Annotated in this window: 55 protein-coding genes and 3 tRNA genes (2 of these 58 only partly in view); 38 read left to right on the top strand and 20 right to left on the bottom strand. The window is 62.6% G+C overall.

Annotation, left to right across the window (positions count from 1 at the left end; genetic code table 11):
• Positions 1-544, bottom strand: partial view of a multicopper oxidase family protein gene (locus ABIC09_RS16955; RefSeq protein WP_354083101.1) — the 5' end (the start) only. It extends 761 nt beyond the left edge of the window; only the first 544 of its 1,305 coding nucleotides appear in the window; its start codon is at positions 542-544; its stop codon lies beyond the left edge, outside the window.
• A gap of 154 nt (positions 545-698) precedes the next feature.
• Between ABIC09_RS16955 and ABIC09_RS16950 the strand changes: the two genes are divergently transcribed.
• The 6 genes from ABIC09_RS16950 (at position 699) to ABIC09_RS16925 (ending at position 8,205) form a co-directional block, all read left to right on the top strand.
• Positions 699-783, top strand: a tRNA-Leu gene (locus ABIC09_RS16950).
• Between the two features lie 179 nt (positions 784-962).
• A complete protein-coding gene (gene tig / locus ABIC09_RS16945) occupies positions 963-2,321 on the top strand; it encodes a trigger factor (RefSeq protein WP_354109964.1) in 1,359 nt (452 codons plus the stop codon).
• A 278-nt stretch (positions 2,322-2,599) separates the two neighbouring features.
• Positions 2,600-3,232 carry an ATP-dependent Clp protease proteolytic subunit gene (locus ABIC09_RS16940; protein WP_148753604.1) on the top strand — a complete coding sequence of 211 codons (633 nt, stop codon included), beginning with the start codon at positions 2,600-2,602 and terminating at the stop codon, positions 3,230-3,232.
• 479 nt (positions 3,233-3,711) lie between these two features.
• Entirely contained in the window at positions 3,712-4,983 is a 1,272-nt protein-coding gene (gene clpX, locus ABIC09_RS16935; RefSeq protein ID WP_148753605.1) for an ATP-dependent Clp protease ATP-binding subunit ClpX, read from the top strand.
• A gap of 324 nt (positions 4,984-5,307) precedes the next feature.
• The gene (gene lon, locus ABIC09_RS16930; RefSeq protein ID WP_354109963.1) at positions 5,308-7,731 is read left to right on the top strand and encodes an endopeptidase La; all 2,424 of its coding nucleotides are present in this window, start codon (positions 5,308-5,310) and stop codon (positions 7,729-7,731) included.
• 69 nt (positions 7,732-7,800) lie between these two features.
• Entirely contained in the window at positions 7,801-8,205 is a 405-nt protein-coding gene (locus ABIC09_RS16925) for a GFA family protein (RefSeq protein ID WP_354109962.1), read from the top strand.
• 93 nt (positions 8,206-8,298) lie between these two features.
• Here ABIC09_RS16925 and ABIC09_RS16920 read toward each other — a convergent pair.
• Positions 8,299-8,375, bottom strand: a tRNA-Val gene (locus tag ABIC09_RS16920).
• A 216-nt stretch (positions 8,376-8,591) separates the two neighbouring features.
• Positions 8,592-8,948 carry a hypothetical protein gene (locus tag ABIC09_RS16915; protein WP_354083098.1) on the bottom strand — a complete coding sequence of 119 codons (357 nt, stop codon included), beginning with the start codon at positions 8,946-8,948 and terminating at the stop codon, positions 8,592-8,594.
• 312 nt (positions 8,949-9,260) lie between these two features.
• Between ABIC09_RS16915 and ABIC09_RS16910 the strand changes: the two genes are divergently transcribed.
• Positions 9,261-10,121: a class I SAM-dependent methyltransferase gene (locus ABIC09_RS16910; protein WP_354109961.1), complete on the top strand. Its 861-nt coding sequence runs from the start codon at positions 9,261-9,263 to the stop codon at positions 10,119-10,121.
• Between the two features lie 21 nt (positions 10,122-10,142).
• Here the strand turns inward: ABIC09_RS16910 and ABIC09_RS16905 are convergent, their stop codons facing one another.
• From ABIC09_RS16905 to ABIC09_RS16875, 7 genes are all read right to left on the bottom strand, one after another.
• Positions 10,143-11,114, bottom strand: coding sequence for a cation diffusion facilitator family transporter (locus ABIC09_RS16905; protein ID WP_354109960.1), 972 nt, complete (start codon positions 11,112-11,114; stop codon positions 10,143-10,145).
• A gap of 2 nt (positions 11,115-11,116) precedes the next feature.
• Positions 11,117-14,329, bottom strand: a complete 3,213-nt coding sequence (gene ihpC / locus ABIC09_RS16900) for a divalent metal ion exporter subunit IhpC (RefSeq protein ID WP_354109959.1) — start codon at positions 14,327-14,329, stop codon at positions 11,117-11,119.
• Complete coding sequence (gene ihpB, locus ABIC09_RS16895; protein ID WP_354032736.1) at positions 14,322-15,299, bottom strand: divalent metal ion exporter adaptor subunit IhpB; 978 nt, start codon at positions 15,297-15,299, stop codon at positions 14,322-14,324. The genes ihpC and ihpB overlap by 8 nt, the downstream gene beginning before the upstream one ends.
• The gene (gene ihpA / locus ABIC09_RS16890; protein WP_354109958.1) at positions 15,296-16,570 is read right to left on the bottom strand and encodes a divalent metal ion exporter subunit IhpA; all 1,275 of its coding nucleotides are present in this window, start codon (positions 16,568-16,570) and stop codon (positions 15,296-15,298) included. Before ihpA ends, ihpB begins: the two co-directional genes overlap by 4 nt.
• Positions 16,571-16,626: 56 nt before the next feature.
• On the bottom strand, positions 16,627-16,914 hold the full coding sequence (locus tag ABIC09_RS16885; protein WP_354110009.1) for a hypothetical protein: 288 nt from the start codon (positions 16,912-16,914) through the stop codon (positions 16,627-16,629).
• A 175-nt stretch (positions 16,915-17,089) separates the two neighbouring features.
• Entirely contained in the window at positions 17,090-18,337 is a 1,248-nt protein-coding gene (pepT, locus tag ABIC09_RS16880) for a peptidase T (RefSeq protein WP_354109957.1), read from the bottom strand.
• 130 nt (positions 18,338-18,467) lie between these two features.
• The gene (locus ABIC09_RS16875; protein WP_148753615.1) at positions 18,468-18,767 is read right to left on the bottom strand and encodes an HU family DNA-binding protein; all 300 of its coding nucleotides are present in this window, start codon (positions 18,765-18,767) and stop codon (positions 18,468-18,470) included.
• Positions 18,768-19,436: 669 nt separating this feature from the next.
• On the opposite strand from ABIC09_RS16875, the gene ABIC09_RS16870 reads away from it, so the two are divergent.
• The 9 genes from ABIC09_RS16870 (at position 19,437) to ABIC09_RS16830 (ending at position 28,191) form a co-directional block, all read left to right on the top strand.
• Entirely contained in the window at positions 19,437-20,582 is a 1,146-nt protein-coding gene (locus ABIC09_RS16870) for a hypothetical protein (protein WP_354109956.1), read from the top strand.
• Between the two features lie 846 nt (positions 20,583-21,428).
• Positions 21,429-23,603, top strand: coding sequence for a DUF3987 domain-containing protein (locus ABIC09_RS16865; protein ID WP_354109955.1), 2,175 nt, complete (start codon positions 21,429-21,431; stop codon positions 23,601-23,603).
• 139 nt (positions 23,604-23,742) lie between these two features.
• The gene (locus tag ABIC09_RS16860) at positions 23,743-23,907 is read left to right on the top strand and encodes a hypothetical protein (protein ID WP_354109954.1); all 165 of its coding nucleotides are present in this window, start codon (positions 23,743-23,745) and stop codon (positions 23,905-23,907) included.
• 373 nt (positions 23,908-24,280) lie between these two features.
• Positions 24,281-24,829 carry a hypothetical protein gene (locus ABIC09_RS16855; protein ID WP_354109953.1) on the top strand — a complete coding sequence of 183 codons (549 nt, stop codon included), beginning with the start codon at positions 24,281-24,283 and terminating at the stop codon, positions 24,827-24,829.
• A 598-nt stretch (positions 24,830-25,427) separates the two neighbouring features.
• Entirely contained in the window at positions 25,428-25,952 is a 525-nt protein-coding gene (locus tag ABIC09_RS16850; RefSeq protein ID WP_354109952.1) for a hypothetical protein, read from the top strand.
• Positions 25,953-26,534, top strand: coding sequence for a hypothetical protein (locus tag ABIC09_RS16845; RefSeq protein ID WP_354109951.1), 582 nt, complete (start codon positions 25,953-25,955; stop codon positions 26,532-26,534).
• 164 nt (positions 26,535-26,698) lie between these two features.
• Positions 26,699-27,205 (top strand): HK97 family phage prohead protease, encoded by a 507-nt coding sequence (locus ABIC09_RS16840; RefSeq protein ID WP_354109950.1) that lies wholly within the window; start codon positions 26,699-26,701, stop codon positions 27,203-27,205.
• Positions 27,206-27,344: 139 nt separating this feature from the next.
• On the top strand, positions 27,345-27,674 hold the full coding sequence (locus tag ABIC09_RS16835; protein ID WP_354109949.1) for a P27 family phage terminase small subunit: 330 nt from the start codon (positions 27,345-27,347) through the stop codon (positions 27,672-27,674).
• Positions 27,675-27,969: 295 nt separating this feature from the next.
• Positions 27,970-28,191 (top strand): hypothetical protein, encoded by a 222-nt coding sequence (locus ABIC09_RS16830; RefSeq protein ID WP_354109948.1) that lies wholly within the window; start codon positions 27,970-27,972, stop codon positions 28,189-28,191.
• On the opposite strand, the gene ABIC09_RS16825 is transcribed toward ABIC09_RS16830, so the two are convergent.
• Positions 28,188-28,781, bottom strand: coding sequence for a hypothetical protein (locus tag ABIC09_RS16825; RefSeq protein WP_354109947.1), 594 nt, complete (start codon positions 28,779-28,781; stop codon positions 28,188-28,190). The two genes, ABIC09_RS16830 and ABIC09_RS16825, sit on opposite strands and share 4 nt — an antisense overlap.
• A gap of 125 nt (positions 28,782-28,906) precedes the next feature.
• Entirely contained in the window at positions 28,907-29,128 is a 222-nt protein-coding gene (locus ABIC09_RS16820) for a hypothetical protein (RefSeq protein ID WP_502917677.1), read from the bottom strand.
• A 54-nt stretch (positions 29,129-29,182) separates the two neighbouring features.
• On the opposite strand from ABIC09_RS16820, the gene ABIC09_RS16815 reads away from it, so the two are divergent.
• The 3 genes from ABIC09_RS16815 to ABIC09_RS16805 are packed head-to-tail and all read left to right on the top strand — an operon-like array spanning position 29,183 to position 31,803.
• On the top strand, positions 29,183-29,419 hold the full coding sequence (locus tag ABIC09_RS16815; RefSeq protein ID WP_354109945.1) for a hypothetical protein: 237 nt from the start codon (positions 29,183-29,185) through the stop codon (positions 29,417-29,419).
• Positions 29,419-31,419, top strand: coding sequence for a hypothetical protein (locus ABIC09_RS16810; protein WP_354109944.1), 2,001 nt, complete (start codon positions 29,419-29,421; stop codon positions 31,417-31,419). Before ABIC09_RS16815 ends, ABIC09_RS16810 begins: the two co-directional genes overlap by 1 nt.
• Entirely contained in the window at positions 31,420-31,803 is a 384-nt protein-coding gene (locus ABIC09_RS16805; RefSeq protein ID WP_354109943.1) for a hypothetical protein, read from the top strand. It begins immediately after the preceding gene.
• A 255-nt stretch (positions 31,804-32,058) separates the two neighbouring features.
• Here ABIC09_RS16805 and ABIC09_RS16800 read toward each other — a convergent pair whose 3' ends face one another.
• The 3 genes from ABIC09_RS16800 to ABIC09_RS16790 form a co-directional block, all read right to left on the bottom strand.
• Entirely contained in the window at positions 32,059-33,633 is a 1,575-nt protein-coding gene (locus tag ABIC09_RS16800; RefSeq protein ID WP_354109942.1) for a radical SAM/SPASM domain-containing protein, read from the bottom strand.
• Between the two features lie 242 nt (positions 33,634-33,875).
• Positions 33,876-34,613, bottom strand: a complete 738-nt coding sequence (locus tag ABIC09_RS16795; protein ID WP_354109941.1) for a hypothetical protein — start codon at positions 34,611-34,613, stop codon at positions 33,876-33,878.
• A 69-nt stretch (positions 34,614-34,682) separates the two neighbouring features.
• Positions 34,683-34,982, bottom strand: coding sequence for a hypothetical protein (locus tag ABIC09_RS16790; protein WP_354109940.1), 300 nt, complete (start codon positions 34,980-34,982; stop codon positions 34,683-34,685).
• Between the two features lie 557 nt (positions 34,983-35,539).
• Between ABIC09_RS16790 and ABIC09_RS16785 the strand changes: the two genes are divergently transcribed.
• Positions 35,540-36,064, top strand: a complete 525-nt coding sequence (locus tag ABIC09_RS16785) for a hypothetical protein (RefSeq protein WP_354109939.1) — start codon at positions 35,540-35,542, stop codon at positions 36,062-36,064.
• The gene (locus tag ABIC09_RS16780) at positions 35,961-37,244 is read left to right on the top strand and encodes a hypothetical protein (RefSeq protein ID WP_354109938.1); all 1,284 of its coding nucleotides are present in this window, start codon (positions 35,961-35,963) and stop codon (positions 37,242-37,244) included. Before ABIC09_RS16785 ends, ABIC09_RS16780 begins: the two co-directional genes overlap by 104 nt.
• Before the next feature lie 38 nt (positions 37,245-37,282).
• Here ABIC09_RS16780 and ABIC09_RS16775 read toward each other — a convergent pair.
• The 3 genes from ABIC09_RS16775 to ABIC09_RS16765 form a co-directional block, all read right to left on the bottom strand.
• Positions 37,283-37,359, bottom strand: a tRNA-Asp gene (locus tag ABIC09_RS16775).
• 418 nt (positions 37,360-37,777) lie between these two features.
• Positions 37,778-37,981, bottom strand: a complete 204-nt coding sequence (locus tag ABIC09_RS16770; RefSeq protein ID WP_148753617.1) for a hypothetical protein — start codon at positions 37,979-37,981, stop codon at positions 37,778-37,780.
• A gap of 44 nt (positions 37,982-38,025) precedes the next feature.
• Positions 38,026-38,148 carry a hypothetical protein gene (locus ABIC09_RS16765; protein ID WP_354083090.1) on the bottom strand — a complete coding sequence of 41 codons (123 nt, stop codon included), beginning with the start codon at positions 38,146-38,148 and terminating at the stop codon, positions 38,026-38,028.
• A 45-nt stretch (positions 38,149-38,193) separates the two neighbouring features.
• On the opposite strand from ABIC09_RS16765, the gene ABIC09_RS16760 reads away from it, so the two are divergent.
• Complete coding sequence (locus ABIC09_RS16760; RefSeq protein ID WP_354109937.1) at positions 38,194-39,099, top strand: alpha/beta fold hydrolase; 906 nt, start codon at positions 38,194-38,196, stop codon at positions 39,097-39,099.
• A 6-nt stretch (positions 39,100-39,105) separates the two neighbouring features.
• Here ABIC09_RS16760 and ABIC09_RS16755 read toward each other — a convergent pair whose 3' ends face one another.
• Both ABIC09_RS16755 and ABIC09_RS16750 read right to left on the bottom strand, forming a co-directional pair.
• Entirely contained in the window at positions 39,106-40,398 is a 1,293-nt protein-coding gene (locus ABIC09_RS16755) for a spinster family MFS transporter (RefSeq protein ID WP_354109936.1), read from the bottom strand.
• Positions 40,399-40,458: 60 nt separating this feature from the next.
• On the bottom strand, positions 40,459-41,649 hold the full coding sequence (locus tag ABIC09_RS16750; protein WP_354109935.1) for a Rieske 2Fe-2S domain-containing protein: 1,191 nt from the start codon (positions 41,647-41,649) through the stop codon (positions 40,459-40,461).
• A 184-nt stretch (positions 41,650-41,833) separates the two neighbouring features.
• On the opposite strand from ABIC09_RS16750, the gene ABIC09_RS16745 reads away from it, so the two are divergent.
• From ABIC09_RS16745 to ABIC09_RS16670, 16 genes are all read left to right on the top strand, one after another.
• Positions 41,834-42,349 (top strand): MarR family winged helix-turn-helix transcriptional regulator, encoded by a 516-nt coding sequence (locus ABIC09_RS16745; RefSeq protein ID WP_148753621.1) that lies wholly within the window; start codon positions 41,834-41,836, stop codon positions 42,347-42,349.
• A gap of 186 nt (positions 42,350-42,535) precedes the next feature.
• A complete protein-coding gene (locus ABIC09_RS16740; protein ID WP_354110008.1) occupies positions 42,536-44,785 on the top strand; it encodes a TonB-dependent siderophore receptor in 2,250 nt (749 codons plus the stop codon).
• A 22-nt stretch (positions 44,786-44,807) separates the two neighbouring features.
• Positions 44,808-45,944, top strand: coding sequence for a PepSY-associated TM helix domain-containing protein (locus tag ABIC09_RS16735; protein WP_354109934.1), 1,137 nt, complete (start codon positions 44,808-44,810; stop codon positions 45,942-45,944).
• 476 nt (positions 45,945-46,420) lie between these two features.
• The gene (locus ABIC09_RS16730) at positions 46,421-46,786 is read left to right on the top strand and encodes an NADH-quinone oxidoreductase subunit A (protein WP_092290902.1); all 366 of its coding nucleotides are present in this window, start codon (positions 46,421-46,423) and stop codon (positions 46,784-46,786) included.
• A complete protein-coding gene (locus tag ABIC09_RS16725) occupies positions 46,783-47,364 on the top strand; it encodes a NuoB/complex I 20 kDa subunit family protein (protein ID WP_430640188.1) in 582 nt (193 codons plus the stop codon). Before ABIC09_RS16730 ends, ABIC09_RS16725 begins: the two co-directional genes overlap by 4 nt.
• 11 nt (positions 47,365-47,375) lie before the next feature.
• Positions 47,376-47,990, top strand: a complete 615-nt coding sequence (locus tag ABIC09_RS16720) for an NADH-quinone oxidoreductase subunit C (RefSeq protein WP_354032746.1) — start codon at positions 47,376-47,378, stop codon at positions 47,988-47,990.
• Between the two features lie 2 nt (positions 47,991-47,992).
• Positions 47,993-49,189, top strand: a complete 1,197-nt coding sequence (locus ABIC09_RS16715) for an NADH-quinone oxidoreductase subunit D (RefSeq protein WP_354109933.1) — start codon at positions 47,993-47,995, stop codon at positions 49,187-49,189.
• A complete protein-coding gene (locus ABIC09_RS16710; RefSeq protein WP_354109932.1) occupies positions 49,189-50,151 on the top strand; it encodes an FkbM family methyltransferase in 963 nt (320 codons plus the stop codon). Before ABIC09_RS16715 ends, ABIC09_RS16710 begins: the two co-directional genes overlap by 1 nt.
• A gap of 10 nt (positions 50,152-50,161) precedes the next feature.
• Complete coding sequence (nuoE, locus tag ABIC09_RS16705) at positions 50,162-50,773, top strand: NADH-quinone oxidoreductase subunit NuoE (protein WP_148753629.1); 612 nt, start codon at positions 50,162-50,164, stop codon at positions 50,771-50,773.
• Entirely contained in the window at positions 50,773-50,976 is a 204-nt protein-coding gene (locus tag ABIC09_RS16700; RefSeq protein WP_148753630.1) for a hypothetical protein, read from the top strand. The genes nuoE and ABIC09_RS16700 overlap by 1 nt, the downstream gene beginning before the upstream one ends.
• Positions 50,977-50,991: 15 nt before the next feature.
• Positions 50,992-52,317: an NADH-quinone oxidoreductase subunit NuoF gene (nuoF, locus tag ABIC09_RS16695; RefSeq protein ID WP_148753631.1), complete on the top strand. Its 1,326-nt coding sequence runs from the start codon at positions 50,992-50,994 to the stop codon at positions 52,315-52,317.
• Positions 52,318-52,323: 6 nt separating this feature from the next.
• On the top strand, positions 52,324-52,812 hold the full coding sequence (locus ABIC09_RS16690; RefSeq protein WP_148753632.1) for a hypothetical protein: 489 nt from the start codon (positions 52,324-52,326) through the stop codon (positions 52,810-52,812).
• 7 nt (positions 52,813-52,819) lie between these two features.
• The gene (gene nuoG, locus ABIC09_RS16685) at positions 52,820-54,895 is read left to right on the top strand and encodes an NADH-quinone oxidoreductase subunit NuoG (protein ID WP_354109931.1); all 2,076 of its coding nucleotides are present in this window, start codon (positions 52,820-52,822) and stop codon (positions 54,893-54,895) included.
• A 4-nt stretch (positions 54,896-54,899) separates the two neighbouring features.
• Positions 54,900-55,967, top strand: a complete 1,068-nt coding sequence (gene nuoH, locus ABIC09_RS16680; RefSeq protein ID WP_148753634.1) for an NADH-quinone oxidoreductase subunit NuoH — start codon at positions 54,900-54,902, stop codon at positions 55,965-55,967.
• A gap of 14 nt (positions 55,968-55,981) precedes the next feature.
• The gene (nuoI, locus tag ABIC09_RS16675) at positions 55,982-56,470 is read left to right on the top strand and encodes an NADH-quinone oxidoreductase subunit NuoI (RefSeq protein WP_027529879.1); all 489 of its coding nucleotides are present in this window, start codon (positions 55,982-55,984) and stop codon (positions 56,468-56,470) included.
• 9 nt (positions 56,471-56,479) lie between these two features.
• Positions 56,480-56,533, top strand: partial view of an NADH-quinone oxidoreductase subunit J gene (locus ABIC09_RS16670; protein WP_148753635.1) — the 5' end (the start) only. The gene runs 585 nt beyond the window's last position; 54 of the gene's 639 nt are visible here — the first part of the coding sequence; the start codon lies at positions 56,480-56,482; its stop codon lies off the right edge, out of view.

The following is a 56,533-nucleotide window of genomic DNA, read 5'->3' as shown; positions in this document are numbered from 1 at the left end:
CCGGCGGCAGTGCGGTGCCGTCCTGCCTCACGCGCCATTCCTCGATCAGCAGAACCTCGTCGCGATCGACGGCGATGCGGCTGGTCTCCTCTGCAATTACCGGAAGCGGGCGCGCAGGCTGCTTCAGGCGGTCTTCAAAGAGGCGAAAGTCGGCTACCAGGGTCCCGGCGTTTGGTATTGAAACAATTGATGTTTCGGTTGCGTCCGGGGCGGTGGGCGCGCGCCCCCGCAACGGATCAGCCAGCGCCGCCCCATTGAGGCCGTACCAGACCGGCGCAAGCGGGACCGGCAGGGTATTGCGGAAGGTCACCTCACAGCGGTCGCCGCGCCTGAGATGGACATTGCCGAGATGGCTTACGGCGGCCAGCTCCCAGATCGGTGCAGGGGGCCGATCCGGCCTCAGAGCGAGGGTCGCAGGGCGGGCCTGGAGCGCAAGCTGGGTGGTGGTAACAGGCGCTGCGCCACCGCCGAGCAAGCCCGCGGCGGAGGCCCCAAGGCCGGCCAGGACCTCGCGTCTGGATGGGGCGAAAATCCGCGGTTTCATAGGCGCGATCCGGACCACGCCGCGCTGGATAAGTCCAGCCATCGTGCTTACTTGAAGGGTGTCTCGATCAAGCCATTTTTTTGCTGCGAACAGGCGGGCCCATGCTATAAGCCCGCCGCCCGCGGCATCGCGGCCGGTCTTGATGCAAATTCACGCGGGCGTGGCGGAACTGGTAGACGCGCTGGATTTAGGTTCCAGTGACGAAAGTTGTGGGGGTTCGAGTCCCTCCGCCCGCACCAAGCGCTTTCAGCGTTTGCACGGATTACTGAGGGGCCTCGCTCCGCGCGGACGTTTTTCCGCCTGGAGCCGGGCTCGATGAACCACCGGCGTTGAGGCGTTTGCCTCGCGCCGGATCGATTAATGACAGCGTTCCGACGCGCGAGCGTGCCGGGACCGAACGAGAAGAAGATTGGACGCCATGCAGGTCACAGAAACCATCTCGGAAGGCTTGAAGCACGAGTTCAAGATCAGCGTTCCCGCCTCTGACCTCGACGCCAAGGCTGGCGCCAAGCTCGTCGACCTCAAGGACAAGGTGCGCCTCAACGGCTTCCGTCCCGGCAAGGTGCCGGTTGGCCACCTGAAGAAGGTCTATGGCCGCTCGGTGATGGCCGAGACCATCGACCAGACCATCCGCGACACCAACACCCAGCTGTTCTCCGAGCGCGGCTTCAAGCTCGCGACGGAGCCGAAGATCACCATGCCGACCGAGAAGGCCGAGGTCGAGGAACTGCTCTTGGGCAAGTCCGACCTGACCTACACGGTCGCGATCGAAGTGGTGCCCGCCATCGCGCTCGCCGATTTCAAGTCCTTCCAGGTCGAGAAGCCCGTCGCCGACGTCTCCGATTCGGACGTCGACGAGGCGATCAAGCGCATCGCCGACACCAACCGCGGCTATGCCGCCAAGGGTGAGGGCGCGAAGGCTGAATCCGGCGACCGCGTCACCATCAGCTTCAAGGGCACCATCAACGGCGAAGCCTTCGAGGGCGGCGCCGGCGAAGGCATCCAGGTCGTGATCGGCTCCAACACCTTCATCCCGGGCTTCGAGGAGCAGCTCATCGGCATCGGCGCGAACGAGACGCGCACGCTGAAAGTGTCGTTCCCGAAGAACTACATGAGCGAGAAGCTCGCCGGCCAGCCGGCTGAGTTCGAGACCACCGCGACGCTGATCGAGGCGCCGCAGGATCTCACCATCGACGACGAGTTCGCCAAGACGCTTGGCCTCGAATCGCTGGACAAGCTCAAGGAAGCCGCGCGCGAGCGGCTGGTTGCCGAATACGCCGGTGCGACGCGCCAGCGCGTCAAGCGCGCGCTGCTCGACCGTCTCGACGAGGCGCATCGCTTCGAGGCGCCGCCCTCGCTCGTCGACGAGGAGTTCAATCTGATGTGGAACTCGGTCAAGGCCGAGATGGATTCCGCCGGCAAGACCTTTGCCGACGAGGACACCACTGAGGACAAGGCGAAGGAAGAGTACCGCAAGATCGCCGACCGCCGCGTGCGTCTCGGCCTCGTGCTCTCCGAGATCGGCGAGAAAAACAAGATCACCGTGACCGACGACGAGGTCGGCCGCGCCGTGATCGAGCGCGCCCGCTCGATGCCCGGCCGCGAGAAGGAAGTCTGGGACTATTACCGCAGCAATGCCCAGGCGCTGGCCCAGCTTCGTGCACCGATCTACGAGGACAAGGTCGTCGACTTCATCCTCGAGCTCGCCAACGTGACCGAGAAGAAGGTCTCGCGCGAGGACCTGTACAAGGACGACGAGGAAAAGACTGCAGCCTGAAGGCTTTGAGACAGTCTTCTATTAAGGATGATCAGCGAACCGGCCCAGCTAGCCAGATGGCCGGCTGGGCCTTTTTGCGAGAATCAGCTTCAAGTGCCCGGTGGATTAAGCCTTAACTCGTTCCGTACTTGTCTGGCGCGAATTGGGCTATATCTGTCGGTGGAGCCTGTATCTACGCGTTCCACTTGCAAGCGTTCTTCTACCAACTTCCTGCATCACGGGACGTCCATCGGCCTTCCGGCAAAAGTGGCGACGTCCTCCGAAAACCTAGGTGACTCATGCGCGATCCGGTTGAAACCTACATGAACCTCGTGCCCATGGTGGTCGAGCAGACCAACCGTGGCGAGCGCGCCTATGACATTTTCTCGCGCCTTCTGAAGGAGCGCATCATCTTCCTGACCGGGCCGGTCGAGGACGGCATGTCGACGCTGGTCGTCGCGCAGTTGCTGTTCCTTGAGGCGGAAAATCCGAAGAAGGAAATCTCGATGTACATCAACTCGCCGGGCGGCGTGGTGACGTCGGGCCTCGCGATCTACGACACCATGCAGTTCATCCGCCCGCCGGTCTCGACGCTGTGCACGGGGCAGGCCGCCTCGATGGGCTCGCTGCTGCTCGCCGCTGGTGAGAAGGACATGCGCTTCTCGCTGCCGAACGCGCGCATCATGGTGCATCAGCCTTCCGGCGGCTTCCAGGGCCAGGCCACCGACATCATGCTGCATGCTCAGGAGATCCTGAATCTGAAGAAGCGGCTCAACGAGATCTACGTGAAGCACACCGGCCAGACCTACAAGTCGATCGAGGACGCGCTGGAGCGCGACAAGTTCCTGACGGCGACTGATGCCAAGGAGTTCGGGCTGGTCGACAGGGTGATTGACAAGCGCGCCGAGGAACCGGCGGCGAAGCCTCAGTAACGCGAGCGAGGCGGCAATATCGATCCCTGGAATTCCTCTTGCGGATTCCTTGGGGGGATTCCCCGGGGATCGTCAGGGCAACGGTTCACGTTAACGGCGCACTTCGCGAGGGCGCAAAAAACGCAGTTCTGCGCCCTGCGACAGGCAGAAAGTTCCGCTTTCGTGCTTGTTTTTCGTGGTAATCCAGCAACGCCGGGGTGATTTCGGTCACTTCGCCCGTGCCAAGACCTGAAATCACGGTATTGTCACGGGTTGTCGGCGACCCCTCGATTAGCGAATTCTTGATAGTCGGGTGACAGCATGGTTGGCTACGAATGATCGGCTATGATCGCGGAGAATCGATTGACCGTGATTCGCACGGTATGTAACGCGTAGGGTCTTTTTTGGTACGGAATTTGCTCTATTTGAGTCCCTTACCCGCGAACGTTTCGGGATGGGACGATCGAGCGGACGGGATCGAACCGCGGACGGAGACATGAATGAGTAAGGTCGGCACGAGCGACTCCAAGAACACGCTATATTGCTCGTTCTGCGGCAAGAGCCAGCACGAAGTCCGCAAACTGATCGCGGGTCCCACGGTCTTCATTTGCGACGAGTGCGTCGAGCTCTGCATGGACATCATCCGCGAGGAGAACAAGTCCTCGCTGGTCAAGTCGCGCGACGGCATTCCGACGCCGAAGGAAATCTGCAAGGTCCTGGACGATTACGTCATCGGCCAGAGCCATGCGAAGAAGGTCCTGTCGGTCGCGGTGCACAACCACTACAAGCGCCTCAACCACCAGACCAAGCACAACGACGTCGAGCTCGCGAAGTCGAACATCCTGCTGATCGGTCCGACCGGTTCGGGCAAGACGCTGCTTGCGCAGACGCTCGCCCGCATTCTGGACGTGCCGTTCACGATGGCGGACGCGACGACGCTGACCGAAGCCGGCTATGTCGGTGAGGACGTTGAGAACATCATCCTGAAGCTGCTCCAGTCCGCCGACTACAACGTCGAGCGTGCCCAGCGCGGCATCGTCTACATCGACGAAATCGACAAGATCAGCCGCAAGTCCGACAATCCCTCGATCACGCGCGACGTGTCGGGTGAGGGCGTGCAGCAGGCGCTGTTGAAGATCATGGAAGGCACGGTCGCTTCGGTTCCGCCGCAGGGCGGCCGCAAGCATCCCCAGCAGGAATTCCTGCAGGTGGATACCACCAACATCCTGTTCATCTGCGGCGGTGCGTTCGCCGGCCTCGAGAAGATCATCTCGGCGCGGGGACGGTCGACTTCGATCGGTTTCGCTGCCCAGGTGATGGCGCCGGAAGACCGCCGGACCGGCGAGATATTCCGTCACGTCGAGCCTGAGGATCTCCTGAAGTACGGCCTCATCCCCGAGTTCGTCGGCCGTCTGCCGGTCGTCGCGACGCTGGAGGATCTGGACGAGGTTTCGCTGAAGAAGATCCTGACCGAGCCGAAGAACGCGCTCGTGAAGCAGTACCAGCGGCTGTTCGAGATGGAGAACATCGAGCTGACCTTCGCCGACGAGGCGCTTGGCGCGGTTGCCCGCAGGGCGATCGAGCGCAAGACCGGCGCGCGTGGTCTGCGCTCGATCCTCGAAGCGATCCTGCTCGAGACCATGTTCGACCTGCCGGGCCTGGAAGGTGTGGAAGAAGTCGTGATTTCCCGCGAAGTCGTGGAAGGAACGGCGCGTCCGCTCTACATCTACGCCGATCGGTCCGATCGCGCCGTCGAGAACGCCAGCGCCTGATTTTGCGGCGCTGGAACGCTCCAGACGTCTTTCATGGTAGCGGCTGCGGAAATGTACTCCGCAGCCGGAATTGCGTCGCTTACCTGCGTGCGTAAGCGCCTGATGGCGCGCGTTTTTCGATGACTTGACACCCCCCCGGTCGATAGCCACCTTATGTCGGCGGCGAGCGAAAATTCTGTTCAAGATTCGCCTCAGTTCCGATCCGGCAAGCCCGGTCCAACCTTCAAATGGTAGACCGGTTTGTGGATCACCTCGGCACCTTGTGGCGGTTGCGCATGAGAGAAGCGGGCTGCGTGCGAGGGGGCAAAGCAAAAGGAAAAGGCCATGACTAATCCAAAACCCCGGCCAACCATCGTCCATGGCGAGACGCACGCTTATCCCGTGTTGCCGCTGCGCGATATCGTGGTCTTCCCGCACATGATCGTTCCGCTCTTCGTCGGTCGCGAGAAGTCGATCCGCGCACTCGAAGAGGTGATGAAGAATGACGCGCTGATCATGCTCGCGACGCAGAAGAACGCGTCCGACGATGATCCGGCGCCCGATGCCATTTACGAGACCGGTACGCTTGCAAGCGTGCTGCAGCTCTTGAAGCTTCCGGACGGCACCGTGAAGGTGCTGGTCGAAGGGCTCGAGCGTGCACGCGTGCAGAAGTACACCGATCGCGCCGATTATTATGAGGCCACCGCAATTGCGCTCGCCGACACCGACGCGAAGTCGGTCGAAGCCGAAGCTCTCTCGCGCTCGGTCGTGTCCGACTTCGAGAGCTATGTGAAGCTCAACAAGAAGATCTCGGCCGAGGTCGTCGGCGTCGTGCAGGCGATCACCGATTTCGCCAAGCTCGCCGACACCGTTGCCTCGCATCTCGCGGTCAAGATCGCGGATCGCCAGGGCATCCTGGAGACGCTGTCCGTCACCACGCGCCTGGAGAAGGTGCTGGGCCTGATGGAGAGCGAGATCTCGGTGCTGCAGGTCGAGAAGCGCATCCGCTCGCGCGTCAAGCGCCAGATGGAGAAGACCCAGCGCGAGTATTATCTCAACGAGCAGATGAAGGCGATCCAGAAGGAACTCGGCGACGACGATGGTCGCGACGAGCTCGCCGATCTCGAAGAGAAGATCTCCAAGACCAAGCTCTCCAAGGAAGCGCGCGAGAAGGCGCAGCATGAGTTGAAGAAGCTGCGCCAGATGTCGCCGATGTCCGCGGAAGCGACCGTCGTGCGCAACTATCTGGATTGGCTGCTGTCGATCCCGTGGAACAAGAAGTCCAAGGTGAAGAAGGATCTGGAAGCCGCGCAGACGGTTCTGGACGCAGATCACTACGGGCTCGAGAAGGTCAAGGACCGTATCGTCGAGTATCTCGCGGTGCAGTCGCGCGCCAACAAGTTGACGGGCCCGATCCTGTGCCTCGTCGGACCTCCCGGCGTCGGCAAGACTTCGCTCGGCAAGTCGATCGCGAAGGCGACAGGGCGCGAGTTCGTGCGCGTCTCGCTCGGCGGCGTGCGCGACGAGGCCGAGATCCGCGGTCACCGCCGCACCTATATCGGCTCGATGCCCGGCAAGATCATCCAGTCGATGCGGAAGGCGAAGTCGTCCAATCCGCTGTTCCTGCTGGACGAGATCGACAAGATGGGCGCCGATTTCCGCGGCGATCCGTCCTCGGCCCTGCTCGAGGTCCTCGATCCCGAGCAGAACGCGACCTTCAACGACCACTATCTCGAGGTCGACTACGATCTGTCGAACGTCATGTTCATCACGACCGCGAATACGCTCAATATTCCGGGCCCGCTGATGGACCGCATGGAGATCATCCGGATCGCCGGCTACACCGAGAACGAGAAGGTCGAGATCGCGCGCAAGCACCTGATCCCGACCGCGGTGTCCAAGCACGGCCTGGACTCCAAGGAGTTCTCGATCGACGACGAGGCTTTGCTGCTTCTGATCCGCCGCTACACCCGCGAGGCGGGCGTGCGTAATCTGGAGCGTGAGCTCTCCACACTCGCCCGCAAGGCGGTGAAGGAGCTGATGATCTCCAAGAAGAAGTCGGTGAAGGTCACCGAGAAGACTCTGGAAGAGTTGCTCGGCGTGCCGAAGTACCGCTACGGCGAGATCGAGAGCGAGCCGCAGGTCGGTATCGTCACCGGCCTGGCCTGGACCGATGTCGGCGGCGAGCTCTTGACCATTGAAGGCGTCATGATGCCCGGCAAGGGCAAGATGACGGTCACGGGCAATCTGCGCGATGTCATGAAGGAATCGATCTCGGCGGCGGCGTCCTACGTCCGCTCTCGCGCGATCGTCTACGGCATCGAGCCGCCGCTGTTCGACCGGCGTGACATCCACGTGCACGTGCCGGAAGGTGCGACGCCGAAGGACGGTCCGTCGGCGGGCGTGGCGATGGCCACCGCGATCATCTCGGTCATGACCGGCATTCCGGTCCGCCACGATGTCGCGATGACCGGCGAGATCACGCTGCGCGGCCGCGTGCTGCCGATCGGCGGCCTGAAGGAAAAGCTGCTCGCCGCTGCCCGCGGCGGCATCAAGACGGTGCTGATCCCCGAGGACAACGCCAAGGATCTCACGGAGATTTCCGATGCGATCAAGGGCGGCATGGAGATCATCCCGGTCTCGCGTCTGGACGACGTCGTCGCCAAGGCGCTGGTGAAGAAGCCGATGCCGATCGTCTGGGAAGAGGACACCAAGGTGACGGTGAAGCCCGACGGCGATGAGGCCGCCGGCGGCCTGACCGCTCACTGAGATCGCAATTCGAAAAGATGATAAAACGGCGCCTTCGGGCGCCGTTTTTGTTTTTGGGGAAGGGATGCAATGCAGGTCGATGGGCAATGCCATTGCGGCAAGATCACCTATGAGGCCGAGATCGACCCTGAGGCGGTCTCTGTTTGTCACTGCACCGATTGCCAGACCCTGACCGGATCGCCGTTCCGGGTGACCGCGATCTGCACCAAGGCCGACGTGAAGCTGATCGCCGGTGCGCCAAAGGTCTACGGCAAGCGCGGCGACAACGGCCGGATGCGCCTCCAGCACTTCTGTGGCGACTGCGGTTCCCCGCTGTTCACCAGCGGCGAGGGCGACCAGGCCGACGATTGGGGCATCCGCTGGGGCTCGATCCGCCAGCGCGACCAATTGCGGCCCGTCAGGCAGATCTGGTGTCAGTCGGCCGTGGTCTGGATCGACGCGGTGCCGCTGCTGCCGGGGAGGCCGAAAGATTGAGCTGGGCTTGCGACAAGCCCGCCTGCGCCGGCCTCGCACCAATGAGCGCCTCGGCTGGCTCGCCAAGCCGTAGCCAGCGAAGCAGGCGAAGGCTGGTGGGCGGTCACGGATTCGAACCGCGGACCCTCTCGGTGTAAACGAGATGCTCTAACCAGCTGAGCTAACCGCCCGGGTGGGCCTCTTTAGCGCCCCGGCCGGTGTCGAGGCAAGAGCCGAACGCGCCGCAAACTGGCTCCAATTTGCGGCCTGGTCAGGGTTCATGCTGGACACGAGCAGCCCTGCAGCAGGGCCCGCTGGAGGGCAATCCGCTTTCGCAGCGCGAATCCGTCATCCGGCGGAAGAGGCGGCGACCGTGCGTGCCGCCGCCGCGCAATTCCCGCCCGACATCAGGCCGTCTTGGTGAACATCGTCAGGACGCCGTCGGCGATGTTGATCGCGACGACTTGCGACGAACTCAAGCCCTTCGCCTTGAGGACGGAGGCTGCCTGCGGTGTGGCGTCGATGGACTGCCGAAGCGACTGAATGTCTTTTTCGCTTGTCTGCGCCACGAGTTCATCGACCTTTGCGCGCACCGCCGGCTGCAATTCCTTGACGTCCACCACCTGTATGCTCCGGATCACCGTGCTGGACTGAGTGGACGGCTGTTCCGCGCCGGGCTGCGACGACGCGCCCTGCGCCTGCACCAGAGCCGGAGTTCCGAGGGAGAGAGCTGCAACGATGACGGATGCCGTGAAGCTGCGCATGGTCTGCCTTTCCGATTTGAGGAACTGCGAATCTACCGAGGAAATCTGGTTGGCATCTGATTCCGATGTGGCCGTTCGGTGAAACCAATGCGGCCGCAATGCGCACAGACGCGCTGTGCCGGGGCCGGTGATGTCTGCGGCAAACGCCGGCTCGTGCCCTGAGCTCGACACGAGGGCGCTGCTGCGAGCTGAGGCCGGAAAGTGCTCCCCGGTTCAGGCAGGGCAATCGCATATGGTGCGCCGGCTCAGGGAGTAGACTGGATTTGGCAGGTGGGCGATAGATGTCGCCTGACCTGAGTGACAGAGGCTCCGATGCAGCAATCAAGCGGACACGAGCAAAACGCCGACCAGATCGCCTATTGGAACGGCCCGAGCGGCCAGCGCTGGGCCGATCGCCACGCGGCGCAGGAGAGCGTGCTTGGACCCATTGCCGACGTGCTGATCGACCGCGCCAAGCCGCAGCCGGGCGAGCGCGTTCTCGATGTCGGCTGCGGCTCGGGTGCGACGACTTTTGCGTTCGCGAAGGCTGTGGCGCCAAACGGCTTTGCGCTCGGTCTCGATGTCTCCGAACCGATGCTGTCGCAGGCGCGCGCGTTTGCGCCGAAGGGGCTGCCGCTCGATTTCGTGCTGGCCGATGCGACGGTGCATCCGTTCGAACCGGCGAGCTTTGACCTGCTCGCATCGCGCTTCGGCGTGATGTTCTTTGCCGATCCGATCGCGTCCTTCACCAATCTCCGCCGTGCACTGAAGCCGACGGGGCGGCTGGCATTTGCCTGCTGGCGCGAGCCGAAGGAAAATCCGTGGATGATGGCGCCGCTGATGGCGGTCTACAAGCACGTGCCGAAGATGCCGCCGGTCGGGCCGGAAGAGCCGGGCCCGTTCGCCTTCGCCTCGGAGGAGCGCGTGACGCGCATCCTGAAAGGTGCTGGCTTCATCGACGTGGCGATGGAGCCGCACAATCTCGCGATGGACATCGCCATCGGCGGCGGGCTCGATGCCGCCGTCGACGGCTCACTGCAGATCGGCCCCGCCAGCCGCGCGCTGCAGGGCCATCCGCCGGAGACGTACGCTGCCGCCAAGGCCTCGATCCGCGAGACGCTCGCGCCGTTCCTCAAGGGGCAGTCAGTGGCGCTGCCGGGCGCGATCTGGATCGTGACGGCGAAGGTGGGATAGATTGGAGCGGCCGCACTCCCCTCACACCACATCATCCGGCGCCAGCGCGCAGCCATTGTCCGGATGCGTCTCGACCTGGAGCGTGGTGTGGCCGATGCGGAAGGTGGTCTTCAGCTGCTGCGCGGTCTCCATCAGGAACGCGTCGGCGCTGCCTGCGGGCATCACGAGATGGCAGGTCAGCGCGGTCTCGGTGGTGGAGATCGGCCAGACGTGGAGATCGTGGATCCCTGAGACGCCGGGCCGCGCCAGCAGGAAGGTTCTGATCGCAGCGAGATCGGTCCCCTTGGGTGCAGCCGCCATCGACATGTCGATGGAGCCGCGGAGCAGGTTGGTCGTGCCCCAGAGGATGCTGGCGCAGATGACGAGGCTGGTGAGGGGATCGAGCCAGAGCCAGCCCGTCCAGATGATCAGCGCCGCCGAGACGACGACACCAAGCGAGACTGCGGCGTCGGCCGCCATGTGCAAGTATGCACCTTCGATGTTGATGTCGTCCTTGCGTCCGCGTGCGAACAGCATGGCGGTAAAGCCGTTGATGAGGATGCCGATGCCGGCGACCACCATCACGGTGACGCCCGCGACCGGCTCGGGCTCGCGCAGCCGCAAGATCGCCTCCCAGCCGATCGCGCCGGTTGCGACCAGCAGGAACACTGCATTCGCGAGCGCCGCCAGAATGGTGGAGGCACGAAAGCCATAGGTGAAGCGGCCGCTCGGCGCGCGCCGCGCCGCGATCGAGGCGCCCCAGGCCACGACCAGGCCGAGCACGTCGGACAGATTATGGCCGGCGTCCGCCAGCAGCGCGGTGGAATTGCCGAGATAGCCGTAAACCGCTTCGGCCACGACCAGCGCGGTGTTGAGCGTAATGCCGATCGCGAACGCCTTGCCGAAATCGGCGGGCGCATGGACATGCCCGTGACCGTGCGAATGGCCGTGGTCATGGCCATGATCATGAGCGTGGCCGTGGTGGCGATGACCGTGATGGTCGTGACTGCTCAAACCTAGCGCTCCCCGGAAACCGCCAAATCAGGCGCCATTGTAGGCGTTTCGCCCGCGCCGTCACGCCGGAACAGTACATAGAGTGCCGGCAGCACGAGCAATGTCAGCACCGTCGAGGAGATGATGCCGCCGATCACGACGGTCGCGAGCGGCCGCTGCACCTCGGCGCCGGCGCCGGTGGCGAGCGCCATCGGCACGAAGCCGAGGGAGGCGACCAGCGCGGTCATCAGCACCGGGCGGAGCCGCGTCAGCGCGCCCTCGCGGACAGCGTCCGCAATAGGGCGTCCTTCGCTGCGCAGACGCTCGATGAAGGTGATGATGACGAGGCCGTTGAGCACAGCGACGCCCGACAGCGCGATAAAGCCGACGCCGGCGCTGATGGATAAGGGAATACCGCGCAGCAACAGTGCGGCGACGCCGCCCGTCAGTGCCAGCGGCACGCCGGAGAACACAAGCGCTGCATCCGCTGCCGATCCCATGCCCATGAACAGCAGCAGGAACACCAGCAGCAGTGCCACCGGCACGACGATGGTCAGCCGCTTGGTCGCCGAGACCAGCTGCTCGAACTGTCCGCCCCAGCCGATCCAGTAGCCGGGCGGCAGCTTGACCTTCTCGGTCACCGCCTCCTGGGTCTCGGCGACGAAGGAGCGCAGGTCGCGCCCGCGAACGTTGGTCATGACCACCACGCGGCGCTTGCCGTTCTCGCGGCTGATCTGGTTGGGGCCGGGCGCGATCTCGATTGTCGCAACCGAGGACAGGGGGACGTAGCGGGGTGTCGTGCCCGATGCCCCCGGCCACGCGGTCTTCGTGACCGCGGCTGCATCCTCGCCGGGCGGCAGCGGGATCGGCAGCGACCTGATCGTGTCGGGGTTGGCCCGCAGGATTTCCGGCAGCCGCACCACGATGTCGAAGCGGCGATCGCCCTCGAACAGCTTGCCCACCGGCTTGCCGCCGATCGCGATCTCGACCAGGTTCTGCACCTCGCCGAGACTGAGGCCGTAGCGCGACAGCGCCTGGCGGTCGAGCCTGACAGTGAGGATCGGCAGACCCGCGACCTGCTCGGTCTTCACGTCGGCGGCGCCCTCAATGGCGCGGACCACGCCGTTGACCTGCTGGGCGATACCGGCGAGCACGTCGAGATCGTCGCCGAAGATTTTCACGCCGACGTCGCTGCGGATGCCGGCGATGAGCTCGTTGAAGCGCATCTGGATCGGCTGGGTCATGCCATAGGCGCTACCGGGCAGGGTGTTGGCGGCGCGCTCGATCTCTTCGATCACCTCATTCTTCGGCTTGGCGGGATCGGGCCATTCCTCGCGCGGCCTCAGCGTGACATAGGTGTCGGCGACGTTCGGCGGCATCGGATCGTTGGCGATCTCGGCGGTGCCGACCTTGGAGAAGATGGTCGCGACCTCCGGAACCTGCTTGACTGCCTTCTCAAGCCGGAGCTGCATGTCGACGCTCTGGGTCAGGCTGGTGCCGGGAATCCGGATGGTCTCGATGGTGATGTCGCCTTCATCCAGGCTCGGAATGAACTCGCCGCCCATGCGTGTCGCGGCAAGGATGCTGCCGGCGACGATCAGCATGGCAGCGAACGCGACGCTGCCGCGGTAACGGATGGCGCGCTCGAGCAGCGGCACATAGATCCGCGTGGCCGCCCGCATGAAGACGTTCTCCTTCTCCGAGACCTTGCCGGTGACGACAATCGCCACCGCAGCCGGGACGAAGGTGACCGACAGCAGCGCCGCACCCGCGAGCGCCATCAGCACGGTCAGCGCCATCGGCGTGAACATCTTGCCCTCGGTCCCCGTCAGGGTCAGGACCGGCAGGTAGACCACGGCGATAATCAGCGTGCCGAATAGGCTTGGCTTGATGACCTCGCTGCTGCCGTCGCGGATGGTCTGGAGGCGTTCGTCCAGCGTCAGCAGCCGTCCGCGCCGGTGCTGCCCGGCGGCGAGCAACCGCAGGCAGTTCTCGACGATGATGACCGCGCCGTCGACGATGATGCCGAAGTCGATTGCGCCCAGACTCATCAGATTGGCGCTGACCTTGCTCTCGACCATGCCCGTGATCGTGAACAGCATCGAGAGCGGGATGACGCAGGCGGTGATCAGCGCAGCGCGGATGTTGCCGAGGATCAGGAACAGCACCGCGATCACCAGCGCCGCGCCCTCGACGAGATTCTTCTCGACGGTCTGGATGGTCGCTTCGACCAGATGTGTGCGGTCATAGACGGCGCGCGCAATCACGCCATCGGGCAGCGATTTCGCGATCTCCGCGAGCCGGGCCTTCACGCGTTGCGCCACCGTGCGGCTGTTCTCGCCGATCAGCAGCATGGCTGTGCCGAGCACCGTCTCCGTGCCGTTGGCCGAGGCCGCGCCACTGCGCAGGTCCTGGCCTTCCTGGACGTCGGCGACGTCGCGGATGCGGACCGGTACGCCGCCGCGCGAGCCGATCACGATGTCGCTGATGTCCTCGATATCGGCGACCTGGCCGGGCGCGCGGACGAGATATTGCTCGCCATTGCGCTCGATATAGCCAGCGCCGACATTGGCATTGTTGGCGGCCAGCGCCGTCATGATGTCGCGGAAGCCGAGCTTGTAGGCCATCAGCCGGCCGGGGATCGGCAGCACGTGGAATTGCCGCTCATAGCCGCCGATCGAGTTGACCTCGATCACGCCGGGAATGGTGCGCAGCTGCGGCTTGATGATCCAGTCCTGGATGGTGCGCAGCTCGGTCGGCGTGAACTCGGCGCCAGTGGGCGATTTTGCGCCGGCCTTTGCCTCGACGGAGTAGACGTAGATCTCGCCAAGGCCGGTCGAGATCGGCCCCATCGCGAGCTCGGTGCCTACAGGAAGCTGGTCCTTCGCCTGCTGGATGCGTTCGTTGACGAGCTGCCGGGCGAAATAGATGTCGGTGCCGTCCTGGAATACGACGGTGACCTGGCTCAGGCCATAGCGCGAGATCGAGCGGGTGTAATCGAGCTTGGGCAGCCCGCCCATCGCGGTCTCGATCGGGAAGGTGATGCGCTGCTCAGCTTCGAGCGGCGACAGGCCCGGCGCGCGCGTGTTGATCTGGACCTGGACGTTGGTGACGTCAGGGACGGCGTCGATCGGCAGGCGCGTGAAATTCCAGGCGCCGAAGGCGCCGGCTGCCAGCGCGAACAGGACCACGAGCCATCGTTGACGAATGGAGAAGCCGAGGAGGGCGTCAATCATGATCGGCGTCTCCCTTGCCCATCTCCGCCTTCACGACGAAGCTGTTTTCGGCGACGTAGTGCTCGCCGGGTATGAGGCCGGCGCGGATTTCCACGAATTGCGGATCGGAATCTCCAAGCTCCACTGGGCGCGCCTCGATCTTGTCGCTGTCCTCGCGGACGAACACGATGGTTCGGTTCTCCAGCGTCTGGATCGCACTGCGGCGCACGGCAACCGCGACATTGCGGGCGGCGAGGATCAGCCGCGCCGTGACGAACAGGCCGGGGCGAAGCCGGCCCTCCGGGTTCGGCAGCACCACGCGCGCCAGCGCGGTCTGGGTCTCGCTGCTTCCGATCGGCGCCATGTAGGAGATACTGCCCTTGATCTCGCCGCGGGCGTCGTCGGGATCGATCAGCACCTCGTCATTGAGGCGGACGCGCCGGAGGTCCTGCCGGTAGATCGACAGATCGACCCAGATGGTCGCGAGGTCGGCGACGACGAAGGCCGGCTTCTGCTCGGAGACGTATTCGCCGAGCGAAATCTGCCGCTCGATGACGGTGCCGGCGATCGGCGCCTTGAGCTCGTAGACGGTCAGGCTCTGGTTGCTCTCGATGCTGGCGAGCAGATCGTCCTTGCCGACCTTGTCGCCGATCCGCTTCTGGATCGATTTGGCGAGGCCCGGAAAGCGCGGGGTGACCTGCACCACGGCCTCCTGGTTGGCGCGCAAGATGCCGTTGAAGGACAGCGTATCGGTCAGCGTGGCGCTCGCGGCTTCCGCGAGCGTCACGCCGGCAGCGGCGAGCTTGACGTCGGAGATGCGGATGCGGTCGGCGCCATGCTCATCCTGCTCGACATGATCGTTCTGCCTCTCCGGCTTCTTCTCTTCGGTATGCGCGGCGGGCGCGACCCTGGCCGGGGCGAGCAGGGAATAGCCGTAGGCGCCGAGCGTGGCGGCAAGGATGGCGATGAGGACGGTAGAGGACGTCTTCATCGCGCGCTCTCCCGCGCCAGCGCAAACGGATTGCCGACGAGGCCTTCGATGGTGGCAACGCCGGCATGGAAGTTCTGCAGCGCCTCCTGCTCGCGAAGCCGCGCCTGGGCGACGCTGGCTTGGGCATCGAGCACCTCCAGCAGGGTGAAGCGGCCCTGGCCGTAGCCCTGCGAGATCGCTTCCGAGGCCTCGGTGGCCTTGGGGATCGCAGTCTCGCGCAGCACCGCGAGCTCGCGCAGGGAGCCCTGGAGCGAGTCGTAGGCGCGGCCGGCGATCACGATCAGCGTGTTGCGGTTGGCCTCGCGCTCGGCCTTGGTCTTGGCCAGGCTTTCCTGGGCGGAGAGGATGTTGCCCTGGTTCTGGTCGAACACGGGGATCGGCACCGAGACGGTGAGGCGCGCCGCATCGTCATTGGTCTCGTTGAAATGGCGCCAGCCGGCCGCGATCCGCACGTCGGGATAGGGCCTGAGCCGCGCCATCAGCAGCTCGGCATTGCGCTGCGCATACACTGCGGTCCAGCGCACCAGCTGCGGATTGGCGTCGATGGCGGCGACGACAGACTGGAACGTCGGCGGCCGTCCCATGGTGTCGAGCCGGCCGGAGACCTCGCCGAATTTCGCCACGGGATCGCCCATCAGCACCGCGAGCTCGCGCCGGGCGCTCGCCAGCGTCGCCTTGAAGCGCTCGCGATCGGCCTTCACCAGCGCCGAGGCGACCTCGGCGCGGCCGGTCTCTGCCGGCGAAGAGGCGCCGGCCTCGACACGGCGGCGGAGCAGCGGCGTCAGGCGATCGATCGCGGCAATCTGCTCGTCGAGGATCTGGATGCGGCGCTGCGCGCCGAGCACGCTGAGGAAGGCGATCGCGGTCTCCGACAGCACCTCGAGCCTGATTGCTTTGCGCTGGATTGCGGCGACCTCGATGCCGGCCGCGCCCGCCGCGATCCGCGCGTCGCGCTTGCCGAACAGCTCAAAAGCCTGGCTGATCTGGAGCGTCGTCTCGGCCGATCGGGTGCCGCGATAGATGCCCGAGCCGAACGAATTGTCCTGCTCATAGGACAATTCGGGATTGAGCAGGGCGCCCGCCTGGATGCGCTGGCCCGTGGCGACGCCGATGTCGCGCTCCGCCGCCGTCAGGCGCGGGCTCGCGGCCAGCGCGCGCGTCAGCGCCGCGCGCATCGTCAGGGTCTGGGCGTGGGCGTGCTGCGTCAGCCAGGGGCTGACGAAAATCGCCATCGCGCACGAAAGGTGCGCAGCAGTCCGTCTGCAAGACATGAAGGTGACCTGTGAACAAAAGCATCGTGGGCGCACGCGGCGCCCGGCTGGTCAGTTCAGGTCAGATGTTTGGGGGGCGGGGATTCTGTGTCAGGCGCAATGCCGATCAGCGCAGGCGCGCGCTGCGGAACCGGTGCGGCAACGAAGTGGGCTGCTGCTTCCGCCTGCATCAGCTGCGCCACGGCGACGGAGAAGCAGCCGTGGCAGTGATGGCCGCCGAGTGCCTTGTGATCGCCATGGCCGATGGAACCGTTGTCGACGATCGAGGCGATCTCCGAGCCGCCTGCGGGGCTGGTGACATCGATGTCGTGGGCGCCATGGAGCGCGCCGGAGAGCAGATACATGACCGCAACGAATACAGCCACGAGCCCGCGCCAGTTGCGCGAGCGGCTCGATCGATTGGCTGTGCAGGTGGCAGTCACGATATGACTCGAGTTCCCCGATACGGCTGCGGTACCACGGCGGCCGCAACGATGTCGACCCGCAACATTGTTACGTGTGCGAAACGCGATGTCGCCCCTACGCCTTTTCCTCCCAGATCATCGCCAGATGCACGATGGTCTGGACCGCCTTCTCCATGTCCTGCCGGCTGACCCATTCCAGACGCGAATGAAAGGCGTGCTCGCCGGCAAAGATGTTGGGGCAGGGCAGGCCCATGAAGGAGAGGCGTGAGCCGTCGGTGCCGCCGCGGATCGCGGTCCGCATCGGACGAAGGCCGGCGCGTCGGATCGCCTCGATCGCGTATTCGAGGATGTGCGGATGCCGGTCGATCACCTGCTTCATGTTGCGGTACTGCTCGCGGATCTCGAACTTGTAGGTCGAGCGCGGAAAGTCCTTCATCACGTCCTTGACGATGGTCTCGAGCAGGGTCTCCTTCTCCTTCAGCCCTTCCTCGGTGAAGTCGCGCACGATGAACGAGAGGGTCGCCTGTTCCAGCGCGCCTTCGATGCCGACCGGATGCAGGAAACCCTGCTTGCCCGACGTCGTCTCCGGCGAGCAGCCTTCCTTGGGCAGCCGCTCGACGATGGCCGCCGCAATCTTAATCGCGTGCTCCATCTTGCCCTTGGCATAGCCGGGATGGGCGCTCACGCCGGTGATGGTAATGGTGGCGCCGTCGGCGGAGAACGTCTCGTCCTCGACACTGCCCGCGCTCTCGCCGTCCATGGTGTAGCCGAAATCGGCCCCCAACTTCTTGATGTCGACATTGTCGACGCCGCGGCCGATCTCTTCATCCGGCGTGAACAGGATCTTGATGGTGCCGTGCTTCACATCAGGGTTGTTGATGAAGAAATGCGCGGCATCCATGATCTCGGCGACGCCGGCCTTGTTGTCGGCCCCGAGCAGCGTGGTGCCGTCGGTGGTGATGATGTCGTTGCCGATCTGGTTCTTCAGCGCGGGGTGCTCGGCAAAGCGGATCACCTGGGTCGTATCGCCCGGCAAGGTGATGTCGCCGCCGCGATAGTTCTTCACGACTTGCGGCTTCACATCCTTGCCCGTGACGTCGGGCGAGGTGTCCATGTGTGAGCAGAAGCAGATCACCGGCACCTTCTTGTCGGTGTTGGCGGGGATCGTTGCGTAGACATAGCCGTAATCGTCGAGATGGGCGTCAGCGACGCCCATGGCCTTTAGCTCGGTGACGAGGACGCGGCCGAGATCCTTCTGCTTCTCGGTCGATGGCGAGGCCGGGGAATTCGGATCGGACTGGGTGTCGATGGTGACGTAACGCAGGAAGCGCTCGGTCACGGTATGGACGAAGGTCAGGGACATGTCTGTTCAAACCGCCGGGTCTTTTGGGAGCAGGTCTTGGGAAGCAGGTCTTGGGAAGCAACCGGTATACCAGAAAAGCGGGCCGCGTTGCGGCCGGACGAAGGCGAATCCGACTAAACGAAAGGGAGCATCAGATCGCCTCTTTCAGTTCCTTGACCGGGCGGAACGCGACCTTCTTGCTGGCCTTGATGTGGATCGCCTCGCCGGTGGCGGGATTGCGGCCGGTGCGGGCGGCCCGCTTGCGGACCTGGAGGATGCCAAGCCCGACGATGCGGACGCGGTCGCCCTTCTTCAGATGCCTGGTGATCAGCTCGACGAGGTCGGTGAGGACGGCCTCGGCGTGCTTCTTCGAGAGGTCCTGGCTTTCCGCGATCTCGGCCGCGAGGTGCTTGAGCGTGATCGTGGCCGGAGCAGCTGCCTTCTTCGCCATATCTGGCCTCCTCGGGTGTCGCGCGGAAGCTTGCCGGGGCTCCCAAACTGCCAAGTTCCACAGGCCTAGACGATTCGGGATGAGACTGACTATGCCGGTCAGCGGGCGTGGGATTTTCGCGTGATTTCTCAATCGAATCCGCGCGTTCCTGCCGGCTGATAGGTCGAGATGCGGCACGATACTGCTAATCGGAATGAAGAGCCGATACTAAGCCTTTGAAGATGTTGTCACAATGTCGAGAGGAAGACAGCGCTCGACCCCCGCAGGCTCCGGCTTGGGCGCATCCACATCGAGACGATCAGTGCCGTGTCCCCGTAGCCAATCGGATTGCATGCACGTCGCGGTTAATGTTCAAGTGCCCGCGTGAACCCAAATGCGGCCGATAGCACGGCAGCAGGGGCGGCGGGGGCCGTTCGGATCGCAATTGATTTCGCCCAAGGCCGCGTTTGCGCGGTGTTACTTGGCGCGATGGCTTTTGCTGCGGTCTATTTCCTCGTCTACCCTGTCTGGCGATCGCAATTCCTGGTGGAGATCTGGTTCACCGAGGGATGGAACGCCTATTTTCAGGACGCGGCCGGCGCCGGTCGAGCGCTCTATCCCCCGTCTGATGCGCTGATCGTCAACAACTACCCGCCATTGTCCTTCTATGCGGTCGGCGCACTCGGCAGGATGCTTGGCGCCGACAATCTGTTCATCGGCCGTGCACTCTCGCTGACCGCGGTGATCGCGATCGCCGTCGAGATATTCGCCTGTGTCAGGCTTCTATCGGGAGGACTGGCTGGAGGCCTGTTGGCGGCCTTCTGGTACGTCGCGATCACGTCGCACAACTTCACCGCATATGCGGGTGCGAACGATCCCCAACTCGCCGGCGAGGCGATCATGGGCCTCGGATTGGTCTTGTTCCTGTCGCGCCAGCAGTCCGGCCGCTCGGTGCTCGGTCCTTTGCTCTTGATGGTGCTGGCCGGTTTCTGGAAGCACAACATGATCGCCATCCCGCTGGCGGCGATCGCGTGGCTTCTTATCAGGCGCGGCCGCTCTGCTTTCCCCGACATCGCGGTCAGCGCAGCCGTCGCGGCCGCAGGCCTGGCGCTCTGCGGAATTCTGTTCGGTCTCGACTTCTTCAGAAACCTCTTCGTCAGCAGGCATTATGGCCTCTCGCACTTGCTTTCGAACGTAGGTCATCTCCAATGGTCAGCTCCTGCGTTCCTCTCTTGGCTGACATGGGTTCTGTTCTCGAGAAGCCAGGCTGCAAGATTTACGGCGCTGCACGTACCCATCGGTCTCGGGGCATGCTTGCTGCAATGGCTCGGCGACAAGATCTATGGCAATGCCGAATTCGATCTCATCATCGCGCTTGCGATTGGCGTGGGCGTCGCCTTCGAAGAGATCAAGACCTCGCCGCTTGTTCGCCTGATCGGCGAGACCGGCACACGCGCCGTGCTGGTCTTGGTTCTGCTCCTTCGCTTCGTTGCCAGCGATCGCCAGGAACCGCTTCTTGTGATGTTTGACCGGGACTTCGAGCATCAGTTCTTGCTCAGCGAGCTCGCGGTCAAACGCGAAGCTGAAATTGTCTCTCAGACCAGCGGCGACGTCGCATGTACGGTGAAGGTGGTCTGCCGGGAGGCCGGCAAGCCGTTCGTCGTCGACGACTTCAAAATCGACGAGATGTTGGCGACGAAGCAAATGTCGCCTGATGGGCTGCATCGGCTCCTTTCCGATCGAGGTATCCAGACGTGCACGAACAGTCTTGCGACATCGGCCACCGTGAACACATCGCTAAGCCATGCATGGGCGCGCGGCGCGCTCGGACGCTGAAACGCAAGAGCCCCACCGGCCCGGGCTCGGTGGGCTCGAATTTAGTCTGCAGGCCAAACTGGCCACCCTGAAGCCGCGGCGCTCGCGAACGAACAGGGCCGGCAAGTCAGAGGTCCTCGGCATACCCAGGATACGCCGTACCAGGCTCCGTTAAGGCGTCTCTCTAAATGATTGATATTCCGCCATAAATGGCGCGAGAGACGGGGCTCGAACCCGCGACCTCCGGCGTGACAGGCCGGCCAGAAGGCCCCAGACTCCAATCATAGTTTCAACTTTCCGCGGGCCGAAACGAGCACCAAAACCGGCATAGTTGAAACCCACCCAATGGGCTCTAGTCCAACCGCAACACAACCGCACAACCGGATAATTCTCCTCAAGGTTGTGGGATGGAACAAAACGAGGGTGCCCCTTGGTGGACGGCCCCTGAACGGCGCGCGCGACACCGCCAACCCTGTTTTTGTGGGCGACATTTAGTATTTGGACCAAGTGAGCGTACTAAGCTTTACTAGCGACAACGCGGCACCTCTGGCCGCCTAACGCTCGATCGGCCCTTTAGCCGAGAGCACCGCGCCAATGGCGCGACCCCAACAGGGGGATCTCCAACTTTGAAAATCCTAACAGTCCGCCCGGCACCGCCTGGCGGCAGCATAATTGGGCATGTCGATATCGAGATAATCGACGGTGTCAAACTTTATGGGCTTCGAATCTCGAGGGCCGCGGATGGCACGTATCGCGCGTTCGCTCAAAATTCAGAGCGCGGTCGAACCTGCGCTTTCTCTCACGAGATTGTCGCGCAGATCGCTGAAGCAACTCTTTTTGAACTCTCATTGACGAGCCATCGCACACATGACCGACACGCAAGCTAAACTGGACGGCGAATTCACCGGCCTGCCTAACCCCGTCGACGTGGAGGCCGCATTCCAAGCAGCCACCGGAGCCGACGCTGCGCAGGCGTGGCTTGCCGAACGTGGCGTCAACTACACCGACGCGAAAATGATTGCGATTGATGACGAGGCACCGAGCGATACCTGCGTTTTCATCGACGCCGAACCGGACTGGATAGCCCTGCCGGTGTATCAGGCCGGTGCATTCGCGGACCTGTGCTTAATCCACCGCAACAATCCTAGCGCCTTCCATACCGTTTGCGGCAGGGCGCATTGGCTTGGTGCGGACAATGCCAGCCGCGCAAAAATCGTCATTCACGAAAACCCGGTGGAATGGCTGAGGGCCGGCTGTGGCGGTGTCGTTTCGCTGGCCGGGTTTGGCTACATGCAGCACTTCAAAGACCTGGCTAATGCCTGCACGATCGAATGCAGTACCATTGATCGCGCCAACGATATCTGGGAATGGACATTTGGGGGCGACCAGAAAGCGCTGAAGCGAATCCAGATCAACGGGAACCCCGATGCCATCCGAGATGAACTTGCTTGGCAGGCTGCCGATACCGCCAAGCGGCGCGTCAAAGATGTCCTGGATGTGCCGGCAGGGGCGGACCTGCATAAACTGTATCAACAATTGGATGCAGTTTTCCTACCGCCTGACAATCCAGCACCAGCGAATGACAATGCCGGTCCGGTGGACCTTTGGCAGCACCGCGCGCACCCGCCGTTACCCGCCAACCTGCTTCCGCCTGTAATCGAGGAATTTGCTCGTGCCCAAGGCGAGTTGATGGGTGTCGACGCTGGCGGTCTTGCGGCTGCGGCACTGGCCGTATGTGCCGCCGCAATTCCAGATTCCATCAAACTCAGGGTAAAACGCCACGATCCGCATTGGCTGGAATCGGCTCGTCTTTGGGTCGCTCCGATCGGCGATCCATCAACGAAGAAATCGCCTTTGATCTCGGCCGCTGCTGCCCCGCTAAAGCGGCTCGATCGCGATATGTTCCGTACTTACGAAGAGGCGCGCCGCAAACATGATTCACAGTCACCGGCAGACAAAAAGGACACGCCTGCGCCCAAGCATGTTCGTCTGCGCCTGGAAGACACAACGATCGAAGCCGCGCAGGAAGTCCTAAAGGATAGCCCCGATGGCGTGCTGTGCCTGCAGGACGAGCTTTCCGGCTGGTTCGGATCAATGGACAAGTACAGTTCTGGACGCGGTGCCGCCAAGGACCGTGGATTTTGGCTGCAAGCGTTTAATGGTGGGCCGTACACGATCAACCGCATCGGCCGCGGTGCCGTCCTGATTGAAAACCTGTCTGTTTCGCTCTTGGGCGGAATCCAGCCAGAACCAATCCGCGCCCTAGCCGCCGAAGCACATGACGACGGCTTGCTTCAACGGCTATTTCCAATCGTTCTCGGGGCAGCTGGCGCGGGTGTGGACAAGCCGGTGCCTGATGCGGCAGCCGCATATGACGCGCTGGTGGCTCGGCTCACACGCCTACGCAAGCCAACTGGGGACGGGAGTTTAAGCAGCTACATTGAGACGCCTCTGCGGTTTGACGATGCGGCGCAGGGTCTGCGAAGCGCCCTGGCGCAGAAGTACTTTGAAATGCAGTGCGGATGGGAGTCCGTAAACAAAAAGCTGGCATCGCATCTCGGTAAATATGATGGGCTTTTCGCCCGCCTGTGCATTGTGTTCCACTGCATCGAAAGCGAAGGCGATCGGCCAGCATCTGTCATCACCGAGGACACAGCAAAGCGTGCTGCAACCTTCCTTGAGGAGTTCCTATTTCCTCATGCGGTGGCCTTTTATGTTGACGTTCTCGGCATGGCTGACCGCAACGATTATGTGTTGGCAACGGCCGGCTTCATCCTCGCACACAAACTGAACGTGATTTCAGTGCGCGAGGTGCGTCGCGGCGACCGTATCATGAGAAACATGTCGATCGATGAGGCGCGCGCCGTCTTGGAGCAACTGGATGCCTTCGGCTGGCTAGAGCCAGTTCCCTCCGTCCGTCATGATTCAACGACATGGCAGGTGCTTCCTTCAGTACACCGGCTATTTGCAGACCGCGCCGAGGCCGAGAAGTCGCGCCGAGAAGAGGTGCGGAAGATAATCTCCGGTTCGCTACCGGGTTAACGCTGGCAAGTGGCCGCAACTGGCCCTTGCGCGCGCGTCAACTAGAGCAGATTCCGCCTTTTTACTATCAAGGGACGGTCTCAATCTTATTGCCCCGCGCGCGCAAGGGACTCTCGCGGCCACTTCGGGAGGAATGAATGTGATCGATCCCGACACGATCGAAGACGCCGACGAATGCGATGGCGAAGCTCTGCATGCCTATGGTCGCGACCCCACCACTGGTCAGTGGCGATGGGCGTGGGTGCCGGTGGAGTCGCTTATAGAGGCCGGCCGCGGCGACCTGGTGCCGTGGTTGCAGGCATAGGGCCCATCCCGAACTCTGCGGCCTTCGCGCTAACTACCGGCCGCATCCAACAACGATACAAAACCATAACAAAAAAAGGAATCGAGGCGGGGTACGGGGCCATCCCGAACTCTAGACCTCTGGCGCTACCTACCGGCCGCTTAAATCAGCAACCATAATCGCCCTCAAAAAAAGGTTCTGGGCCACGGGGGGCATAAAAGTCCAAACCGACCATCTCCCGCCGACCAGTCGTCCCCTCACCGGTAAATTTTATTCCAGAGTTTTGATTATTTATCAAAGCGACCCTTGAAAATAGGACGCTTTGATTTATCGGCCCACCGCCGAAAGCACCAGAGGCCGCGTAGACGGCCATCATGCCACGTTGAGGAACTACATGCACCACGCCAACGACAACCAACCGCTCGGCGCCGACCGCGTGATGGAGATCCGCCCATCGCCACAGGAGCTGAATCGAATATTGCATCGCCGCTTCCCCGGTATGGGGCCCGCCCATGGCTGGCAACTGGACGCGGCGGCGCGCAAGACGTTCAGCGCCGACTTTTCGAAGTGGTTCGGCCTAGACGGCCGCTGGCATTCTACGGCGGAGCAATATCGTCAACCGCGAGGTAAGCGCAGGGCCGTGAACCAGGCCGGCGCGGACAGCAAGCCGTCCCGGCCGGTGATGTTGGAGCACGACCAGGACGTCGGTGCGCCTTGGTCGCGATGGTCGATCGTGGTTGCCGAAGGCGCGGAATTTCTGGCGGGTCGCACGGTCCCTGCGGTCGGCGGACGTCAGATCAGGTTCGATGCGGCCGAGGACGCCATGATAGCATTGCTCGACGCCAAGCGCGCGCCACCTGTCGCGGCCAACGACAATGAACCCATCGGTAGGCGCCGAAGGTCGCGACGGAAATATTCGCGAACTCTTGCCCTCGCGGCCTGAATTCGCATTTTAAGCACAATTCGGAACGTATCCCGTCGAGGGCTACACGCTCTCGACGTGACGTGCACCTTGGCGCGCCGGCCACCACCCGGCGTCGCCACCCTTTTTCGGCGTAGTGCCCATCAGCCGCGATGCGGCTTATGATTCCCGCTTTATCTCACGTTATTTATTCGCACTTATCGACAGGATGCAGTGCGCCGTTAAAGGGACCAACGAAGTATTTCTGTCCCTTCTTGCAGGACACAATACATGCGTTAGCAGCGTCGGAACACTTCTTCATGCCGCCAACTTGGTCCGTCCCGCTGTAACTGGAAATACATGTACCCTTCATCGTGCTGCAACTTTCAGCAAGTGAAGGGGTCGGTGCAAGAAGGAGGGCGGTAGCGGCAACTATGCTTCGATGAAATCCCATTGTTTCTCCAAGTCCCCTGACACGCAAAAGTTAAAGCTAGGCGATTCTTCGCCGCCCATTCAAGTGAGTCGCAGTGTTCGGTCGGATATCAAGGACCGGACCTGGAGCCGTGAAGCCGCCAAGCGGCTTTTTATTTAACCCACCAATCGCAACACACCAGTTATGGAGGATGGCCAATTGGCCTCAATGAACGCCGTGCTCGACGCGATCGAGCGCCATATTGGCTTCCCGCGGTCGCGCGGCTCTAGCGTCGGCAGGCGCTTGCAAGAAGCCAAGTTGTTACCGCTCGGAGGACCGGGCTACGCGCCTGAACTGGACCAGCGGGACGTTTGCCTTTTGCTAGCGACGTTCATGGGGGCGCCGGTCCTGCATGAATCGCCGGAGCACGCGCGGGCCTATTCCGCCATGACACCAGGCGGGGCGGTCTTGTCAGCCGACGCGCCCGACTGCATTCCGAGATCGGCGCTGGAGTATCTGGAGCTGAAATCCGAAATCTCTATTGGCGGCGATCCTGATGCTATCGATGACGTTCGCGGCCATCGTTTTGAATTCGTCCACGGCTGGCGCGAGCTCTCAGCACATACGCCGGAAGGCGCTGTCACGCGGTTTGTACTGCCGGGACAGTTGGCATCGCACCAGCAGGCGCCGCACCGAGTTGCGGGTGTGGTGAAGGGCGAGGCTTTTGTAAGTTTGATGAAGGATCTTTTCTGAATGGCACCCTTGAAAGCAAAACCAGCCGACGATTTCCGCATTCCATCGCTGGCGGAAGCAAGCCCGGAATACGCCGGCCTACTCGAAAAACGACAGGAATTGAGCGACCGGTACCGTGATCTGAGCGGGGAGCGGTCTAAACTTAGTGGTGACATCGAAGCCGAGAAGGCTGCCGGCGGTCAACGTCTTTCGCCGGGCGTGGCTGCGTTGCTAGGTGATGCTCCAGATAAGCTGACGCTGATGTCGCAGCGCATGCGTGAAGTCGCGACCTCGATGGACAATATCGAGGCAGCCCAAGAGGTAATCCGCAGACGCATGGATGAGGCTCGCAATGGTGCAAGCAAAGTCGTTTGCGACACAGTTCGTCACGAATATAGGCGTCGCCTTGCTGCAGTGTGTGAGGTTGCTAAAGCCTTGGAGGCCGCTCGCGAGGGGCACGATGCGTTGCTTGACGATATCGAGCGGGAAGATGTGAACTTGGCCTACTTGCGCCCTGTGCGCGCGCATTTCTTAGGCGACAGACGGGATGGGAAGATCGGTTATTTTCTGAAGGAATGTGCGGAGGCCGGCCACAATGTCTAAGGGCGCTGAACGTACTTCTGACACCGCGGACAGAAAGCCTGTTCGTCGCCGTGTGAAGATGCCGGGCGAGAGCCGCCACTCCGAATGCTCGGACTCACCAGCCGTGATTGCGCGTAAGTTGATGCAAGCGAAACGCGAGAAGAGATTGCGGGTGACGCAACGCAATGGCTGAAACTATCTCAGGATTTGCCATTTCGTGGAACAGGCCAGCTGTCATCGCGGGGCTGTTCGAGGAAAGGTTCGCGCGTGGTGCATTCGATAAACACCTCGCGCAGAATCCGGACGTGGCCGCCCTGTGGAGCCATGATCCAAGCAGGCCGCTGGGGCGTGTCAGTAACGGCACCCTCAAGCTGCGTTCGGACGCAGTTGGACTCTATTACGCGTTAGAGCCCAATCCTGATGCGCCGTTAGGGCAGGAGGCCTTGGCCACTGTGGGTAATGGCACGGTCACCGAGGTCAGCGTTTCTTTTACTCCGGTGGTCGAGGAATGGACTGACGATGGGGACATTCCGAAGCGGCTGATCACAGAGGCAAAGCTTTACGAGATCAGTTTGGTGTTGTGGGGCGCATATGGCAGCGGCACCTCGGCCCAGATTAGCCGGGCATCCAGCAACAACGAGGCAGCCAAACGTCGCATTGAAGCGAAGATGCGTGCCCGCGGCATGCTGTAGGCAGGGCGGGGGGTATGAGCGATTTCAGGAAAATCGCTTTTTCAAAGACCGGCGCCACACCTCAGCGTTCGCGGGGGCTGCCCCGGTTCAACCAGTTGCGGCCCGCCCACCGCACCCACAATTCAACGGATATATCAATTTGAAGCACGTCACACCGACGCACCTATCCGCGCCAACCAGGCGTTGGATCAAACAGATTGTGGCCGATTTCGACCTTGAATCGTTTCATTTCCGCCTGCTGGTCAAGGCCGCAGAGGCATGGGATCGCAGTGAGCAGGCGCGCGAGCAGATCGCTACTGATGGCATCACCGTGCCTGATAGGTACGGCGTCCTGAAGGCGCATCCGGCCGTTGCCATCGAACGGGATTCTCGATTGGCCTTCGCGCGCTTGCTGAGAGAGCTTGCGTTGGACGCAGCTGCGCCCGACAGCCGGCCACCGCGCACCGCGGACTATGGGGCGCGTCGCTAATGCCCGTACGAACGCGCAAGAACAGGAAGCGCGCTGTTGCTGATGTGGAGGCTTGGTTTGACGTTTTTGAAACCGAGTTCGATTTCAACGGGGACCTGGCGGACGCTGGCGTTGAGACAGACGCCTATGGCCGCCCGGACCGAGAGGTAGCACGCGCCGCATGGCACCGGTTGGGGGCGGAGTTCCTGCAGCTCATGCCTCCGCGCCACCCTACACTAGGACCGCCTTGGGCTTGGCGAGAATTCGGTGAACCACCATGCCGATAAGATCGCGGCAGAACAGGCGCCGTCATCGCGTGCAAATCACCTACGAGGCGGTCGAGATATTCAGGCGCGCGCAGAAGCCGCCCACGACCGCCGACAGGATCGCATTAGCCGCCGCGCTCGGCCGGAGCAAGTTCGCCGCGTGTCCGTTGGATGAAAACCCGCGATCACTGATCGGATGCGACACTGAGCCGGTCGAGGTCGTGTTAGAGCTGCGCGCGCAGCTGCTGGAAAAGAGCGCCCGCGCCGACTAGCGCCCGCGCTTCCCAAACGAAGCGGGCGCGGATGACGGGGCGGCCGGTGTCTCTTGCTTATTCTGATTGGCTAAAAGCTCGGCGATCAAGTTGTCGGCGTTGGAAAACGATGGCGCCGTTGAATCGGTTTCGGACGCCCTGGCTGAACCATTTGCGGATCGTTGGGTCGCGAAAGACAGAATAACGATCGCGATGGCTCCGCCGAAGAGCAACACCCACCCCCAACCCAATCCGACAGAGTTCGCCATTACTTTGGCGAGGCCGCCGAATGGATTGCCTTTCATCGACTGATCCAACTTCGTTCTGGCGTCTGTTAGCAGGGAAGCGATCCTCACTAAAGTTATTAGCATCCAGATCAGGCCCGCCCCAGCAACGAGCCCGGCGGCTCGCTGATATCCGGTCAAGACCAGCGCGACGACTCCTATCGCACCTAGCACAATGAAAATGCCGTCGCCGTTCCCACTCATGACGTAGTTGATCGAGCCGACCACGGGGAGGGTGACAATCGGACAGAATGCCCCGGCCGCCATAACAAGAGCCGCTAGAAGGATTCCGGAATCGCGTGGCGTCAGTTTTTCAAAATCGATCACTGGTCAGGCCTCCGAAGCCGGTATTTTACCAAGAAGAACTTACCGGAGACCTTCAAAATGCGGTTGCTGAACTCCTAATTGAGCGACCATACGTTGTATCGAAGTGTCAGCGCCCCGCAGGGGAACTACCGCTGATGTCCGAGCCCGATTCCCAAGTACAGCGCCTTTTGACGTAGAGCGCCGACGGAGCGCTTCGTTTGCTTCGATATCTTCGCGACCGGCGTGCGCGCCTTAGAGTGCGCTTTCAACTCCTTGATATTTTCTTTCGTCCACTCGCGGCGAACAGTCTTCTTTGTCTTCTTTACCAACTCGGCGCTCCTTCGATCATTAGGCGCGCGACGTAGCATAACAAACGTGGGTGTGCAAACCCCCGTACTACTTTCAACGACAGTGAGTTTTACATGCATTTGACGATTGAGGAAACCGGCGCGCAGGCCGGAATGAAAGCTGCGGAGATGTACAAAGCGCGAGAGCGGGATGGCACGCATGAAGACATCCGGCGTGCTCTTCCCGATGCGGTGAAGGCGGCTCGTGCTGAGGCAGCAAAATTTCAAGATAGTGACTCAGAGCCCGAGCGCGCCGTCGCAATCTATTGGGCAAGCTACGCTGAGTTTTTTGAATTGGGACTCAAGAATTAATGGCACTCACTTCATACTCCACCGGCATGGTTACCGTTGCCGCCAACGGCACCACCGTAACGGGCTCCGGCACGATCTGGTCAGGCGTCAATGCGCGCCCCGGTGACATTCTCCAGATCGGTGATTTCCAGACGATCATTACCGACGTCACGGACGAAGCTCATCTCGTCATCCCGCCGTGGGGCGGTGGCGCGCAGGCAGGTGCTGCGTACACCATCTGGCAGTGGTTTCCGCAGCGGGTTGCTGGGGCGCAAGTTGCTCAGTCCGTTAACGACCTCATTGCAAAGCTCGGGACCGATGGCCTGCTTTGGTACCTGCCGCCCGGTTACACGACGCCGTCAGGCGGTGCCGGACTCCCGTCGCTCACGGCAGACGACGGGCAGGGCGTCCTGAAGATTGATACTGGCGCTCTCTGGGTGATGCAGGGCGGCGCGTGGGTTACGGCCGGCACTTACAAAGGCTACCAATACAAAGGTGCCTATGACCCCGCCACGAGCTACGTCATCAATGATGTTCTCACATCGGACGGCACTGCGTATCTGGTCATTGCGCCCACGACAGGCCATGCGCCGCCGAATGCAACGTATTACGATGTGTTTGCATCGAAGGGCGATAAGGGTGACAAGGGCGATACCGGCGCAACCGGCGCAGGTTACGGCGGCACGTCAACGACGTCACTGACGATCGGCACCGGCTCCAAGGTATTCACCACGCAGGCCGGTTTGGCCTACACCAACGGCGCCAGGGTGCGCGCCAGTTCCGCCGCGAATACATCGAATTGGATGGAGGGCGTTGCGACCTATAGCGGCACGACGCTGACTATTGCGGTCGACAAGACCAACGGCAGCGGCACGCTGGCCGATTGGAATTTCAACGTTGCCGGCCAGCCCGGCGCTGGCGATCTGTCGAGCGCGAACAATCTTTCGGAATTGATTGGGACGGCAGCGACGGCGCGAGCCAACATCTACGCCTCACCGTTCGACGCACTCGCCTACAATGGCATGCAGATCAACGGGGCGTGCGCGGTCAGCCAGGCGAACGGAGCATCAGCCGTCTCAGGCTCCACTTATGTTGTGGACGGCTGGCAGTTATTTACAAGCGGGCCGCAGGTCGTTTCGGCAGCGCAGGTCACGGACGCGCCTACAGGACTAACTAACTCGATTAAGCTGACGGTATCGACGGCAAATGCCGCCCCGGCCTCTGCTCATGCGGTGCTCTTCCTTCAGACTATAGAAGGTTACCGTGTGGCACGGTTGGCCTTCGGCACGGCCGGCGCACAGCCAGTCTCAATTGGCTTCTGGACGAAAATTCACAGCACAGGAACCTATTCGGGATCGGTGCGTAACGGCGCCGTCAATCGCTCCTACCCATTTACGTTCACACAAAACGCAGCCGATACTTGGGAGTTCAAGACGGTTACAGTTCCCGGTGATGTTGTTGGTACGTGGGCAGCCGACAACACCGCAGGTCTGACGGTTATCTTTGCGGTCATGGTCGGAAGCAGCACTGTTGGAGCGGCAGGCTCTTGGGCCGCTGCAAATTATTTTGGCGCCACGGGCACCACCAACGGCGTCGCCGCGACGACCGATGTGTTCCAGATCACGGGTCTTATCATATTGCCCGGCATCGAACTTCCGTCAGCGTCACGCGCGCCGTTCATCATGCGGCCGTTCGATCAAGAGTTGTTGCTGTGCCGACGTTATTTCTACAACGGTGTGCCTCCGCTGCGAGGCATAGTATCAACTACCACTAACTTTCAGCGTCTTGGGTGTCCCCACCATGTCCAAATGCGCGCCCCCCCAACGGTAACAATGACGTCGGCCATTCAAGTTTTGGCGGCCGCATTAGTGACGACCGTTTCGTCAATCAACCCAGCCGGTATCACCACGATTGACAAGCTGGTGTTCGACGCAACGGTCCCGTCAGTGTCTGGCGCTGTGGCGGGTCAAGCCGTTGCTGTGATCGAAGCTGGCAATCTCAACGTCGATGCGAGGCTCTAAATGACCACCTATCAACTCACCGCGACCGATGCTGTGATCCGCACTGAAGACGGTGCCTGCATCCCGGCCGATACTGCGAACCGCGACTACGCCGAGTATCTTGCGTGGCTCGCCGCCGGCAACACTCCGGATCCGTATACGGCGCCTGCTGCCCCTCCCGTGACATCAGTCACCCCGCGCCAAGCCCGTCTCGCGCTGTTAGCATCTGGTCTGCTGGATCAGGTGCAGGCGGCTGTCGATGCAGCAGCCGGCGCGACGAAGATCACATGGGAATATGCCGGCGTGTTTGATCGAAACGACCCGATGATCGCATCCATCGGTGTCGCGCTAGGTCTGACGACAGCACAGATTGATGCGCTGTTTGCGGAGGCGGCGGCTCTCTAGAATTTCGATTTTATCCGCGGATTCCCGGCAGCACGAATAGGAGTCCGATCAGCAACGATATTGGAACCACTAGGCTAACAGCGACGCGGATCGAATGCGAAGGCGCAGATTTCAGCCGCGATGCTGGGCCGGGGGCAGTGGGATGCCGCCGCGCTCCGCGCCACACTCGTGATCGCGAAACTCACAACGCTTCGCGAGGTCCCGGTGCATAATTTTCCCAACCACTGCAAAACCTGGTGCATCGGGACCGGCTATCTACTTCCCCTGCACGGTAAAGTAGCTAGCGTCGTCGACATTTCTATTAATGAAGTGCGCACAACTTAAACACATTGGCGGAGGATCCCGTTTGATGATGCGGGATCTAAGTTCGGTGAACGGCTCGCCGAACCAGATGTCTTGGAACGAACCCTCGTCTTTTAGAGAGCCAAAAGGTTCTTTGACCCGACAATCAGGATACGGATAAACGGCACCAGATGACGTGATGTACACGCTGTCAAATGGCCGCGCGCAATACAAATATGGAGCGGCAGAACTGTTCGTTGAGAACGAGATACGTCTCTTGGCAATTTCCGCGGTCTCCCCGTCGATATTAAACGCGATCACGTGGAGAGAGGCTTCAAATTCATCCTCTTGCGAGATCATCTCGCGTCTTAGTTGAACCGACCATCCCGCTCGCGAGCGATTGGGATATCCCGGAAATGCTGCTCCTACATCAGGCCGCGAACCATTTATGACAGCGACATCGCAGACTCTGATAAGGCCTCGCTCGTTCAGCAAGGTACGAGGCTCTCCAGGTAGTGCTTCGCGTTCGAGGCTGATTCTACTCAGGCCCTTTCGATCCAGAGCCCATCCTTCGAAATGGACCGCATTCTGTGCATGTACATCCGAGGCTGCTGGTGAATCGACATAACCGAACGGGGTTTTGTGGTTCGTGAATTTAGCAGCGACGCGCCGAGCGAAGCGCCGGAGGAGCTTTTGTTCGTTGGGCCCCACGCCACGGCTCGTGACTTCATCCGATTGGCTGCATGCCGTAGCGGAGCCGAAGAAGTCCGGAAATGCGACGACAGAAACTGTGGAGGATCTATCCGCTCGATCCAGAAAGGCTCTGAAATACTGATTCGCCTTTTCAGGAATGTGCGAAAGAGTTTCATTCTCCATTTGGAGTCCACGCACCATGATCAGATGCCGAGCTGCGATCCATTCGACTCCTAACTCCTCGGCAAGATCAACAAAATTCGGCAATTCCTCGATGTTGCTTCGCATTAAGACGATGTTGAACTGAACGCGCGGAATTTTTTTTCCGAGTTCCGCCTTTCGATCCCTAAGGCGCGCCAGATTTCGCACAAGAGTGTTGAAGCTTCCTCCTCGGCGCACATATTCGTATGTGCTTGCGCTCGGTCCGTCGATGGATACTTGCACCTGGGTGACGTTGTACTTGAGAATGGCCTCGATCACCCGCTCGTCTAATCGTTGTCCGTTCGTAATGAACGACAATTCGGGCACATGGTACTCGGAAGCAATTCGGAGAAGGTCGATAAAGAATGGTGAGGTGAGAGGCTCATTGCCTGCGGATAGTATCAATGTGTGAGCGTGAGGCAGAACCGAGGTGGCCATTCGCCTGAAATCGTCGGGGCTCGTATATTCCGCCGGCCTGTAGAAAACGTCGTCGAATCCAAAATGGCACATCCGACAACGTAAGTTGCATTTGTTTGAGATATCCCAGACTACCTTGATCTTTCGTTCGCCGAACAAGGCAAGCCTGCAAGCTAAATCGGTTAGTGACTCGCCCGCTCCGATATTCGGCGGACGACCAAGCATTTCCTTGCTCATAGTGAGTGCCCATAAATCCCCAAATCTCACACGACCATAGGTCGAGAGAGCCGGGGAGGGCAACTAGCCTTTATGCTGTATCACCCCAAACCTGCTTGAGCTCTTTCTTGGCTTCCTTTATACCATAGTCGCAAGGGTCAATTAGCCCCATACCCGAGACGATGCGGCATCAGTGCCCATCCGTTCTGCGCGTTCTCTGAGCCCGAGATCAGCATCGGTGGAGCGCCAGCGTGAGGCGCGTCCTATTGAAATGCGGGCGGTTGCCTTGACCCTATGAAGAGCATCGGGGCGCCGTCGATTGTTGAGACATTGAAGGCGACGCCGTTTTGCGGGATATCGTCACCGCCGAAATGGAAGTTCGCTGCCGCAAATGCTTGCCTGAGCGTGGCGGCCGCTAGTGTATTGGGAATTGCTACTCCAAAGAGCAACGTTCCTGCCGGCTTCATGGCTCCCGGAGCAACTTGCCATTTTGCCTTGGTGAGAACGTTTGCGATCTGGATTGCCAAGTATAACGCTTCGGGATCACCGTCGGTGTATCGCAAGTTTACTGAGCCTGGCGATTTGGCGAGCGCGCGCTCCAGGCTTTCCGCTTCCTTCGGCGTCAGGGTGCGCCATGCCACGGTGCCTTTGAGCCGCTCAGTCTCGAGTCGAGCAGTTTCCGCTTCCTTCTCTAGCTTAGCGGCGCGTTCGTTCGCGCGGGCCGTTCCTTCCTTCGCGATCTCGGCGTCCGCAATTGCACGTCTGGTTTCGGCTTCGTTGGCTGAGGTGCGCTCATCGGCGAACCTGTCTTTTGCGGCTCCTGTCTGGATGACGCCGTATGTTGCAATCGCTACGGCGAAGGCCCCCGCAAAAAGGAGCCAGTTAAAGGCATCAAACCAAAACGCCGCGCTTTCGGGCGTTGAGAAAGTGAACATGGTCCTCAACTTGTTTATGATCGCAATGACGTTGGTCTGGATTGGCATAATGGTGGAGATGACCAAGCGGGTTGTTGGGAGTTGGGAACGGTACCGAAAGGTTGCGTACCTGCACGCGGTTGGTCAATCTGCCACTCAGTAATGACCGTACTCCCCCTCGGTCGGCCGCTCTCCATCGAAGTCCATGTGAGCGAGCAGGGCGCCGACGCCAAACAGCAGCATGCCGCCAATCCAGATCAGTGCGGAGGCAGCAAGAAGCGCCGAGGTGCCAACACCGATCGAGCCGGTGAGACCGAACAGCGTGCCGGCGTTGAACAACAGTCCAACGACGCCCCACAGCCAGAAAAGAACGATGAGAAATCCCCTTGAGGCGCCATGGTGGCTTCTGAGCCGGAAGGTGCGCTCCCAGCTCTCTTTGCGTTTGAATATCCCCATTGAATCCCCCCAAGCCCTTGCGCGACCATAAGTCGAGCTGGGTAGCGGCGGCAACTAGGCTTTAGGCTCGCCCTTCAGCGCCTGCTGCAGCAGCGAGCGTATTGCAGCCGGCCGGGTTAGCGCCTTTTCTTGCCGCGCTATCCAGTCATCGACCGCAGCGAGGTCGTCGGGTTGTAGGCGAACGCCAACCAGCGTGCCTTTCCCGGTTGCGGGCGGACCTCGCTTCTTCCGTGTTATCACGGTTTGACGCTTCATGGAATCCGTGTTAACACAGTTTCGGGGCCGGTCAAATGAGCCGGACGAAGTGGGGTTATAAATGACTGACCTAAGTGTGAATGCTAGCGCGGGCATCGATCTATCAACGGCTTTCTGCGCATACACGTACTATACCGGCCTGCGGGAAGCTGGCTGCGACCCGATTGTTCGTAAGGGCGGTCTCCACTGGCTTGTCGGCGAGGATTCGACGGGCAACCTCAACACGTGGGCCGCGCATCACGATTTGGATGGTTCTCTTCGGCTCAAACACGCTCGGGCGGCTTGGGCAAATCGGACGTCGGATGACGAGGTCATCCTGCTGGGCGTTCGTCAGTAAGCTGCTGGGACAGCCCGCCTCAGCAATGGGGCTGGCCTTTTTCGCCATTGCCGCAAGAAAAGTACGGGTTTTGACTATGATCCCGGCGGAAACGGCTTACACTGACCGCGTGGCGCGCCATTCTGGCGGCTTGTGCGTCGGCGGTTGCCGACGAGGTAAGCAGAGCAATTGTTCTCAGGGGCGCGCCTTGCCCAATCCAGCCAACGACAACCTTAGGGGAAGCGCCATCCGCTTCCCTGTCGACCCGCGCCTCGTGCCGCCGCAAAAGGCCGCGCGCCGGCTGCACCTCACGGAGTCGGATTTCCTCATCAAGTTATCCGCCCTGCGGCGTATCGGCTTTCCCGTGGCATGCCCTGTGACTGGCCACTACGATCTACGGGCCATTGATGCTTGGCTGGATCGACGCGCCGGTCTTGGTGCGGCGGTTGGTGTGGCTGTTGATGCGCGCGACGTATTCGAGGAGCGGCTGGCGAGCCTTGGGAAACATTAAACTCAAGCATTACGTGGTGCACAAAGGGAAGCATGGCTACTGGCTTCCCACCGCGAAGATGCGCGCCATGGGTTTTGGGATCGTGTCCTGCGGGCACGACGGCCCTGATGCTTGGGCTATCGCCAGAGAATGGGAGGAGCGCTACCAGCGCGCTCGTAAGGGGCTGGAGAAGCCGCCGGCTCGCGTCTATCCGACAGGAAGCGTCGGCGACGGCTTTGAGCGCTTCCGCCGCAGCAACGAATGGAAGTCGAAGCCACCGCGGACCCGCGAAGATTGGGACCGTGGCTGGAAATATATTGATCCTGTTTTCGGCGACGTCGATCCAAAGACCGTCACCTTCGAAATGCTGGACCGCTGGTATGGCCGACTAAAGGTCACGAAGGGCGATGGCGAGGCCGGACGCGCCCTGAAGATCTGGAGGGCGCTGTACAACGTGCTGGCCGGCATGAAGCTCTGCCTGCCCGAGGCCGATCCGTCTCAGATCATCCGCAAGACTGGCGTGCCTGGCCGCACCGAGACCTGGAGCGAGGGCGAGGTTGTTCGCCTCGTCAAGGAAGGGTGGCGCACCGGCTATCGAGGGCTGGCCTGTATCATCGCCATTGCGTGGGATACGGGCTTTGCTCCAGTGGACGCCCGCACGCTGACACCCGCTCAAGCCGTTACCAGCGGCACCGACATGGCGTTTACCAGCGACCGGGCAAAGACCGGCGAACCGGCCATAGGCACGCTCACAGCCCGCTCGCAGCGGCTTGTGGAGGCATACGTCGCTGGGCTGGATTATGATCTACACGACGAGGCGCCGATCTTTCGGACCAAGGGCTTCAAGCCTACTGGAAAGGGCGGCCGGCCTCGGCTTCCGGTTCCATACACAAAAGATTCGCTGATCGACGATTTCGCGGATCTGCGCCGGGCTGTTTTCGGCAAGGGCGAGACGCGCCGACTCATGGACATGCGCCGGACAGGGGCGGTCGAAGCGAACGCCGGAGGGGCGTCCGTCGAGGCCATTGCCGCCAAGATGGCGAACAGCATCGACCAAAACCGGAAGCTGCAGAAGACCTACATGCCAGTTAACATTGCGGCGGTTCGGGCCGCGGATGAGGCGCGCAGAATCGGCCGGAGACTGCTCGGTTCGGAACAGAACAAGCTCAGAAAGTTGAAACTCGGTGGTGGGGAAAGTTGAAACTGAGGGGGTTACCCACCGCTAAGCCATTGAAACGATGGCGCGAGAGACGGGGCTCGAACCCGCGACCTCCGGCGTGACAGGCCGGCGCTCTAACCAACTGAGCTACTCCCGCGTGACGCGTATGTGTCCGCGCGGAACGAGGGGGGACTTAAAGGGGGGACATGGTGAAGTCAAGGACGTTGCGTTCACGGGGAGCAAACGCCTGCTGGAGCGGGGCGGGACCGTATCGCTACGGTTCGAACGGCTGGCTCCGGGCGCCGAATCAATCAATGGTGATGCAAGCTCCACGGGCTATTTCCGAGGACAATTGGCTTGACCGTCGGCTCGCGCGCCTTCCAGGCCGGCGCGGATTTCGCGATGTTGCTGGCTGCGCGCAAATACTGATGGGACAACGTCGGCGCCAGGATTCAGCAACACTCCGGCGGCAGTCGGCTCGGAGTTTTTGGCCTCAATTCTTCAGAGATCGGCCAAAAGCAAAAGGCCGCCCTGAAGGGCGGCCGTTTTGTCTCAAACCGGACCTTTTTCCGCAATCAGCGGATCGTCGAGGCGCCCGAGCTCGTGACCGCCACCGGCTTGCCGGCCTTGATCACGTGGGTGGACTGGGCGGTCTGGCTGTAATCGGCGTTGGTGCGGGCTGCGATCCCGAAGGCGGCCACTGCGATGCCGGCCACCAGCGCCACCACCACGATCTTCAGGTGGGTACCCCGATCTGCAGAGTGAATTGAGTGGTTCATCCGAGCCTCCCGACGGGCTTTGGCGCCGTCTGTAGGCCGATGTCTTAAGGAGCATCTGTTTCCGCATCGTTTCGCCGGTTCGGCAAAATGGTTTCATCCGGCCATTTCAGGACGGCTTGAGTGGTTTTACCTGCCGCGTAATCGCGGGGGCCAATTCCCTTCGCCATGATCGTTTCCATCGGCCGCGAGCGATCCGGCAAGGGAGAAGCACCATGAACCGTCGAACCGTCCTTGAGGCCACGTTGCTTGGGACCGCCTTTGCGGCGTCGGGCGCCAGCGCGCCAGTGGCCGCAGCCCAGGAGACTGCGCGGCCGCCCTATGTAATGGCCAGGGACGGCACAAAGCTGTTCGTGCAGGACTGGGGCAGCGGGCCACCGGTGCTGCTGCTCTCGGCCTGGACCTTCGACGCCAGTAGCTGGGGCAGCCAGATTGCGGCCCTTAACGAGAAGGGCTTCCGCTGCGTTGCGCCCGACCGGCGCGGGCATGGCCGGTCCGAGATGCCGTCTTCGGGTTATGATTTGGAGACGCTGACCGATGACGTCGCTGCGGTGATCAAGGCGCGCGACCTGCGCGATGTGACGCTGGTGGGCTTCTCGATGGGGACGGCCGAGGCGGTGAACTATCTCGGCCGGTACGGATCGGACCGGATCGCAAGGCTGGTGCTGGTCGCGCCGACGACGCCGTTCCTGGTCAAGACCGAGGACAATCCGGATGCGGTCCCGAAGGCGATGATCGAGGCGGACAACGCGGCGGTCGCGCGCGACTTCGCGAAATGGATCGCGGCGAACGAAGCGCCGTTCTTCACCCCTGACACGCCCGAGATCACGCGGACCTGGATCCGCGAGATGATGCTGAGCGTGCCGCTCCCGGTGGCGCTGGCGTGCCGCAAGACCACCGCGTTCGCCGATCTGCGCGCGGCTGCCGCCAGGATCGATCGGCCGACGCTGATCCTCCATGGCGACAAGGACGCCAGCGCGCCGCTGCCATTGACGGGCGCCAAGACCGCAAAGCTGATCAAGGGCAGCAAGCTGATTGTCTATGAGGGCGCACCGCATCCGCTGCCGCTGACGCACAGCGAGCGGCTGATGGCGGACATGCTCGCCTTCATGAGCGCGTAAGCGCGCTCAGCTCGCCCGCTCGATGTCGGCGCGGATGGTCCGCGCCGCCCAGACGAACAGCAGGGCGCCGAGAGTGGTCGTGACCGCCGCCGAGAGCAGAGAATAGCGCACCGCGTCGGCGCCGTAGCTGCCTTTCAGCGCGTCGTTGACCACGCCGACCGCGAGCGGACCGACGCCCTGGCCGAAGCAGGTCGCGGTGAGCGCGATCAGGGCAGAGGCGAGCGCGCGCATGCTTGGCTTCGCCACCGTCTGCGCGATCGCGAAGATCGGCCCGAGATGGAAGCCGACCAGGAACGAGGTCAGCGCCAGCATCGCCACCATCATCGCAAAATCCTGCGTCAGCATGCACAGCGCAAAGACGGGGCCGGCGAGGCCTGAGGTGATCGCCGGCGCCCACAGCTTCCAGCGGTCGTCGCGGCGGCTCACTTGCGCCACGACGAAGCCGCCGAGCAGGGTGCCGGCCATGCCGGCGAGCCCCTTGAACGTGCCGGCATAGGTGCCGATCTCGGCGCTCGACAGATGATGCACGCGCGCCAGGAACGGCGGGATCCAGGCCGCCGTCGCATAGTTCGTGTAGGTGGTGAGACAGAAGCCGATCAGCACGATGATGAAGCTTTGCTGGGAGGCGAGGAAGCGCAGCGTCGGCCCGAGCGGCTCGGGCACGAAGCTTTCCTGCATCGCGCCACGCTTCGGCTCCGAGATCGTCAGCCACAGGATCAATGCGAGCAGGATGCCCGGCACGCCCGCGACATAGAAGGCCATTCGCCAGCCATAGTGCTGGTTGATGGTGCCGCCGACGAAATAACCGAGGAAGACGCCGAGATAGGTGCCGATGGCGTAGATGCCGAGCGCGCGCGGGCGCTCGTTCTTGGCAAAGAGATCGGCGACTATCGATTGCGAGGCGGGGGAGCCGGCGGATTCGCCGATGCCGACGCCGATCCTGGCAAAGGCCAGCGCGGTCACGCTCGAGGCCATGCCGCACAGCGCCGTCATCGCGCTCCAGAACGCGAGCGCCAGCGCCACGATGTTGCGGCGGTTGAGCCGGTCGGCGACGCGCGCGATGGGGATTCCGAGCAGGGAATAGAACAGCGCGAAGCCGAAGCCTGCGAGCAGGCCCATCATGGTGTCGCTGAGCTGAAACTCTTTCTTGATCGGCTCGATCAGGACGTTGAAGATCGTGCGGTCGAGAAAGTTCAGCGCGTAGATGACGGTAAGCAGCCCCAGCACATAGTAGCGCCGCGCCGACGGCGTTGCCGCGGCGGCCGTTTGCACCGGCACCTGTGACGTGACATCGACCATCGCTTCCCCCAATTTGTCTTTGTTATCTTTATGGGTCCAGCCCTTATTGGGGCCGGTTGATTAGCCTTCTCGAATGTAGTTCCCCGCTTCGAACTCGACCGGCGCAACGTTTGCGTCGAATGAGACACCGACGGGGTCGCGGCCCGCTTCCATCGCCTCGAGCTGGTCGCCCAGCATGCGCCGGATCATCAGGATGCCGCGGTCGCTCTGGCCGAAATGCTCCTCGGAATGCACCGTCACCGGGCCCTGGCCGACCTGGGCTTCGTAATCGCCCGGGAATTGCTGGTGGTCTTGCTCCGTCATGTCCCACCAGAATTTTCCGTTGAACTTCGAGCGCATGCGGCCGATGTCGCCGGAAGTTTTGACGCGACCGGCGACATAGATGCGGAACGAGGTGTCGTCGATCGGCAGCGTCCAGCCGATCGATTCCACGCGGGCGAACTGCGCAACGCGCGGGTTCGGCACGACGCGCAGAGTGGGGAGGGCGGCTTCGGTGACGCGGTAAAATACACGGCCGTCGTCCTGCTTGCGGATCGAGCGCACGGCGATGCCGCGCGGTGTCTTGTCGAACTTCACCTCCGGCATCGAGGCCATCATGTTAGTGAATTGCGGCCCCGAGAACGAGCCGTGCAGCACCGGCACGTGGTAGGGATCGACCACGTTCTCGAAATGCTGCAGCCAGTTGCAGGGGATGACCGCGGGCCCGCCGCCGCCGATCGAGGAATCGTCGGCCTCGACGAACTCGCCCTCGTCCATGTTTTCGAGGCACTCGTAGCGCGGCAGCACCGGGCGTTTCTCGGCCGGGCCCATATAGGCAAAGATCAACCCGTAGCGCTCCTCGACCGGGTACCATGGCTGGCGCACCTTGTCCTTGAACTGGCCGCCGTCGGGCTCGCAGGGCTGCTCCAGGCAATGGCCCTCGGTGTCGAACTTCCAGCCGTGATAGCAGCAGCGGATGCCGTCCTCCTCGACCTTGCCGTAATAGAGCGTGGTGCCGCGATGGCAGCAGCGGGCGTGGAGGAGGCCGACGCAGCCGTGCTTGTCGCGAAACAGGATCAGATCCTCGCCGAGCGCGCGCACCTTCTTCGGCGTGTCGGTGGCGTCGCTGGTGAGCCCGACCGGATGCCAGTAGCGGCGGAGCAGCTCCCCCATCGGCGTGCCGCGCGCAACAGAGGTGAGCTCGGTGCGCGTCTGCGCCGGCTTCATCGCATAGGCCGTGCCGAGATCGCGATCCCGCTGGGTGATGGTCATGCTTGTTCCTCCCGCCGCAGGCCTTGGTGGCCGGGTCGTTTCTGGTGCGGTGACCCCAGTGAAAAATAATTCGATGACAATGTCAACGATCTTCCTGAGTGTGTCTTAATTGCATTTCGATCAGGCTGGCGAGGTTGCGCTACCAAGGCTTGGCACGTCCTGGCTTTCTTGGCAGAGGTGGACCATGAGCCAGACATCGAGCAGGGACGGACGCGCATCGTCCGATACGGACGACAATCACTCGCCGGCGCCGATCACCGTGATGCTGTCGTCACGGCTGATGGTGCTGGCCAACCTGCTCAAGCGCGGTGCGATCCTGCGCTACAAGCGCCTGGCCGGACTGTCCTCGGTCGAGTTCGGTCTGGTTGCCTCGCTCGGCCGGCGACCGCCGATGAGCGTGGCGCGGCTCGCCGAGGCCGTCGGTCAGGACAAGGGCCAGATCAGCCGTGCGCTGGCTGAACTGGTCTCGCGCAAGCTGATCGCGAAGTCCGAGAATCCCAAAGATAGCCGCGAGGTGCTGGTGTCGCTGACGCCGGCCGGGCTCGCCGCGCATGACGCGATCGTCCAAGGCGCACAGGAACGCAACCGGATGCTGCTCGCGCAATTGAGCAATGACGAGTTGGAGACGTTGCTTGCGCAAATCGATCGTCTCACCGCGACGGCGGAAGCGATGCTCGAAGCCGAGAAGGTTTCGCGCTGATCGCGCAGCAATCTCCGGAAATATTCGAGTGCTTCTAAGAGACTCTCTAAGAGTCGTTCTAAGAGCCTTTCAATTAGCGATATCGCGCGCGCTCCCCTAAGCGTCACCCAATCGCATGCCGTCCCGGGACAGGCGGCATGACGCATCATGTTGCACTTTTGGGGTGGCGCGTTGAACAGTCTTGGAATGCTGCGGTTGGCCGTGTTGGCGACCGCGTCCGCTTTGGTTTTGATGCCGCAGGTATCGCTTGCACAATCGCCGGCGCAGAGTGGCGCGCAGAGCCTGCCGCCGGTGAACGTGGCTGCACCGGAGCAGCGCCGCCGCGCGGCCGTCCGCGCACCGCGCCGGACCCAAAGCCCGGTGCAGACGGCCGACAGCCGGAAACCGCAGCCACAGCGCAACGTCGGAATCGTCGAGACGCCACGTGGACCGGTGCAAGGTTACGTCGCTCATCGCAGCTCGTCCGGCACCAAGACCAACACGCCGATCATGGAGACGCCGCAGTCGGTCTCGGTGATCGGCGCCGAGCAGATCCGCGACCAGAAGCCGAACAAGCTCGATGAAGTGCTGCGCTACACCGCCGGCGTGCGCGCCGGCACCTTTGGCGCTGACACCCGCAACGACTGGTGGCTGATCCGCGGCTTCAAGTCCGACGACGTCGGGCTGTTCCTCGACGGCATGCAGCTGTTCTACACGTCCTATGCAAGCTGGAAGCTGCAGCCGCCGAACATGGAGCGCGTCGAGGTGCTGCGCGGTCCGTCGGCCGTACTCTATGGCGGATCGAGCCCGAGCGGCATCGTCAACGTCATCAGCAAGATGCCGCCGGCCGAGCCGGTTCGCTACATCGAGACCGGCGTCAACAATTTCGGCAACGCCTATGTCGGCTTCGATGTCGGTGGCCCCGTCGCGATGCAGTCCCAGGACGGCAAGCTGTTCTACCGCGTCGTCGGCCAGGTCCAGAACGGCAACACGCAGGTCAACTTCACGCCCGACAACAACTACTTCATCGCGCCGTCCTTCACCTGGAAGCCGGATGCCGACACCACCTTCACGGTGCTGGCCTCGGCCTCGAAGCAGGACACCCGCGGCATCAACTTCCTGCCCTATCAGGGCACGGTGACCAACGCGCCGTTCGGCAAGATTCCGACCAGCTTCTTCGCGGGCGATCCCAACGTCGACAAGTTCACGCGCGAGCAGGAGATGCTCGGCTACCAGTTCGAGCGCAATCTCACCGACGATCTGACGTTCCGGCAGAACGCGCGGTTTGCGCATATCGACTTGACCTATCGCGGCTTCGTCGGCAATGGCTGGGACAATATCAACACGGCCACAATGGCCCGTTACAATTGGTTTGCGAAGAACACCGCCAACCAGGCCGATCTCGACAATCAGCTCGAGTACCGCTTCAACACCGGCCCGGTGAAGCACACGATGCTGTTCGGGGTCGATCTGAAGGGCTATCAGATCGACGACTACCAGGCGTTCAACTTCGGCACGGTGCCGTCCATCAACGTCTTCAGTCCCTCCTACGGTCTCGACATTCCACTCACGGGCGCGCCGTTCCGCAACTTCCTGCTGACGCAGAAGCAGGCCGGCACCTACGTCCAGGACCAGATGAAGCTCGGCAATTTCACGCTGGTGCTGAGCGGCCGCAATGACTGGGTCGAGACGACGCAGGCCGCCCGCGACACCGGCGCAAACATTGCCCAACGCGACGACAGCAGGTTCAGCGGGCGCGCCGGGCTGATCTACAACTTCGACAACGGCATCGCGCCCTACGTCTCCTATTCGACGAGCTACAATCCGATCATCGGGCTCAACGCGCAGAACCAGCTGTTTCTGCCGGAGACCGCCAAGCAGGCCGAGGTCGGCGTGAAGGTCGCGCCCAAGGGATTTGACGGCTATTTCACCGCGTCGCTGTTCGACCTGAAGCGCCAGAATGTGGCGACCACCGATCCGTCGAATGTCCTGCTGCAAAACCAGACCGGTGAGGTGACGTCGCGCGGCATCGAGCTCGAAGCGGTGGCCAACGCCACCAAGGAACTGAAGTTCATCGGCGCGTTCACCGCCTATCATCTCTTCACCAGCAAGGACCTCGATCCGACCCTGATCGGCAAGACGCCGACCAACACGCCGGAGATGCTGATCTCGGGCTGGGCGGACTACACCTTCAAGGACGGACCGCTCGAGGGATTTGGTTTCGGCGGCGGCGTGCGTTATGTCGGCGCGTCCTGGGCCGACACCGCCAACACTCTGGAAGTTCCCGCGGTGGTGCTTGGAGATCTCGCGGTCCATTACGAATGGCAGAACTGGCGTACGGCCATCAACGTGGTCAACCTGACCGACAAGATTTATGTCGCCAGCTGCGCGTCGGCATCGTCCTGCTTCTACGGCGACCGCCGCCGCATCACCGCGAGCCTCGCCTACAAATGGTGAGCGCAGGCGAGGGGAGGGCATCGTGAAGGCGCGCACGGTCCGGCTCTGGTCCATGGTCCACACCTGGACCAGCCTGATCTCGACCCTGTTCCTGCTTTTGCTCTGCCTGACCGGCCTGCCGCTGATCTTCCATCACGAGATCGATGAGCTCCTGGGCTACGCCCCCCAGCCCGAAGCTCATGCGAGCGCGGCGCGCGCGACGCCCCAAGTCGTCGCCGGCGCCGCGCTCGCCGCCGATCCCGGCCGCGTCCTGCAATATGTTTCCTGGGACAAGGACGAGCCCGGGATCGTAACGGCCTTCACCAACAGCGCGCCCGATGGTGCGCCTGACAACGCGACCGTGCGTGCCTTCGACGCGGTCTCGACCAAGCTGCTCGGGCCGGTCGGCGTCGGGCCGATGCTGATCGTGCTCAAGCTGCACACCGACATGTTCGCCGGCCAGGCCGGAAAGTTGTTCCTCGGCGCGATGGGGCTGCTGTTCGCTGTGGCGATTGTCTCCGGCGTGGTGCTGTACTGGCCGTTCACCCGCCGCCTGCGCTTTGCCACCATCCGTGACGGCGCCGCGCGCCGCGTCCGCTGGCTCGACTGGCACAATCTGATCGGCGTGGTGACGGTGGCCTGGGCGCTGGTCGTGGGCTTGACCGGCGCCGTCAACACCTGGGCCGAGCTGATGCTCAACCAGTGGAAGGCGACCGAGCTCGCCAGCATGGTCGCGCCCTATGCCGGCAAGCCGCCGCCGGTAAGTCTCGCCTCGCTCGATGATGTCGTCGTGCGCGCCAGGCAGGCTGCGCCCGGCATGGAGGTCGCCTTCATCGCCTTCCCGGGCACGCCGTTCACGTCCTCGCACCATTTCGCCGCTTTTATGCGTGGCGACACGGCTTTGACCGCGCCCCTGCTCAAGCCGGTGCTGCTCGACGGCGAAACCGGGGAGGTCGCGGATATCAGGGCGCTGCCACTTTACCTTCAGGCGCTGCTGATCTCCCAGCCGCTGCATTTCGGCGATTATGGCGGGATGCCGCTCAAGGTGATCTGGGCCGCGCTCGACGCGCTCACCATCGTTGTGATCGGCAGCGGCCTCTATCTCTGGGTGGCACGGCGGCGCAAGCGTGCCCCTGCCAAAGCCGAAACATTCGCCAGACGAGCCCGGGTCCCGTCGTGATGCATGGCTTCTCTGACCGCGCGCGCCTGTGGACACGTGTCTTTGCTGCACCTGGCCTGCTCGCGGCCGCGACCATCACCGGTCTCCTGGCTGCATTGCTGTGGGGAACGGTCGGCCAGTATGTCGCCTGGGTGACAGTAGGAGCGCCGGTCGCGGTCGTTGCCTGGGTTTGGGTGCGCCGGCGGCCCCAAAAAACCGGGCCATTTTCGCCGACGATGCGCGGCAAATAGCCGGCGCCGCCTGTGCGCCGCAATCTTAGAACGGCTGCCCTGCAAAACTGTGGCCGCCCTTGCTGGGTTTGCCGATCTGCTCCATACCAGCGTGGGGTGATTCCGGGATTTCTACCGTGCCGGGGGCGGCAAAGGGCCTGAAAAGAGCGTGTCTTGCGCCCATTGGTGCACTGCGCTAAGGCTCAGAACAATTCCAAATCGGACGAATCCGTGGCTGTCCCGAGGCTGCGGGAAAAAGGGCTCGCCATGAGCGGCATTCTACAGAACTATCTTCCACTCGTCGTCTTTATAGGGGTAGCTGCTATCATCGGCCTGGTGCTGCTGATCGCGCCCTTCATCGTGGCGTTCCAGCAGCCGGACCCGGAAAAGCTGTCGGCGTATGAGTGCGGTTTCAACGCCTTCGACGACGCCCGCATGAAGTTCGACGTCCGCTTCTATCTGGTCGCGATCCTCTTCATCATCTTCGACCTCGAGGTGGCGTTTCTGTTTCCCTGGGCGGTGGCGTTCGGCAAGCTTGGTGCGACCGGCTTCTGGTCCATGCTGGTGTTCCTCGCCGTGCTGACGGTCGGCTTCGCCTATGAATGGAAGAAAGGCGCACTCGAATGGGATTGAACCCTGCACCATCAGCTGGCCCGATCGTAACGCCGGCCCCCAAGGGCATCCTGGATCCGTCGACCGGCAAGCCGGTCGGGGCCAATGATCCGTTCTTCCTCGAGGTCAATCACGAGCTGTCCGACAAAGGCTTCTTCGTGGCCGCGACCGACGACCTCATCACCTGGGCCCGTACCGGCTCGCTGATGTGGATGACCTTCGGTCTCGCCTGCTGCGCGGTCGAGATGATGCAGGTGTCGATGCCGCGCTACGACGTCGAGCGTTTCGGCTTCGCCCCGCGTGCCTCGCCGCGCCAGTCCGACGTGATGATCGTCGCCGGCACGCTGACCAACAAGATGGCGCCGGCGCTGCGCAAGGTCTACGACCAGATGCCCGAGCCGCGCTACGTCATCTCGATGGGCTCCTGCGCCAATGGCGGCGGCTATTATCACTATTCCTACTCGGTCGTGCGCGGCTGCGACCGCATCGTGCCGATCGACATCTACGTGCCGGGCTGCCCGCCCACGGCGGAAGCGCTGCTCTACGGCGTGTTGCTGCTGCAGAAGAAGATCCGCCGCACCGGCACCATCGAACGCTAAGGTTTTACGTCATGGACGACGCCAAGCTCGACGCCCTGGGGCAGACGATCGTGAGCGCGCTTCCGGGCGCCGCCCTCGGTCACTCTGTCGCCTTCAACCAGCTCACGGTTGATGTCGAGGCCAGCAAGATCGTCGAGGTGGTCACGTACCTCCGCGACGATCCGAACTGCCGTTTCGTCAACTTCACCGACATCACGGCGGTGGACTATCCGGATCGCGAGAAGCGTTTCGACGTGATTTATCACTTCCTGTCACCGACCCTGAACGCCCGCATCCGCCTCAAGGCCCAGGCCGACGAGACCACGCAGGTGCCGTCGCTGATCGAGGTGTTCCCCGGTGCCGACTGGTTCGAGCGCGAGGCCTATGACCTCTACGGCGTGTTCTTCGTCGGCCATCCTGACATGCGCCGGCTGCTTACCGATTACGGTTTCGAGGGCCATCCGCTGCGCAAGGATTTCCCGCTGACCGGCTTCCTCGAGGTCCGCTACGACGACCAGGAGAAGCGCGTGGTGTACGAGCCGGTGCGCCTCAACCAGGAATTCCGCAAGTTCGACTTCCTCTCGCCGTGGGAGGGGGGCGACTATCCGGTCCTTCCGGGGGATGAGAAGGCGGGGCCGAAGAGCTGATCATGAACGAACAATCGCAAGATCTACGTAACTTCACCATTAATTTTGGTCCGCAGCATCCGGCGGCGCACGGCGTGTTGCGTCTGGTGCTGGAGCTCGACGGCGAAGTCGTTGCCCGCGTCGATCCCCATATCGGCCTGCTTCACCGCGGCACCGAAAAGCTGATCGAGCAGAAGACCTATCTCCAGGCGATCCCGTATTTCGACCGGCTCGATTACGTCGCGCCGATGAACCAGGAGCACGCCTTCTGCCTCGCGGCCGAAAAGCTGCTTGGCATCCAGGTGCCGCGCCGCGGCCAGCTGATCCGAGTGCTCTATTGCGAGATCGGCCGCATCCTGTCGCATCTGCTCAATGTCACCACGCAGGCGATGGACGTCGGCGCGCTGACCCCGCCGCTGTGGGGCTTTGAAGAGCGCGAGAAGCTGATGGTGTTCTACGAGCGCGCCTCGGGCAGCCGCATGCACGCAGCCTTCTTCCGCGTCGGCGGCGTGCATCAGGACCTGCCGCAGAAGCTGGTCGATGACATCGAGGCCTGGTGCGATCCGTTCCTGAAAGTGGTCGAGGACCTCGACCGCCTGCTCACCGCCAACCGCATCTTCAAGCAGCGCAACGTCGACATCGGCGTGGTGTCGCTGAAGGAAGCCTGGGAGTGGGGCTTTTCGGGCGTCATGGTGCGCGGCTCGGGCGCGGCCTGGGACCTGCGCAAGTCGCAGCCCTATGAGTGCTATGCCGAGATGGATTTCGACATTCCGATCGGCAAGAACGGCGACTGCTACGACCGCTATCTGATCCGCATGGAAGAGATGCGCCAGTCGGTGCGCATCATGAAGCAGTGCATCCAGAAGCTGAACGCAGCCGATGGGCAGGGCCCCGTCGTCGTCGAGGACAACAAGGTCGCGCCGCCGCGCCGTGGCGAGATGAAGCGCTCGATGGAAGCGCTGATCCACCACTTCAAGCTCTACACCGAAGGCGTTCGCGTGCCGGAAGGCGAAGTCTACGCCGCGGTCGAGGCGCCCAAGGGCGAGTTCGGCGTCTATCTGGTCTCCGACGGTAGCAACAAGCCCTACAAGTGCAAGATCCGCGCGCCGGGCTTTGCGCATCTGCAAGCGATGGACCACATCTGCCGCGGCCATCTGCTCGCCGACGTCTCGGCCATTCTCGGTTCGCTCGACATCGTGTTCGGAGAGGTCGATCGGTGATGGCGCAGGCGCCAATCCAGTTTGACCGTGCCTCGGGGGCCCTTGAAGGGGCCAACCTGTGGGAGCGGACGGCTGCCTTGGCGCTGGTGACGGGATCGAAGATCTCGTCGCACTTCTCCCATATGGGCTACATCGCCTGCGCCAATCTGCTGCGGAAAACGCTGCCCGAGCGCAACATCGCGATCAAGCTCAACCCGGACGCCGTGTTCGAGTTCCCTTACGGCGACGGCTACTGGAGCAAGCTGCTCAACCGCTCCTATTGCTACGAGGACGAGCTGGAGCTGTTGTTCGCCGACTCCATCGACGTCGACTACACGCTGCTCGATTGCGGCGCCAATTACGGCTACTGGTCGGTTCTGGTCTCGAGCAAGCCGTTCGGCTCGCACAAGGCGATCGCGATCGAGCCGTCGGGCCAGAACTACCCGAAGCTCGCGAATAACGCCCGCATCAACGGCAGCCGCTTCGAGACCATGAAATGCGCGATCGGCGCGACACGCGGCACCGCGCGGCTGTCGGGCACCAAGCACGAGGCCTTCAGCATCGCCGGCGCTCCCTCGGATGGCGGCGAGGACGTGCCCGTTCTCGCGCTCGACAATCTCATCGACGACGGCAAGGTCGCAGCCAGCGGCAAATATCTGATCAAGCTCGACGTCGAGGGCGTCGAGATCGAGGCGATCAGGGGCGGCGCGCGGCTGCTCCAGACCGACAGCGTCATCATGTGCGAGGAGCACGGCAGCGACCGCTCTCATGCGGTGTCGCGCTACATCCTCGAGCAGACCCCGCTGAAGCTGATCGTGCTCGATCCGCGCACCAACCGGCTTGAGACGGTGAGCGATCTGTCGATCCTCGACCGCATCAAGGTCTCGACCCACGTCGGCTACAACGTTTTCGGCACCGCAAGCGCATTCTGGCAGGACAGGATCAATGTCCTGAATGCGAAACCCGCGCGCCGCATGCAGTGAGAGATAAGAAATGTCCGTTCGCCGATTAGCACCGAAGGAAGTCCAGCCCGCGAGCTTTGCGTTCACGGACGAGAACCTTGCCTTCGCCAAGCAGCAGATCGCGAAATATCCGGCCGGCCGGCAAGCCTCCGCCGTCATCGCCATCCTCTGGCGCGTCCAGGAGCAGCATGAGGGCTGGGTCTCGGAAGCCGCGATCCGCGCCGTCGCCGATCTGCTCGACATGCCCTATATCCGCGTGCTCGAGGTCGCGACCTTCTACACGATGTTCCAGCTCGCTCCGGTCGGCAAGAAGGCCCACGTCCAGGTCTGCGGCACCACGCCGTGCCGCCTGCGCGGCGCCGAAGACCTGATCCACGTCTGCGAGAGCCGCATCCATCACGATCCCTTCCATCTCTCCAAGGACGGCAATTTCAGCTGGGAAGAGGTGGAGTGCCTGGGCGCCTGCGTGAATGCGCCGATGGTGCTGATCGGCAAAGACACCTATGAGGACCTGACCAAGGAAACCTTCGGCAAGGTGCTCGACGGCTTCGCCTCGGGCAATCCGCCGAAGCCCGGTCCGCAGAACGGCCGCCAGTTCTCCGCGCCGGCGGGTGGGCCGACCACGCTGAAGGAGACCACCTGATGGATCTTCCGTCTCAGGCGAACCGGGGGAGCGAAGCCGTGAAGAAATGGGGCTTCGTCGCCATGCATGCCGCGCTTGCGGCCGCCTTCATGTTCCTGCTGCAGCGCTTCGTGATGAACGCGACGCAGGAAACCAGTCTGCTCTGGGCGCTGGCCTTCGCCGTCTGCGCCGCCGGGCTTGCCTACAAGCAGGCCAATCGTTGATCGGAAAGCACTGATATGCTCGAGGACAAGGACCGCATCTTCAAGAACCTCTACGGCCTCCACGATTGGGGGCTCGAAGGTGCGCGGCGCCGCGGCGCCTGGGATGGCACGAAGAATATCATCGACAAGGGCCGCGACTGGATCATCAACGAGATGAAGGCGTCGGGCCTGCGCGGCCGCGGCGGCGCCGGCTTCCCGACCGGTCTGAAGTGGTCCTTCATGCCGAAGGAATCGACCGACGGTCGTCCGAGCTACCTCGTCGTCAACGCCGACGAGTCCGAGCCCGGCACCTGCAAGGATCGCGAGATCATGCGGCACGATCCGCATCTGCTGGTCGAGGGCTGCCTGATCGCGAGCTGCGCGATGAACGCGCACGCCTGCTACATCTATGTCCGCGGCGAGTTCATCCGCGAGCGCGAGCATCTCCAGGCCGCGATCGACCAGGCCTATGAGGCCAAGCTGGTCGGCAAGGACAACATCAATGGCTGGCCGTTCGACATCTATGTCGCGCACGGCGCCGGTGCTTACATCTGCGGCGAAGAGACCGCACTGCTCGAAAGCCTCGAGGGCAAGAAGGGCCAGCCGCGCCTGAAGCCGCCGTTCCCGGCCAATGTCGGCCTGTTCGGCTGCCCGACCACCGTCAACAACGTCGAATCGATCGCTGTCGCGCCCGACATCCTGCGCCGTGGCGCCGCCTGGTTCGCCGGCATCGGCCGTCCGAACAATGTCGGCACCAAGCTGTTCTGCATCTCCGGTCATGTCGAGCGGCCCTGCAACGTCGAAGAGGCCATGGGGATTCCGTTCCGTGAGCTGATCGACAAGCACTGCGGCGGCATTCGCGGCGGCTGGGACAACCTCAAGGCCGTGATCCCCGGCGGCTCGTCGGTGCGCATGGTGCCGGCGGAGCAGATCATCGATACGCCGATGGATTTCGATTCCTTAAGCAAGCTGCGCTCGGGCCTCGGCACCGCGGCCGTGATCGTGATGGACAAGTCGACTGACTTGATCCGCGCCATTGCCCGCATCTCCTATTTCTACAAGCACGAGAGCTGCGGCCAGTGCACGCCGTGCCGCGAGGGCACCGGCTGGATGTGGCGCGTGCTCACCCGCATGGCCGAGGGCCGCGCCCACAAGCGCGAAATCGACATGCTGCTCGAGGTAACAAAACAGGTCGAAGGCCACACCATCTGCGCGCTCGGCGACGCAGCCGCCTGGCCGATCCAGGGCCTGATCGCGCATTTCCGTCATGAGATCGAAGCGCGCATCGACCAGTATTCGCACAAGGCCGACATCGACGATGCCGGCGTCCGCGATCCCGAGAACATGGTCGCGGCGGAGTAAATATCGATGTCGCAACCGAGCTCCTGGTGGCAGAGATACGGAACGCTGGCGCAGATGGCGCAGGCGAGCGTCGCGCTGCTCGGCTTCGTTGCGATCCTGTTCCAGATCAACGAGATCCGCACCGGCAACCGCGCCGCCAGCGCGCGTCAGGCTTTTCTTGGTTACACCGACCTGGCGTTCAAGAATCCGAAGTTTGCGCAACCGGACTACGAGAAAATCAAGGCCAGCGACCGCGACGAGCAGGTTCAGTACGAGAGCTTCGTCACTTACTTGCTTTACGCCTGCGAGGAAGCGATCAGCGCGTTCTCCGGAAAGGGCGAGTGGCTGGCGTCCTGCGACTATGACCTGAAGCCGCATCTGCCGTTCCTGTGCGAGAAGAGCGCCGCGCAGCCGGCCTATCTGGCCACCTACGGCACCGAGACCCAGCAATGGATCAAGGCCTCGCTGAAGGCGGCCAGCATTACACCGCCAGATTGCAAGCTGGGAAAGACTTGAGACCGCAATGACCAAACTCATCATCGACGGCAAAGAGATCGATGTCCCCGCCGAGTACACGCTGCTTCAGGCGTGCGAGGCGGCCGGCGCCGAGATTCCACGCTTCTGCTATCACGAGCGGCTGTCGATCGCCGGCAATTGCCGGATGTGCCTCGTCGAGGTGAAGGGCGGTCCGAAGCCGGTCGCAAGCTGCGCCTGGGGCGTGCGCGACTGCCGTCCGGGTCCGAAGGGCGAGCCACCCGAGATCTCGACGCGTTCGCCGATGGTGAAGAAGGCACGCGAAGGCGTGATGGAGTTCCTTCTGATCAACCATCCGCTGGATTGCCCGATCTGCGACCAGGGCGGCGAGTGCGACCTGCAGGACCAGGCGATGGGCTATGGTGTCGACACCAGCCGCTTCGCCGAGAACAAGCGCGCGGTCGAGGACAAATATCTCGGCGCGCTGGTCAAGACCTCGATGAACCGCTGCATCCAGTGCACGCGCTGCGTCCGCTTCTCGGCGGAAGTCGCAGGCGCCCCAGAGATGGGCGCGACGGGGCGCGGCGAGGACATGGAGATCACGACCTATCTCGAGCACGCGCTGACGTCGGAATTGCAGGGCAATCTCGTCGACATCTGCCCGGTCGGCGCGCTGACCTCGAAGCCCTATGCCTTCGCGGCGCGTCCGTGGGAGCTCGGCAAGACCCAGTCGATCGACGTCATGGACGGCGTCGGTTCCGCGATCCGCGTCGATACCCGCGGCCGTGAGGTGATGCGCGTGCTGCCGCGCATCAATGAGGCGGTGAACGAGGAGTGGATCTCGGACAAGACCCGCCACGTCGTCGACGGCCTGCGCACCCAGCGGCTCGACCGGCCCTATATCCGCGAGGCCGGCAAGCTGCGTGCGGCAAGCTGGCCCGAGGCCTTCGCTGCGATCGCCGCGAAGGCGGCGCGTACCGACGGCAAGCGCATCGGCGCGATCGCTGGCGACCTCGCCGGCGTCGAAGAGATGTTCGCGATGAAGGATCTGCTTGCTAAATTCGGTTCGGCCAATCTGGCGGTGCAGGGCGGCGACGCCTTCGATCCCGCACTCGGCCGCGGCTCCTACATCTTCAATCCGACGCTCGCGGGCGTCGAGCAGGCGGATGCGCTGCTCATCATCGGCGCCAATCCACGCAAGGAAGCGGCCGTGTTCAACGCCCGCATCCGCAAGCGCTGGCGTGCCGGCGGCTTCAAGGTCGGCGTGATCGGCGCCAAGGCCGATCTCACTTACGACTACGACCATCTCGGCGCGGGCACCGAGACGCTCGGCGAGCTCGCGGCCGGCAAGCACTCCTTCATGGACGTGCTGAAGAACGCCAAAAACCCGATCATCCTGGTCGGCGCGGGCGCAGCCTCGCGTCACGACGGCGCCGCCATTCTGGCCGCTAGCGCCAAGCTCGCGCTCGATGTCGGCGCGGTGAAGGACGGCTGGAACGGTTTTGGTATGCTGCACGAGACCGCCTCGCGCGTCGGCGCGCTCGACATCGGCTTTGTCGCCGGTCCCGGCGGGCTGAACGCCGCGCAGATGACGACCTTCGGCACGCTCGACCTGCTGTTCCTGCTCGGCGCCGACGAGATCAAGGCGCCGGACGGCACCTTTGTGGTCTACATCGGCACCCATGGCGACCGCGGCGCGCACCGCGCCGACGTGATCCTGCCGGCGGCCGCCTACACCGAGAAGTCCGCGATCTATGTCAATACCGAAGGCCGCGTGCAGATGACCGGCCGCGCCGCGTTCCCGCCGGGTGAAGCCCGCGAGGACTGGGCGATCGTCCGCGCGCTCTCGGAAGCGCTCGGCAAGAAGCTCGGCTACGACTCGCTTGCTGCGCTGCGCCAGGCGCTGTTCAAGGCCGTGCCGCATCTGATCCGTCTCGATCAGATCGAAGCGGGTGCAGCCGACCAGATCAAAAAGCTGGCGGGGAAGGGCGGCTCGACGGAGAAGGCGCCATTCAAGGCTGTCGTCGAGGACTTCTATTTGACCAACCCGATCGCGCGTGCGTCCGCCGTGATGGCGGAATGCTCGCGGCTTGCCTCCGGGCAGATGCTGACCGCAGCGGAGTGAGCCGATGGAATTTTTCGCAAGCGCATTCTGGACCGGCTTTCTCTGGCCGCTGATCATCATGATCGCGGAGAGCGTGCTGGTGCTCGTCGTTCTCTTGGTCGCGATCGCCTACATCCTGCTCGCCGATCGCAAGATCTGGGCGGCGGTGCAGATCCGCCGCGGCCCGAACGTGGTCGGGCCCTGGGGCCTGTTCCAGTCCTTCGCCGACCTGCTGAAGTTCGTGCTCAAGGAGCCGATCATTCCGTCCGGCGCCAACAAGGGCGTCTTCCTGCTTGCTCCCCTGGTATCCTGCGTGCTCGCGCTCGCGGCCTGGGCGGTGATCCCGACCAATCTCGGCTGGGTGATCTCCGACATCAATGTCGGCGTCCTCTTCATCTTCGCGATCTCGTCGCTGTCGATCTACGGCATCATCATGGCCGGCTGGTCGTCGAACTCGAAATATCCGTTCCTGGCCGCGCTGCGCTCGGCGGCGCAGATGGTGTCCTATGAGGTCTCGATCGGCTTCGTCATCATCACGGTGCTGCTCTGCGCCGGCACGCTGAACCTCTCGGCCGTCGTCGAGGCCCAGCATGCGCGGGGCCTCGCCAGCCTGATCGGGCTGCCGCAGCTCACCGTCCTGAACTGGTACGTCTGGCCGCTGTTCCCGATGTTCGTGGTGTTTTACGTCTCGGCGCTGGCGGAAACCAACCGTCCGCCCTTCGACCTGGTCGAAGCGGAGTCCGAGCTCGTCGCCGGCTTCATGGTCGAATATGGCTCGACGCCGTATCTCTTGTTCATGCTCGGCGAGTATGTCGCGATCGTAACGATGTGCGCGCTGGCGACGATCCTGTTCCTCGGAGGCTGGCTGCCGCCGGTGGATCTGCCGCCCTTCAACTGGGTGCCGGGGATCATCTGGTTCTCGATCAAAGTGTTCTTCATGTTCTTCCTGTTCGCGATGGCAAAGGCGATCGTGCCGCGCTACCGCTACGACCAACTGATGCGCCTCGGCTGGAAGGTGTTCCTGCCGCTGTCGCTGGCGATGGTGGTCGTGGTGGCCGGCGTGCTGCAATTCGCCGGCATCGCGCCGAAGTGAGGGCTGTCATGGGTATCAACATCAACGCCACTGCACGCTCGCTTCTGCTGTCGGAATTCGTCTCGGCGTTCTTCCTCGCCATGCGCTATTTCTTCCAGCCGAAGCCGACGCTGAACTATCCGTTCGAGAAGGGCCCGATCTCGCCGCGCTTCCGCGGCGAGCACGCGCTGCGCCGCTATCCCAACGGCGAGGAGCGCTGCATCGCCTGCAAGCTGTGCGAAGCGATCTGCCCGGCGCAGGCGATCACCATCGAGGCCGGACCGCGCCGCAACGACGGCACCCGCCGCACCGTGCGCTACGACATCGACATGGTGAAGTGCATCTATTGCGGCCTCTGCCAGGAGGCCTGCCCGGTCGACGCCATCGTCGAAGGTCCGAACTTCGAGTTCGCGACCGAGACCCGCGAGGAACTGTTCTATGACAAGGCCAAGCTGCTCGCCAACGGCGACCGCTGGGAACGCGAGATCGCAAAAGCGATCGAGCTCGACGCGCCGTACCGGTGAGATGAGAGCATGATCCTTCCCGCGCTGTTCTTCTATCTCTTCGCCGGCGTCTGCGTCGCCTCG

Source organism: Bradyrhizobium sp. S3.12.5, from assembly GCF_040548225.1.
Lineage (GTDB): Bacteria > Pseudomonadota > Alphaproteobacteria > Rhizobiales > Xanthobacteraceae > Bradyrhizobium > Bradyrhizobium cytisi.
Note: the sequence above shows the minus strand (reverse complement) of the source record. Positions and strands in the feature narration are given on the sequence as shown.

Excerpts from the sequence above, each read along its gene's own strand:
- tig (WP_354109964.1), top strand. The coding sequence starts at position 963 with ATGCAGGTCACAGAAACCATCTCGGAAGGCTTGAAGCACGAGTTCAAG.
- ABIC09_RS16940 (WP_148753604.1), top strand. The coding sequence starts at position 2,600 with ATGCGCGATCCGGTTGAAACCTACATGAACCTCGTGCCCATGGTGGTC.
- clpX (WP_148753605.1), top strand. The coding sequence starts at position 3,712 with ATGAGTAAGGTCGGCACGAGCGACTCCAAGAACACGCTATATTGCTCG.
- lon (WP_354109963.1), top strand. The coding sequence starts at position 5,308 with ATGACTAATCCAAAACCCCGGCCAACCATCGTCCATGGCGAGACGCAC.
- ABIC09_RS16925 (WP_354109962.1), top strand. The coding sequence starts at position 7,801 with ATGCAGGTCGATGGGCAATGCCATTGCGGCAAGATCACCTATGAGGCC.
- ABIC09_RS16915 (WP_354083098.1), bottom strand. The coding sequence starts at position 8,948 with ATGCGCAGCTTCACGGCATCCGTCATCGTTGCAGCTCTCTCCCTCGGA.
- ABIC09_RS16910 (WP_354109961.1), top strand. The coding sequence starts at position 9,261 with ATGCAGCAATCAAGCGGACACGAGCAAAACGCCGACCAGATCGCCTAT.
- ihpC (WP_354109959.1), bottom strand. The coding sequence starts at position 14,329 with ATGATTGACGCCCTCCTCGGCTTCTCCATTCGTCAACGATGGCTCGTG.
- ihpB (WP_354032736.1), bottom strand. The coding sequence starts at position 15,299 with ATGAAGACGTCCTCTACCGTCCTCATCGCCATCCTTGCCGCCACGCTC.
- ihpA (WP_354109958.1), bottom strand. The coding sequence starts at position 16,570 with ATGTCTTGCAGACGGACTGCTGCGCACCTTTCGTGCGCGATGGCGATT.
- ABIC09_RS16885 (WP_354110009.1), bottom strand. The coding sequence starts at position 16,914 with ATGTATCTGCTCTCCGGCGCGCTCCATGGCGCCCACGACATCGATGTC.
- pepT (WP_354109957.1), bottom strand. The coding sequence starts at position 18,337 with ATGTCCCTGACCTTCGTCCATACCGTGACCGAGCGCTTCCTGCGTTAC.
- ABIC09_RS16875 (WP_148753615.1), bottom strand. The coding sequence starts at position 18,767 with ATGGCGAAGAAGGCAGCTGCTCCGGCCACGATCACGCTCAAGCACCTC.
- ABIC09_RS16870 (WP_354109956.1), top strand. The coding sequence starts at position 19,437 with ATGCTTGGCGCCGACAATCTGTTCATCGGCCGTGCACTCTCGCTGACC.
- ABIC09_RS16865 (WP_354109955.1), top strand. The coding sequence starts at position 21,429 with ATGACCGACACGCAAGCTAAACTGGACGGCGAATTCACCGGCCTGCCT.
- ABIC09_RS16855 (WP_354109953.1), top strand. The coding sequence starts at position 24,281 with ATGCACCACGCCAACGACAACCAACCGCTCGGCGCCGACCGCGTGATG.
- ABIC09_RS16850 (WP_354109952.1), top strand. The coding sequence starts at position 25,428 with ATGAACGCCGTGCTCGACGCGATCGAGCGCCATATTGGCTTCCCGCGG.
- ABIC09_RS16845 (WP_354109951.1), top strand. The coding sequence starts at position 25,953 with ATGGCACCCTTGAAAGCAAAACCAGCCGACGATTTCCGCATTCCATCG.
- ABIC09_RS16840 (WP_354109950.1), top strand. The coding sequence starts at position 26,699 with ATGGCTGAAACTATCTCAGGATTTGCCATTTCGTGGAACAGGCCAGCT.
- ABIC09_RS16820 (WP_502917677.1), bottom strand. The coding sequence starts at position 29,128 with ATGCTACGTCGCGCGCCTAATGATCGAAGGAGCGCCGAGTTGGTAAAG.
- ABIC09_RS16815 (WP_354109945.1), top strand. The coding sequence starts at position 29,183 with ATGCATTTGACGATTGAGGAAACCGGCGCGCAGGCCGGAATGAAAGCT.
- ABIC09_RS16810 (WP_354109944.1), top strand. The coding sequence starts at position 29,419 with ATGGCACTCACTTCATACTCCACCGGCATGGTTACCGTTGCCGCCAAC.
- ABIC09_RS16805 (WP_354109943.1), top strand. The coding sequence starts at position 31,420 with ATGACCACCTATCAACTCACCGCGACCGATGCTGTGATCCGCACTGAA.
- ABIC09_RS16800 (WP_354109942.1), bottom strand. The coding sequence starts at position 33,633 with ATGAGCAAGGAAATGCTTGGTCGTCCGCCGAATATCGGAGCGGGCGAG.
- ABIC09_RS16790 (WP_354109940.1), bottom strand. The coding sequence starts at position 34,982 with ATGGGGATATTCAAACGCAAAGAGAGCTGGGAGCGCACCTTCCGGCTC.
- ABIC09_RS16785 (WP_354109939.1), top strand. The coding sequence starts at position 35,540 with ATGACGAGGTCATCCTGCTGGGCGTTCGTCAGTAAGCTGCTGGGACAG.
- ABIC09_RS16780 (WP_354109938.1), top strand. The coding sequence starts at position 35,961 with ATGCTTGGCTGGATCGACGCGCCGGTCTTGGTGCGGCGGTTGGTGTGG.
- ABIC09_RS16770 (WP_148753617.1), bottom strand. The coding sequence starts at position 37,981 with ATGAACCACTCAATTCACTCTGCAGATCGGGGTACCCACCTGAAGATC.
- ABIC09_RS16765 (WP_354083090.1), bottom strand. The coding sequence starts at position 38,148 with ATGGCGAAGGGAATTGGCCCCCGCGATTACGCGGCAGGTAAAACCACT.
- ABIC09_RS16760 (WP_354109937.1), top strand. The coding sequence starts at position 38,194 with ATGAACCGTCGAACCGTCCTTGAGGCCACGTTGCTTGGGACCGCCTTT.
- ABIC09_RS16755 (WP_354109936.1), bottom strand. The coding sequence starts at position 40,398 with ATGGTCGATGTCACGTCACAGGTGCCGGTGCAAACGGCCGCCGCGGCA.
- ABIC09_RS16750 (WP_354109935.1), bottom strand. The coding sequence starts at position 41,649 with ATGACCATCACCCAGCGGGATCGCGATCTCGGCACGGCCTATGCGATG.
- ABIC09_RS16745 (WP_148753621.1), top strand. The coding sequence starts at position 41,834 with ATGAGCCAGACATCGAGCAGGGACGGACGCGCATCGTCCGATACGGAC.
- ABIC09_RS16740 (WP_354110008.1), top strand. The coding sequence starts at position 42,536 with ATGCTGCGGTTGGCCGTGTTGGCGACCGCGTCCGCTTTGGTTTTGATG.
- ABIC09_RS16730 (WP_092290902.1), top strand. The coding sequence starts at position 46,421 with ATGAGCGGCATTCTACAGAACTATCTTCCACTCGTCGTCTTTATAGGG.
- ABIC09_RS16720 (WP_354032746.1), top strand. The coding sequence starts at position 47,376 with ATGGACGACGCCAAGCTCGACGCCCTGGGGCAGACGATCGTGAGCGCG.
- ABIC09_RS16715 (WP_354109933.1), top strand. The coding sequence starts at position 47,993 with ATGAACGAACAATCGCAAGATCTACGTAACTTCACCATTAATTTTGGT.
- ABIC09_RS16710 (WP_354109932.1), top strand. The coding sequence starts at position 49,189 with ATGGCGCAGGCGCCAATCCAGTTTGACCGTGCCTCGGGGGCCCTTGAA.
- nuoE (WP_148753629.1), top strand. The coding sequence starts at position 50,162 with ATGTCCGTTCGCCGATTAGCACCGAAGGAAGTCCAGCCCGCGAGCTTT.
- ABIC09_RS16700 (WP_148753630.1), top strand. The coding sequence starts at position 50,773 with ATGGATCTTCCGTCTCAGGCGAACCGGGGGAGCGAAGCCGTGAAGAAA.
- nuoF (WP_148753631.1), top strand. The coding sequence starts at position 50,992 with ATGCTCGAGGACAAGGACCGCATCTTCAAGAACCTCTACGGCCTCCAC.
- ABIC09_RS16690 (WP_148753632.1), top strand. The coding sequence starts at position 52,324 with ATGTCGCAACCGAGCTCCTGGTGGCAGAGATACGGAACGCTGGCGCAG.
- nuoG (WP_354109931.1), top strand. The coding sequence starts at position 52,820 with ATGACCAAACTCATCATCGACGGCAAAGAGATCGATGTCCCCGCCGAG.
- nuoH (WP_148753634.1), top strand. The coding sequence starts at position 54,900 with ATGGAATTTTTCGCAAGCGCATTCTGGACCGGCTTTCTCTGGCCGCTG.